The organism is Pseudomonas sp. WC2401, assembly GCF_041200115.1.
GTDB lineage: Bacteria > Pseudomonadota > Gammaproteobacteria > Pseudomonadales > Pseudomonadaceae > Aquipseudomonas > Aquipseudomonas fragi.
In genome coordinates this window covers 1862219-1917425 of the sequence record NZ_CP165623.1, presented here as the reverse complement: position 1 = coordinate 1917425, position 55207 = coordinate 1862219, and the positions used below count along the sequence as shown (strand labels likewise).

Genomic DNA, 55207 nt, shown 5'->3' with positions numbered 1-55207 from the left:
CCACCGCCTGCACGGCGCCACGCGTTACTGCGGCGTGCCGCAACTGCGCGCGGCCTGCCAGCGCAGCGAGACCCTGCTCAAGCAAACCAGCCCCAACGCTGCTACCGCCCTGGACGAGCTGGATCTAGCCATCACACGCCTGGCCAAAGAAGCACGCAGTACCGCATAGCAACATCATTGCGTGGGAGCGGGCTTGCTCGCGAGGGCATCGCCCCGGTTTACCCGGCACACAGCGCCGCCTGAATCGCGGGCAAGCCCGCCCCCACACATGCCGATTTGTGGTTACACACTAAGGAAGACCCCATGCGCACGATTCTTTTCAGCAGCCAGACCTACGACCGCGACAGCTTTACCGCGGCCGCACAAGACGACGGCAACGAGCTGCACTTCCAGCCAGCGCGCCTGACCCTGGACACCGCGGCGCTGGCCCATGACTACGAAGTGGTCTGCCCGTTTATCAATGACGACCTCAGTGCCCCCGTGCTGGAGCAACTGGCCGCTGGCCGTACCCGCCTGATCGCCTTGCGCTCGGCCGGCTACAACCATGTCGACCTGCCCGCCGCCAAGCGCCTGGGCCTGAGTGTGGTGCGCGTACCCGCCTACTCGCCCCATGCCGTGGCCGAACATGCCGTGGCCCTGATCCTGGCTCTCAACCGTCGCCTGCACCGCGCCTATAACCGCACCCGCGAAGGTGACTTCACCCTGCACGGGCTGACCGGTTTCGACCTGGTGGGCAAAACCGTGGGCGTGGTGGGCACCGGCCAGATCGGCGCCACGTTCGGCAAGATCATGGCCGGTTTCGGCTGCAAGCTGCTGTGTTTCGACCCTTACCCCAACGCCGAACTGCTGGCACTGGGCGCGCAATACGTCACCCTGCCCGAGCTGCTGGCCGGTTCGCACATCATCTCCCTGCACTGCCCGCTGACCGCTGACAACAAGCACCTGATCAACGCCACCAGCCTGGCGACCCTCAAACATGGCGCCATGCTGATCAACACCGGGCGTGGTGCACTGGTCAACACCCCGGCACTGATCGAGGCACTCAAGAGCGGCCAGTTGGGCTATCTGGGGCTGGATGTGTACGAGGAAGAGGCCCAGCTGTTCTTCGAGGACCGCTCCGACCTGCCCTTGCAGGATGATGTGCTGGCGCGGCTGCTGACCTTCCCCAATGTGATCATTACTGCCCATCAGGCGTTTCTGACCCGCGAGGCGTTGAATGCGATTGCAGCCACTACCCTGAGCAATATCGCGGCCTGGAAAAACGGCGTGGCGCAAAACCTGATCGAAGGTTGAGTCTGGACTTTGATGCCTGCGTGCTAGCATAGCGACTTACTTGGAGGACCCATGGTCGAACACGATTTTCGCTACAGCCTGCTTAACCCGCAGCACACCCTGATTGAATGCCGCGCTCTGGCGCCGGGCCTGTATCAAGTCACCGGCAACGGTGGCTCGATTCAAGCCGGTGACGTGCTGATTGTGTCCCTCAAGGGCAGCAAGACCTTGTCCATGCGCTTGAGCGTCGACAAGGTCCGTCACCTGATCAACCCGCGCGGCCAATGGGTTGCCGTAACCAAGGGGCCGGTTTTCGGCGAATTGGCGATACATGAATGGCAGGTCAACTGCGATGCTTGCGCCAAGGAGCTGAAATTCGAGTTCGCGGTCGACGCCAAACTCGGCACCAAGGCCCAAAAGCCTGCAGCTACGGCGCGCATTGCCGAGCTGGGCTGGAGCACTGAAGGCAGCAAGCATGTGTGCCCGCAATGCCAAAAGGCTGCGCAATGAAACGCTTGATCCTGCTGGCCGTTCTGGGCGCAAGCCTGGCGGGTTGCGCGGGTGACCCGGTGAAGCTGCAGCAGAACCACACCTATGTACTGGAGTGGATCGGCGAGCGACCGCTGATCGACAACAGCCACCTGACCGTCACCCTGGACGATGCTGGCCGGGCCTATGGCAGTGGCGGTTGCAATCACTGGTTCGCGCCTTACACCCTGGAAGGCGACAAGCTGACCTTTGGTGGCGTGGGCAGCACCCGCAAAGCCTGTGCACCGGCGCTGATGGAGCAGGAGCATCGATTCTTCGAAGCCCTGCAAACCGTCCAGCGCTGGGACATTTCGCCGATCGAGCAGGTGCGCTTCTGGCCTGCCGAAGGCAAGCCGCTGCGGCTTTGGCCGGAAGAAGGCTGATACAGCGCGGCGTTTGAATCGCGAGCAAGCCCGCTCCCACAAGGTTGGCGCCAACCTGTGGGAGCGGGCTTGCTCGCGATGGCTGCGACTCAGGCCCCCCTGAGTTCCTTGATCTTGGCCAGCAGCCCGGCCGCAGTCTGCTCGCCCATCAAGGTCGCCCGTACCTTGCCCTTCTCATCAAGGATATAGGTCACCGGCAGCGCTTCACTGCGCGGTAAATCGAACACTTCCGCCGGATCCTGCGCCAGCACGGTGAAGGTGATGCCCAGCGCAGCACTCGCGTCGCTCAGCTCCTTGCCCTGCAAGCCATCGAAATTGACCCCGAACACCCCCACCGACTGCCCCTGCAGCTGTTTTTCCAGGGAGTTGAGTTCAGGAATCTCGATGCGGCACGGGCCACACCACTCGGCCCAGTAGTTGATAATCTTCCACTGCTTGTCCAGACGCTCCGACGCGATCTTCTGTCCGTGCTGATCGACCCCATAATCATTTCCGCAACCAGCCAGCAATAACGTGGCGGAAACGGCAGCTACTGCCATGAGTCGCTTTAACATGCGTTGATCCTTCCCGGTAAATACAAACAAAAAGCCATTAGCGAGCGGCCATTTACCGCATACGGTTCAGGCGCGCCCGTCAGGCGGGTAGAATAGCCGCCACCTTACGCAAGATGCGACCCGCACATGACCGATCTGACGCTTTATCACAACCCGCGCTGCTCGAAATCCCGCGGTGCGCTCGAACTCCTCGAAGCCCGCGGCCTGACCCCCACCGTGGTGCGCTACCTCGAAACGCCGCTGAGCGCCGCGCAACTGCGCGACCTGCTGGCCAGGCTGAACCTCAGCGCCCGCCAGCTGCTACGCAGCGGTGAAGACGAGTACAAGGCCCTTAACCTGGGCGACAGCAGCCTCAGCGAAGCACAACTGATCGACGCGATGGCGGCCAACCCCAAGTTGATCGAGCGGCCGATCCTGGTCGCAGGCAACAAGGCCGTGATTGGCCGCCCGCCGGAAAAAATCCTGGAGATCCTGCCGTGAGCGCGCCTTATATTCTGGTTCTGTTTTACAGCCGCAACGGTTCGACCAGCGAAATGGCCCGGCAAATTGCCCGTGGCATCGAGCAAGGTGGCCTTGAGGCGCGCCTGCGCACCGTGCCGGCCATCTCTGCCGAATGCGAAGCCGTGGCCCCGGCCATTCCCGACGAAGGCGCGATGTACGCCAGCCTCGACGACCTTAAAAACTGCTCGGGGCTGGCCCTGGGCAGCCCGACGCGTTTCGGCAACATGGCCGCGCCGCTCAAGTACTTTCTCGATGGCACCAGCAACCTGTGGCTGACCGGCGCACTGGTCGGCAAACCGGCGGGTGTGTTCACCTCCACCGCCAGCCTGCACGGCGGCCAGGAAAGCACCCTGCTGTCGATGCTGCTGCCGCTGATGCACCACGGCATGCTGGTCACCGGCCTGCCCTACAGCGAATCGGCCCTGCTCCATACCACCGCGGGTGGCACGCCTTATGGGCCGAGCCATCATGCCGGTGCCGACGGCAAGCGCGGCCTGGACGAGCACGAAATCGCCCTGTGCCGGGCCTTGGGTCAGCGTTTGGCCACTATTGCGCTGAAACTGGAGAGCAACCGTGGCTAAAAAGCCCAAAGTGCTACCGCCCATCGAATGGCTGGAGCCGCGGGTGCGGCTGATGCGCGTAATAAGCCTGGTGTGCTTTTTTGGCCTGATCGGCTTGCTGTGTGCTTACTACCTGATCTTTGCCGACCTGCACGGCGCCCGGCCGTGGGTGATCCTGTTGATCGAACTGGTGCCGTTGATGTTTGTGGTGCCCGGCATGCTGATGGGCAGCCCACGCGGGCACTCGTTCACCTGCTATGTGGTCAACCTGTACCTGATCAAGGGAGCGCTGGCGGCATTCGACCCCAACCGCCAGGTCTTCGGCCTGCTGGAAATCGCCGCCAGCGTGGCGGTGTTTGTCAGTGCCTTGTTGTTTGTGCGCTGGCGCTACCAGCTGGATCGGCGCCTGAGCGGCGAGTGATGCAGCTGTTGTGGGAGCGGGCTTGCTCGCGAGGCAGACGACTCGGTGTATCAGGTACATCGAGGCGCTGCCATCGCGGGCAAGCCTCGCTCCCACAGGCTTTTGGCCGCTCACAAAGCCTGGTTAGTGATTCACCGTAAACGCCAGCATCTGTGACAGCTGGCACATTGGCCGGCCACTCTCGGCGTGCCACTGGTTGAAGGCGTTCTGCACAATCGCCAGGTCGCGCAGGCTGGTCGGCGCCTTGTCCACCAGCTTCTGCGCGTTCAGCGCGGCCACCACGTCATAGCTGGGCACAAAAGTGTCCTTGCCGACCATGCGCAAAAAACGCGGGGCCGACAAACCACCCAACTGATGCCCATGCTTGGCCAGGTACTTCCACAACCCGACGATATCGGTCACTGGCCAGTCGGCGATAAACGCGCCGAAACTGCCGTGCTCGTGGGCGATATCGAGCACCATCTGGGCATTGCGCGGCACGCTTTTAAGCTTGCCCAGATGGCGGATGATCCGCGCATCCTGCATCAACCGCTCCAGGTGCTCGGCGCCCATCAGCACCACTTTTTCCGGGTCAAAACCAAAGAACACTTCTTCAAATACTGGCCACTTGGCATCGACCACGCTGTGCTTGAGCCCGGCACGGAAGACGCGCAGGGCCAGGGTCGACAGGTAGCGATCGTCGCTGATCCGGCGCAATTGTTCCGCGGTTTTCGGGACGGGCAATTGGGCTTCAAGTGCGGCTGACGAACCAAAGCGGTTCAAACAGTATTCGTGCAGCCATTTGTAGTCGCGCATGCCCTCTCCTCTTGGCAATTACAGGTTGAGCAGGTTGACGAAGCGCGGCGTGGCGCTTTCGTCGATCTTCAGGCTCGCAAAATCAAACAGGTTACGGTCCGCCAATTGCGACGGGATCACGTTCTGCAGGCTGCGAAAGATACTCTCGGTGCGGCCTGGCGTCTTGCGGTCCCACTCCTGGAGCATGTCCTTGACCACCTGGCGTTGCAGGTTTTCCTGGGAACCACAGAGGTTGCACGGAATGATCGGAAACTGCTGCCAGTCGGAGTAGGCCTGGATGTCCTTCTCGTTGCAGTACGCCAGCGGGCGGATCACCACGTTGCGCCCGTCATCGGAGCGCAGCTTGGGCGGCATCGCCTTGAGTGTGCCGTTGAAGAACATGTTGAGGAAGAAGGTTTCAACGATGTCATCGCGATGATGCCCCAGGGCCATCTTGGTCGCGCCGATCTCATCGGCAAAGGTGTACAAGGTGCCACGGCGCAGGCGCGAACACAGCGAGCAGGTGGTTTTGCCTTCAGGGATCAGTTCCTTGACCACCGAGTAAGTGTCTTTTTCAACGATGTGATATTCCACGCCCAGCGACTTGAGGTAGGCCGGCAGCACGTCCTCGGGGAAACCCGGCTGCTTCTGGTCCATGTTCACCGCCACGATCTCGAACTGGATCGGCGCCACTTTTTGCAGGTGCAGCAACACATCGAGCAGGGTGTAGCTGTCCTTGCCGCCCGACAGGCACACCATCACCTTGTCGCCATGCTCAATCATGTTGAAGTCGGCAATTGCCTCACCGGTCAATCGACGCAGGCGTTTCTGGAGTTTGATTTGAGAGACCGAGTGAGTGCCCATAGCGCTTCAATTCCGCGAGTTAAGACCAAAAGCCGGTGATTTTACCGAAAAAAACCCGGCCGACGAACCCCTTGTCCGCCTAAAGACGCCAATGCAATAAGCCCGCAGCTGACAGCACAATAAGCTCTAAGGAGCCGGATATAAGGGCCGACAGGTTTCCTATACTTGTCACCAAGGCCGCACGCCTCTTTTCTTCCCAATATGTTCTGGCTGCGCGACCGGCACGCGTCCCACTGGAGGCGATGCGTCTTATACAGGAGCGACAGCCATGATCCATCACGTTGTGGGCCTTTTCACCCACCCCGATAAAGAATGGCGCGAAATCCGTGGAGATGCCGAAGAAAGCATCGGTCATATGTATTTCACGCATACGTTAATTCTGGCAGCGATTCCGGCCGTTTCTGCGTTTATCGGTACAACCCAGGTGGGCTGGGTGATCGGTAACCGCGCACCGGTGATGCTGACCCTGGACAGTGCCTTGTGGATGACCCTGTTGTCCTACGCCGCCATGCTGGTGGGCGTGGGCGTAATGGGCGCATTTATCCACTGGATGGCGCGTACCTACGATGCACAACCCAGCCTGCAGCGTTGCGTGGCCTTTGCCACCTACACCGCTACACCGCTGTTTATTGGCGGGCTGGCGGCGCTGTACCCGCATATGTGGCTGGGCATGATGGTGGGTACCGCCGCCATTTGCTACACGGTGTATCTACTGTATGTGGGCCTGCCTACCTTTATGAACATAGACCCGGATGAAGGCTTCCTGTTTTCCAGCTCGGTGCTGGCAGTGGGCCTGGTGGTGCTGGTGGCGATCATGGCCTTTACCGTGATCGTCTGGGGCCTGGGTGTCGGGCCGGTGTATACCAATTAACCGGCACTACCTGTAGTCGCTGCCGCAGGCTGCGATAAGGGGCGCAGGACCTTCAAGAGCGGGTCGCTACGCAACCCATCGCAGCCTGCGGCAGCGGCTACAGCGTTCGCATCGTGACCGCTCGGCACCTCGATACTTCGGAACCCCCACCGCTTGCGGCATAATCCTCGGCTCTGGAGAACCGAACCGCATGCCCGAGTTGCTCAATACCCGCGTCGAAGACTGTTTCCAACAGGCCGAAGTGTTTTTCAAACGCCCTTTCAAGCGCCCCGTCGTCAGTTTCAAACTGCGCGGGCAAAAAGCCGGGGTCGCCCATTTGCATGAAAACCTGCTGCGCTTCAACCCCCAGCTGTACCGTGAAAACAGCGAAGACTTCCTCAGGCAGACCGTCCCCCACGAAGTGGCGCACCTGGTTGCCCATCAGTTGTTTGGCGAACGTATCGCGCCCCACGGCGAAGAATGGCAATTGATCATGCGCGGGGTGTACGAACTGCCGCCCAATCGCTGCCATACCTACGCCATCAAACGGCGCAGCGCCACGCGCTATATCTACCGTTGCCCGTGCCCGGACAGCGACTTTGCCTTTTCCGCCCAGCGCCACGCCCTGGTCAAGCAAGGCCGCGGCTATCTGTGCCGACGCTGCCGTAACGCGCTGGTGTTCAGCGGCCTGACGCGGGTCGAATAAACAGGCATAAAAAAACCCATCCGAAGATGGGTTTTTTATGCGCTCAGACTTACTTGAGCAGCACCGGGGCCGGGCCTTCAGCCACGCCCAGGTCATCTTGCGGGCGGGTATCTTCTAGCGGGCGACCGCCGGAGTTCAGCTCGGTCTGCAGGGTGTCGGTGTCCAGCTCCTTAACCCACTTGGCCACCACCAGGGTTGCCACGGCGTTACCGATCAGGTTGGTCAGGGCACGGGCTTCAGACATGAAGCGGTCGATACCCAGGATCAGCGCCAGACCGGCTACCGGCAAGTGGCCTACAGCCGAAAGGGTGGCCGCCAGCACGATAAAGCCGCTACCGGTTACGCCCGCAGCACCTTTGGACGACAGCAACAGCACCAGCAACAGGGTGATCTGATGGGTGATGTCCATATGGGTGTCAGTCGCTTGGGCGATAAACACGGCGGCCATGGTCAGGTAGATCGAAGTACCGTCGAGGTTGAACGAGTAACCGGTCGGGATCACCAGGCCCACTACCGATTTCTTCGCGCCCAGGCGCTCCATTTTCACCAGCATGCGTGGCAGCGCCGATTCCGACGAGGACGTACCCAGTACGATCAGCAGCTCTTCACGAATGTAGCGGATCAGCTTCAACACGCTGAAACCGTGAGCGCGGGCAATACCGCCCAGCACGATCAGCACGAACAGCACGCAAGTGATGTAGAAGCAGATCATCAACTGACCCAGCTGCACCAGCGAGCCTACGCCGTAAGCGCCGATGGTGAAGGCCATTGCACCCAGCGCACCGAGTGGCGCCAGCTTCATGATCATGTTGATGATGTTGAACATCACGTGGGCGAAACGGTCGATGAAGTCCAGTACCGGCTTGCCGTAGGCACCCAGGCGATGCAGGGCGAAACCGAAGATCACCGAGAACATCAGCACTTGCAGGATATCGCCATTGGCGAAGGCACCAACAATGGTCGACGGGATCACATTGAGGATAAAGCCTACGATGCTCTGGTCTGCGCCTGCCGACACGTAACCGGCAATTTTGCTGGCATCCAGGGTCGACACGTCAATATGCATGCCAGCGCCAGGCTGAACCACGTTAACCACGATCAGGCCGATCAACAGCGCGATAGTCGACACGACTTCGAAGTAGAGCAAGGCATAACCGCCGGTCTTGCCGACCGATTTCATGCTCTGCATGCCGGCAATACCGCTGACCACCGTACAGAAAATAATGGGCGCGATGACCATCTTGATCAGTTTGATAAAGCCATCACCCAGCGGCTTGAGAGCGACACCGGTTTCCGGGTAGTAATGGCCCAGCAAGATACCGATAGCGATGGCTACGATTACTTGCACATACAGGGATTTGTACAGTGGCTGACGAGTCGTCATTGCAAAGTTCCTCAAGTGCATCACTCAATCATCATTCCGTCTGAGACTGGTGACACCTAAAGCGCGAACCCTCCTGTACTTGGAGGGATTTGTTTTTGGGGCTGCTCTTACGGCAGACCTCTCGCACTTATTGCAAGCCGTGGGCCACATTGAGCAAAAGCTGCGCAATGGCCTGTGGAGCCTAGGCTTGTAGGAATTTATTGATCAATTTTGTAGGACTGGACTTGGCGGGATTCCGCCCATCAGGCGTGTTGAAGTGCAGGAGGTGGCGGATATCCGCCTAAACGCCACCGTCCCCCCATATACCTGTAGCAGCTGACGAGCGGAGCGAGGCTGCGTTCGGCGGCGCAGCCGTCGTGAAGTCAGGTACATGGTTGTGTCAGGAAAACCCGGGACTCAGGTTTACGACGGCTGCGCCGCCGAACGCAGCCTCGTTCCTTCGGCAGCTGCTACAGGGGGGGCATCGCTCACCCCGCCGGGAAATGAATCCTGAAGGCTGCCCCGCCCAATGACGAATCATCCAGGGTCAAGGTGGCGTCATAACTCTCAATGATGTCCTTGACCACCGCCAGGCCTATGCCCTGCCCCGGATGCTGGCGGTCGAGGCGCTCGCCGCGCTGCAAGATGCGCGCACGCTGATCCGGCGGCACGCCCGGGCCGTCGTCCTCCACGCAGACTTCTATGCCGTGGGCATTGCGGTGCAGGCTGATGCGTACCTGGCTCAGGCACAGCCGATAGGCGTTTTCCAGCAGGTTGCCGAGCAACTCCAGCAAGGCATTTTGCTCGATCGGCAGATGGCTCAGTTCCGGGATGTCGTAGCTGACCTTGACGCCCTTGTCGCGGTACACCTTGTCCAGCGTGTTGCACAGACTCTGTACCACGGGCAGCACTTCGACCTGATGACGCACCAGGCCGCTCTTGCGCAAGCTGGCACGCTGCAACTGATAGCCGATCTGCTGGTTCATGCGCTCGATCTGACTTTGCAGCACCCAGGCCTGTTCACGGTCGGCCGGGCGCTGGGCCATGCTTTCGCTTACCCCCTGCAACACCGCCAGCGGGGTTTTCAGGCTATGGGCCAGGTCGTCGAGGGAATCACGATAGCGCGTGCGCTGCTCGCGCTCGCTTTGCAGCAAGCGGTTCAACGAGCCGGTCAGGCGCAGCAGCTCGCGCGGGTGTTGCTCGCTGAGGCTCTGGCGAGTGCCCGTTTCGATTTCATCCAGTTCCTGACTCAAACGTCGCAAGGCGCGTAACCCCCACGTCAGACCAATCCATAGCAATGCCAGCAGCACAATCAAAGCTGCGCCGAACCCCAGATAAAGATTTTCCCGCAGGCCTTCCAGCGTGCGGTTGTATTCGCGCATCGGTTGCAGGGCGACAAAGCTGAAGGCCGCACTTTTGCCGCCTAGCAGCTTGACCTCCACGTCGTAGACAAAGAACTCTTCGCCGTTGGCCTCGCGAATGCTCGCAAATTCGTTGCCGCGCCCGTCATAGCGCGGCTTGTAGTTGATGGTTTCTTCCTGGGTGGCGCGTGAGCGCCACACCAGTTGCCCGTCACGGTCATAGATGTAGCCCAGCAGGCGACTGTCCGGCAGGTCGAACTGCTCATCAGGCAGCAGCGCCGGCATCTTGAGCCGGTTCTTTTCCATCTTTGCCGCTGAAATCAGCGTGGTGACATCTGACGCCAGGCGCTGCTCGATGGCGTCCTTGAGCGCCAGACTGAACGCTCCCTGCATCGCCGGCAGCAACGCCAGCATAAACAACACGGCCAACAGGGTTGCCGCCAGCATCAATCGAACGCGAAGCGAACGAATCATCGGCAGCGCTCAGTAAACAAGTACCCCAGGCCGCGCACTGTATCGATTGGCTTAAAACCGTTTGCCCCCTCCAGCTTGCGTCGCAGGCGCCCGACCAGCACCTCGATCACATTCGGATCACGTTCCTCGTCATCCGGGTACAGCTGTTCCATCAGTCGGTCCTTGGCCACCACTTGCTGGTGATGGCGCATCAGGTATTCAAGAATCCGGTATTCATAGGCGGTCAGCGCCAGCGGCTCACCATCGAGCACCGCCTGTTTGCGGTTGATGTCCAGCACCAGCGCACCGGCCACTATCGTCGGTTGGGTAAAGCCACTGGAGCGGCGCAGCAACGCATTGAGCCGCGCATCCAGCTCTTCGAACTGGAACGGCTTGACCACATAATCGTCCGCGCCTGCGGCCAACCCTTCAACCTTGTCCTGCCAATTGCCACGCGCAGTGAGGATCAGGATCGGAAACGTCTTGCCCCGGGCGCGCAACTGGCGAATCAGTTCCAGGCCGCCAAGCCCCGGCAGGCCCAGGTCAATCATCGCCAGATCATGGTTGAACTGCTCGGTCTGGTACAACGCCTCTTCGGCATTGGCCACCGCTTCGACCACATGGCCACTTTCTGTCAGACGGGTTTGCAAGTGATGGCGCAGCAACGCCTCATCTTCAACCACCAGCAATTTCATCGCGCTCTCCCAAGCCAATCCGCGTCTCTAAGGACGTGTGTCCTATACAGCCTAGCTACACAGTAAGTCGTGTGCCCTGAACAGACTCTGAACAATTGCACAGCCGGGCCAAGCCCCGGCACAATGCCGCCATGAACCGACTCCCCGCTCTGCCTGCCTGCTGCACGCCGCTGCGCGCCGACTGGCCCTTGCCAGCCACGCTGCCTGCCAGTACCTGGCTAAGCACCGACTTTATCCCTGCCCAGCTGGAAGACGATGACTTTGCCCGCAGCAACATCGACATGCCAGCGAGTATTCAACGCTCGGTGGCCAAACGCCAGGCCGAATTTCTGGCCGGGCGCCTGTGTGCCCGTGCAGCCATGCTGCAACTGGATGGCACTCTGGCCACCCCCGGCATGGGCGAAGACCGCGCCCCCGTTTGGCCCGCCCATATCTGCGGCGCCATTACCCACAGCAAAGGCCGCGCCGCGGCCCTGGTAGCATTGCGGCGCGACTGGCAAGGCCTGGGCATCGATCTGGAAACCCTGCTCAGCCCCGAACGCGCCCAGCGCCTGGCCAAGGAAATCCTCACCCCGGATGAGCTTGCGCGCATGCTCGCCGGGCCTGCCGAGCAGATAGCGCTGCTGGTCACCCTGACCTTTTCAGTCAAGGAAAGCCTGTTCAAGGCCCTCTACCCGCTGGTGCAAAAACGCTTCTACTTTGAACACGCCGAAGTGCTCAACTGGACGCCCGAAGGTCATGTGCGCCTGCGCCTGCTCACCGACCTGTCTACAGACTGGCAACACGGCAGCGAACTGGATGCGCAGTTTGCTCTGGTTGACGGGCAATTGCTCAGCGTGGTGGCGATAAAAGCCTGACCCCTGCTGGCCGTTGGCCGCTGGATACGCCTGCCATGCTATCGTTCGCCCCCCTGTTTGAGCGGTTTGCCAGCATGCCTGTGACATCTCGCGCCCTGCGTATGGCGCTGTATTGCCTGTTGATCCTGGCCGGCGCGGCTCTGGCTGGCGGCTGGGCGATGCGTCAGGCCGAGCGCCATGCCCTGGAAGAAAGCGCTAGGCGCGGGCCTGAGCAACTGAGCCTGTATGCCAACTCACTGCACACCCTGATCGAGCGCTATCGCGCCCTGCCGGCCGTGCTGGCGCTGGACGCCGAACTGGTCAGCGCCCTGAGCAACCCGGTCACGCCCGAGGTACAGGCCGCCCTCAACCGCAAACTGGAACGCATCAACGGCGCGGCGCAGTCCTCAACCCTGGAGCTGCTCGACAGCAGCGGGCTGGCAGTGGCCGCCAGCAACTGGAACACCTCCAACAGCTATGTGGGCCACAACTACGGCTTCAGGCCCTACTTCAGCCAGACCCGCAGCCAGGGCAGCGGCAGCTTTTACGCGGTGGGCGTGACCAGTGGCATCCCGGGGTATTTTCTGTCCAGCGCTGTGCTCGATGCGGACGGCCGCTTCCTCGGGGCGATGGTGGTCAAACTCGAGTTCCCCCAGCTTGAACGCGAATGGAGCCACGGCAACGATATCCTGCTGGTCAGCGATGCGCGGGGCATCGTGTTTATTGCCAATCAGCCCGGCTGGCGCTATCGCCTGTTGCGGCCGCTGGATGACAGCGACCGCAACGAAATCAGCGTTACCCGCCAATACCACAATCAACCGCTGACCTTGATGAACACCCACACCTTGCGCAGCTTCGCTGAAAACAGCTCACTGACCCGCGTCGAGGGCCCGGACGGGCCGGCGGATTATTTGTGGGGCTCTCTGCCACTGAGCCCCGAAGGCTGGACCCTGCACCTGTTGCGGCGCCCGGCAAACGTCGCAGAAGACATCCGCAATGCAGCTCTGGCGGGGGCAGGTCTGTGGCTGACCGTGGTTTTTCTGGGCCTGTTTTTACTTCAGCGTTGGCGCCTGGCACGTTTGCGCCAGCGTAATCGTGAAGAACTTGAACAACTGGTCGAGGCCCGTACCCGGGACTTGCGAACCGCCCAAGATGGCCTGGTGCAATCAGCGAAACTCGCGGCACTGGGGCAAATGTCGGCGGCGCTGGCCCACGAAATCAACCAGCCCCTTACCGCCCAGCGCATGCAACTGGCGACCTTGCGCCTGTTGCTCGACCACGGCCGCATCGACGATGCTTATAAAGCCCTGGCGCCCCTGGAGCAGATGCTTACGCGCATGGCGGCCCTCACCGGCCACCTGAAAACCTACGCCAGGCAAAGCCCCAGCGGCCTGCGCGAAAAGCTGGATCTGGCCACTGTGGTGGATCAAGCCTTGCAACTGCTGGAGCCGCGTCTGAAGGACGAGCAGATCGACCTGCAGGTCAACCTGCAACGCCCGGCCTGGGTACGCGGCGATGCCATCCGCCTGGAGCAGGTGCTGATCAACCTGCTGCGCAATGCCCTGGACGCCATGCGCGACAAACCGCGCAAGCACCTTGAGATCCGCATCGAAGCCGACCAGCAACTGTGGTGCCTGACCGTGACCGACAGCGGCGGCGGGATTGACGAGCAGCACTTGGGTAAAATCTTCGACCCGTTCTTCACCACCAAGCCCGTGGGCGACGGATTGGGCTTGGGGCTGGCGGTGTCTTACGCCATTGTTCACGAAATCGGCGGTCGCCTGACTGCTTGCAACCACGCGGATGGTGCGCAATTCACGCTGACGCTGCCCATCGCACAGGAATCTTGAAACATGCTCAATTCGGTGATCGTGGTCGATGACGAGGCCAGTATTCGCAATGCAGTGGAGCAGTGGCTGAGCCTGAGCGGCTTTGACGTGCAGTTGTTCACCTGCGCCGAAGACTGTCTTGGCCAGTTGCCTGCGCACTTTGCCGGGGTGATTGTCAGCGATGTGCGCATGCCGGGCATGGGTGGCCTGGCCCTGCTCAACCGCTTGCAGCAACTGGATGCAGACTTGCCGGTGATCCTGCTGACCGGCCACGGCGATGTGCCGATGGCAGTGGAGGCCATGCGCGCAGGTGCCTACGACTTTCTGGAAAAGCCCTTCAGCCCCGAAGCATTGCTTGGCAGCCTGCGCCGCGCGCTGGAAAAACGTCAGTTGATCCTGGAAAACCGTCGCTTGCACGAACAGGCCGACCTGCGTGAGCAGATCGACGGGCGCCTGCTGGGGGTCTCGCGCAGCTTGCAGACCTTGCGCCGCCAGGTGCTGGAGCTGGCGCCGCTGCCGGTCAATGTGCTGATTCGCGGCGAGACCGGCAGCGGCAAGGAGCTGGTCGCCCGCTGCCTGCATGATTTTGGTCCACGGGCCGACAAGCCCTTTGTCGCCCTCAACTGCTCGGCCATCCCCGAGCAGTTGTTTGAAGCCGAGTTGTTTGGCCACGAAAGTGGCGCCTTTACCGGCGCCCAGGGCAAGCGCATCGGCAAGCTGGAATACGCCGATGGTGGCACCTTGTTTCTGGATGAAATCGAAAGCATGCCGCTGGCCCAGCAAGCCAAATTGCTGCGGGTGCTGCAGGAGCAGAAGCTCGAGCGCCTGGGTTCCAACCAGAGCATCAGCGTGAATTTGCGGGTGGTTGCCGCGACCAAACCCGACCTCCTCGACGAAGCCCGCGCCGGACGCTTTCGTGAAGACCTGGCCTATCGCCTGACTGTGGCCGAGTTACGCCTGGCACCGCTGCGGGAGCGGCGCGAGGACATTGCCTTGTTGTACGACGCCTTTTCCCGCCAAGCCGCTGAACGCCTGGGGCGCAGCCTACAAGTGCTGAGCGGCCCGCAGCTGTCGCGTTTGCTCTGCCACGCCTGGCCAGGCAACGTGCGCGAACTGGCCAACGTGGCCGAGCGGGATGTACTGGGGTTGGGCGAACCGCAACTGCCCGACACCGACGTGGGGCAATCGCTGGTGGCACAACAGGAAGCCTTTGAGGCGCAATGCCTGCGCGCGGCACTGACCCGGCACAAGGGCGATATCAAGGCCGTACTCCATGAGCTACAACTGCCGCGGCGTACCCTGAATGAAAAAATGCAGCGCCACGGCCTGGTGCGTGAAGCGTTTTTAAATGCCGAATAAGCCCCTCAGCGTATTCAGGGACTTTTGATCAGCCCTAGCGTGCCTTGTCCTCACGCCCGCGCAGTACCTGGTTGGGCATCGCCAGTGCCGCCGCCAGCCCCAGCAACGACACCGCCGCGCTGATGCTCAACAACTGACGGAAAGTCAGCAGCAGCTCTGCCCGCAGGCTTTGCAGGGCCGGGCCCTGAACCTGGCTGAGGCTGTCGAGCAGCACATTGCCCGAGCTGCCTTCGCCAATCAGCGGCTGGCCCATGACCGGCGCCGGCAATGAACCGTGCAGCAGCGCCAGCAACAGGGCCGACATCAACGCCACCCCCATCGCCCCGCCCAACGCACGGAACAGGTTGGTGGTGCTGGTCGCCACGCCAATATCGTGCTGTTGCACCGAATTCTGCGCGCCCACCAGCGACGTCGGAAACTGCATGCCGCTGGCAATCCCGCTGAACAGCATAAACACGCCACTCAACCATTCGGCGCCGGGCGGGCTGAAGGCCATGCCCAGAATGGACAGGGGCATCAGCACCGCCCCGCTCAGGATCATCGGCTTGTAACGCCCGGTCACCGAAGTCATGCGCCCGGCGAAGTAGGCCCCCATCGGCAACCCGATGGCCAGCGGCAACAAGTGCAGGGCCGCACTGTCGGCACCGGCGCCGGTGATGCTCTGATAGCGCAGCGGCATCAGCACAATCAGGGAAATGGCCTGGAAGCTGGTGAAAAATACCGTACACCAGCACAGCACCGCATTGCGGTTGGCAAACAGATGCATAGGCAGCAGCGGCTCTGGCGTGCGCCGTTCATGCCGGACAAACAGCGCCAGGGCGATCAGCGCCACCACCAGAAAACCTGCCACTTGCGGGTCACGCCAGCTTTGGCCCTGACCGATAAACGTGATACTCAGCAGCAGTGATGTCAGGCCGACGATCATCAGCATCGTGCCCAGGTAATCAATAATGGGTTTGCGCTGCGGCACGGGCAGGCCGACCAGGGTACGGTGGGAAATCCACCAGGCCGCCAGCCCCAGTGGCAGGTTGATCAGGAACACCCAGCGCCATGACAGGTACTCGGTCATATAACCACCCAGCACCGGCCCGGCAACGCTGGCCAGGGCATACATGCTGCTGAAGTAACCCTGGTAACGGCCGCGTTCTCGGGGCGGGACGATATCGCCAATGATCGCCTGGCTGACTGAAATCATCCCGCCGGCGCCAATGCCCTGAATGATCCGCGCCAGTACCAGCTGCTCCATGTTTTGCGCCAGCCCGCAAAACAGCGAGGCCAGGGTAAACAGGCCCATGCCGAACAGCATCAGGCGCCGGCGTCCGTACAGGTCACCGAGCTTGCCGTAGATCGGCACCGCGACGGTCATGGCCACCATATAACCGGAAATCACCCACGCCAGCTGGCTGACATCCTTGAACTGGGCAGAAATGGCGGGCATGGAGACGGCGACAATGGTCTGATCCAGCGCCCCCAGAAAAATCGCCAGCATCAGGGCGATCAGAATGCTGCGAATGGCCGGTTTGGCCTGGGGAGGCTGGTTCAGACTGGTCACGGGGACACCTGTAGGCGCAGAGCATGTATCGGATGGCCCTCAGTGTACTCGATAGGATCCTATTCGATAGCTTCGTAAGGGAGCCCGACGTAATTTTCTGCAATGGTGGTACGGCCCGCCGCAGAGTCGACGAAATACGCCAGTTCGCTATCGGCAATGCGCTGGCTGAAGCCGTCGCTGTCCGGGAAGCGGTGCAGCATCGAGGTCATCCACCACGAAAAGCGCTCGGCCTTCCAGATTCGTCGCAGGCACACCTCGGAATAGCGTTCCAGCAAGTCGGTGCGCCCCTCGGTGTAGACCTTGCGCAACATATTGAACAAGGTGCTGACATCGCTGGCGGCCAGGTTCAGGCCCTTGGCCCCGGTCGGCGGTACGATATGGGCGGCATCCCCCAGCAGAAACAGGCGCCCGTACTGCATCGGTTCAACGACAAAACTGCGCAAGGGCGCGATGCTTTTTTCGATGGAGGGCCCCGTCACCAACTGCTCGGCCAACGCCTTTGGCAGCCGGGTTTTCAGTTCGGCCCAGAAGCGCTGATCAGACCAGTCCTCGACGTTCTCTTCTGCCGGCACCTGCAAGTAATAGCGGCTACGGCTGGCCGAGCGCTGGCTGCACAGGGCAAAACCGCGCTCGTGGCGGGCATACACCAGTTCGTCATGCACCGGAGGGGTGTCGGCCAGTACGCCGAGCCAACCAAAGGGATACACCCGTTCGAAAATTTTCAGTACATCACTCGGAATCGACTGACGTGCGACGCCGTGAAAACCATCACAACCCGCAATGTAATCGCAGTCCAGGCGCACGCTTTCGCCTTCTTTATCGAAGGTGACATAAGGCGCATCGGTTTTCATGCCGTGGGGCTGGACGTTGCTGACGCTGTACAGGGTGTGGGCACCGACAGCTTCGCGGGCCGCCATAAGGTCGCGGGTGACTTCGGTCTGGCCATAGACCATCACAGTCTTGCCGCCGGTCAGGCCCTTGAGGTCGATATGCACCCGGCGATCATCCAGGGCCAGCTCAAAGCCGGTATGCACCAACCCTTCGGCGTCCATGCGCTGGCTGACACCGGCCTGGCGCAACAGATCGACCATGCCCTGCTCCAGCACTCCGGCGCGAATCCGCCCGAGCACATAGTCGCCGCTCTGGCGTTCGAGGATCACGTTATCAATCCCGGCGTTGTGCAGCAGTTGACCGAGCAACAGCCCCGCAGGACCCGCTCCAATAATGGCGACTTGAGTTCTCATTGTTGTTGTCTCGCGTAGCCTCGACCCCGTGGGGCGAGCAGGTTCTTATAGGTTTGTGCCTGTATTTTTCGCTTGCGAGCGCAGCAAATGAAGGTGATAACCACGGCATTACCGGTACTTTTCGCCAATCGGTGCGATTATCGGCTTACAACCCGACAACAGGTACGGCGCCAATGATTCCTTCAATCCCGGTGTTCAAGCTTTACGGTGAGCAGCAGGACTGGCTCAGCCCTGACCTGTTGCACTGCGAAACCATCTCGCTGCGCAGCCGCGTCCACGATTGGGAGATCCGCCCCCATCGGCATGCCGACCTGTGCCAGTTGCTCTATGTGCACAAGGGCCGAGCGCAGATTGAAGTCGAGGGCCAGCGCCATGTTCTGGAGCAATCGGCGATTCAGGTCATCCCGCCTCTGTGCGTCCACGGGTTTCAGTTTTCGCCGAACGTGGAAGGCTTTGTCCTGACCCTGGCCGCGCCGCTGGTGGCGCAGTTGCAAGCCCAGCTGGGCGGCAACATCAGTCTGTTGCAGCGGGTCGCCAGTTACCCCGCAGGCAAGGACAGTGATTACCTCAACAACCTGTTCAGTGAGGTGCAACGCGAATATGTCGGCGCACAGCCTGCCCGCGACATGCTCTTGCAATCGTTGATCAGTGTGCTGCTGGTATGGGTGGCGCGCCAGGTGATCCAGCGTCGTGAGGCGCGGCAGTTGTTACCAAGGGGGCGCGAGTATCTGGGCCTGTTCAATCAGCAGGTCGAGGCGCAGTTCCGCCAGCAACCCGGTGTTGAGCAGTTGGCACATCAGGTGGGTATTTCAGTGGCGCACTTGAACAGCATCTGCCGCGAACTGGCGGGGCAGTCGGCCTTGCAGATCATCCATCAGCGGCTGTTATTGGAGGCCAAGCGACATTTGATCTATACACCGCTAACCATCAGCGAAGTGGCTGACAGCCTGGGGTTTGCAGACCCGGCGTATTTTGCGCGGTTTTTCCGACGCTTGAGCGGGACATCGCCCAGTGCGTTTCGAGAAGGGCGGACTGACATGATCAGCCCGCCCTGACACTCTGGTGTTTGCTACCTCAGAGCGCTGAACATGGCAGTGCAGTGCGCGCCATTGCAACTGGCGGTCAATCCGGCTGCCTGGCGGGTTTGCTCGGCGCGGTAGCAAGCGCTTGCAAACAGGACAGCGGCAGCGAAAACGATAAAAACAGTCATACATGTTGTTTTTGTTTTGGTAGTCATGGCATTGGCTCCCTTGACGTCACAGCTTTGAGGCTAGTTCAGACACAGGTTCTTGCCATATCAGTTGTACGAGTGGTAGCGCCCGATTTCATCCTTCAAATGGACTATGCATGTAAATCCTTTAGCCGCTGAGGAGCGCAGCGAGGCTGCGATCGGCGGCGTAGCCGTCGTGAAACCTGAATCCACGATTTACCTGAAACATCGTACAACCCGACTTTACGTTTGCTCCGCAACCGATCGCAGCCTCGCTGCGCTCCTCAGCGGCTACAGGTATTTATCCCACACCGGTTCGTCGGTAAAGCGCTCGGCGAGGAAGTCGAGCATGCTGCGCAGCGTGGCCGGCATATGCTTGCGCGAGGCGTATACCGCATAGATATTCATCAGCCGCGGCTCGGCGTCCGGCAGCAGGCGCACCAGTTCACCGCGTTGCACAAAAACCCCCGCCTGATAGCTGGGCAGCAGCGCAACCCCGGCACCGGCCAATGTAGCGCTTAACAGGGTGCTGGCTTCGTTGGCGCTGATATTGCCCTGCACCGGTACCGACACCTCCTCACCCGCGCAGGTGAAATGCCACAGGCTTTTGCCATAGTAGGAATGGGTCAGGCAGTTGTGCCCACTGAGGTCATCGACCTGTTGCGGCGCCGGGTGTTCGCGCAAATAGGCCGGGGATGCGCAAAGCACTGAGCGACAAACGGTCAGCTTGCGGGCGATCAGGCTCGGGTCCAGATCATTGCTGGTGCGAATCGCCAGATCAATGCGTTCATCCACCAGATTGACCGTGCGATCGAGCATCTGCAGGTCGATACTGACCTGCGGGTAAAGCCGGACATAGTCGGTGACGGCCGCCGCCAGTTGCGCCTGGCCGAACGAGGTGCTGACGCTGATGCGCAACAACCCCCGTGGTGCATCACTGGGCACATCCACGGCGGCCTGCATGTCGTCGGCCAGCTCCAGCAACTGCCGGCAGCGCGGCAGGGTTTCATTGCCGGCGGCGGTCAGGCTCAGCTTGCGCGTGGTGCGGTGCATCAAGCGTGCCCCCACCCATTCTTCAAGCTCCGCCAGATAACGCGAAACCACCGGGCGCGACAGGTCCAGGTGATCAGCAGCGGCTGACTGGCTGCCAAGGTCGACGACGGTGACAAACACCCGCATTGCAATAAGACGATCCATGATCTGCCCGATATCTGAAACAAACTATGTTCAAGCATCGCATTTTTAGTTCTTGATCGGGCAACTAAGCTCTGTCCATCGCCGATTTTGGCCATTGACTCAGGAATCACCCATGAGCGGATTTTCCACCCTTCGCCGTTTTGTTCTCAGCGCTGTGATGCTGGGCTTTGCCGCCCATGCTGCGGCGGCTCCGGCGCCCTTGACCCTGGACGTTTACAACCCGGGGGCGGCGGCGATTTTCCCGGTGTCTTCAGTGCTGGTCAGTGGCGACAAGGACGCCATCTTGGTCGACGCCCAATTTGGCAAGGCCCAGGCCCAGCAAGTGGTCGACAAGATTCGCGCCAGCGGCAAGCACCTGACTACCATCTACATCAGCCACGGCGACCCGGACTACTATTTCGGCCTGGAGACCCTGACCCAGGCGTTCCCGGATGCCAAAGTGATGGCCCCGGGGCCGGTGGTCGAGCACATCAACCAGACCAAAGACGCCAAGCTGGCATTCTGGGGCCCGCAAATGGGCGCCGACATGCCGCAAAAGCTGATCGTGCCGCAGGTGCTCAAGGGCAACACCCTGGACCTGGAAGGGCATGAGCTGGATATCGTCGGCCTGAGCGGGCGCCAGCCGGACCGTACCTTTGTGTGGATCCCTTCGATCAAGGCGGTGGTCGGTGGCGTGGTCGTGGCTGACAACCTGCATGTATGGATGGCCGACACCCAGACACCGCAATCGCACAAGCAATGGCTGGCCACCCTTAAACGTATCGACAGCCTGCAACCGAAAATCGTGGTACCGGGCCATTACCTGGGTGACAGCGACCGATCGATGAAAGCGGTGTATTTCACCCGCGACTACATCAAGGCGTTCGATGAAGAGGCGCTAAAGGCCAGCAACTCGGGCGAACTGATTGCAGCCATGAAAAAACGCTACCCGGATCTGGGCGAAGAGTCTTCGCTGGAACTGAGCGCCAAGGTGGCCAAGGGCGAAATGAAGTGGTGAATGCAGAACCCAGACTGAATGATTGACGTTACTACCTACTCACTGGAGAACATCATGAGCAAGATCGCAATTATCGGGGCTACCGGCCGTGCTGGCAGCCAACTGCTGGAAGAAGCCCTGCGTCGTGGCCACAGTGTCACGGCCATTGCCCGCAATGCCTCGAAAAAACTGGGCGAGCGAGCGGGCGTGGTGGTCAAGGACGTTGACGTCAACGATGCCCAGGCCCTGCAAGACGCCGTGACCGGCCATGACGTGGTGCTCAGCGCCGCGCATTTCTCGACCCTGCCGGCCTCGGCCATTATCGAGCCGGTGAAAAAGGCCGGGGTCAAACGCCTGCTGTTTGTGGGCGGTGCAGGCTCACTGTTGCTACCAGGCGACACCAAAGTCATCGACAGCCCGGGCTTCCCTGACGAATACCGGCCAGAAGCCACGGCAGGCGGCGTGTACCTCGATACCTTGCGCGCCGAAAAAGAGCTGGACTGGACCTTTCTGTCACCTTCAGCCGAGTTTGTCGAAGGCGAGCGCACGGGCAAGTTCCGCTTGGGCACAGACCGCCTGCTGATCAACAGCGAAGGCAAAAGCTGGATCAGCTTTGCCGACTTTGCCATCGCCATGCTCGATGAAGTCGAACAGCCCCAGCATTCCCGCCAGCGGTTTACCGTGGGGTATTGAGTTCAGGGTAAGGGGCAATTGCGCCATTTCGCACTTCGCCCCTTGCCTGTGGACTCAATCACGCCTTCGGACTTCAACGTTCGTAACACCAGGCGCACCGTGTCCCGGCTCGTGCCGGGGCATGCCAGTTCGATCTCGCTGATTGAAAAGGGTAGCGAGCGGTTCAGCACGGCAATCCGGACACGGCTGCTCTTGTTACCGTGTTTTTTCTCGATGGTTCCAACCCGTGCTTCAAACTCTTTGTAAGCCTTGATCAGTGCGCCCCAAAAATAATTGAGCCAGGGCCCCACATCGTGGGTGCCTGAATGCCAATTAACAGAGCTGGCCTCCAGGGTTTCGTAATAGCTCTCTTTGCTGTCTTCAAAAATCCGCTCAAGGCTGATGAAACGGCCTACGGCGTAATCAAACTGATAGAGCAGCAACAAAGTCAGCAAGCGGGCAACACGGCCGTTCCCGTCGGCAAAGGGGTGGATACACAAAAAGTCCAGAATACACAGCGGAACCAGCACCAGTGGGTCGGCAAGTTTTTGCTGATTGGCGTTGTGGTAGCGGGTTAGCAGATCGCTCATGGCCATCGGCGTCAGATGAGCGGGAGTAGGTGTGAATCTCACCCTGAGACTGCCATCAGGATGGCGTTCAATGATGTCGTTATTGGTTGATTTCCAGTTGCCACCCTCTTGTGGCAAGTAACGATAGAGAATCGTATGTAACTGGCGCACCGTGCCTTCGCAGACGGGCATGGCATCGCAGGCTTCGTGGATCAGCGACAGGGCATCCCGATAGCCGGCAACTTCCTGTTCGCAGCGACTTTTAGGCTGGGCATTTTTGACCATCAAGGACTTCAGACGGGAGGGCGAAACGACGACGCCCTCCAGGCGGCTGGATGATTCGGCGGACTCGATCACGGCCTGCTGCTTCAGGTCTGCCAGTGCTTCTGCCGATTGCGCGACAAACAGCTTTTGCTTGCCCCTGTACTCGCCCAACGCCCTCAAGGTTGAAAGCTGCAAACCGTCATAACGGAGTTGGGCCAGTAGTTCGACGGTGAGCGAGTGCATAAGCGTCCTTTAAATAGGGTAATTCAAAAGATCAAATAGGGTTTTATTGGTTGTTTTTACCCCATTTAAGGAAGAATTACCCCATTAAAACTGTTACAGCGCTTTTTGTCGCATCAGGAAAATCGGGGGGGGGTTATCGGTCCGCAGTTAATCTGCGCCATGTGCCTGCGCCACCAACCAGTCCAGCAACTCAAGCAACGGCGCCGATGCCTCGTGGCGTGGTGAACACACCAGCAGGTACGCGCCGCCGGTACGCACCTTGAAGTCAAAGGGCATGGCCAGGCGGCCAGCCTTCAGGTCATCGGCTATCAGTGACCAGTCGCCTATGGCAACGCCGTTGCCCTGGGCGGCCACGGTCATGGCCAGGTCCAGGGTGTCGAAGTACTGGCTTTTGCGGATGGCCGATACATCGCCCCCCGCCGCACTCAGCCAGTGGGTCCAGTCCTGCTGGTCGCGACTGGGGTGCAGCAGGGTGTGTTGTGCCAGATCGCCCAGCTGGTTGATAGCGCCGCTGCCATCCAGCAGATGCGGGGCGCAGACCGGTGTCAGCTGTTCGTCGAACAGGTGGCGGCCCTGACGCTTGGGCCCCGGTTGCGGGCTGTAGACCACCGCAGCATCAAATGCCTCGCGGCGAAAATCCACCCCGTGCTGCACACTGCTGGTCAGCTCAACCGGCACGTCCGGGCGCAGTTCTTGCCAGTGCAGCAACTTGGGCAACAGCCAGCGCAGCATGCAGGTAGGGGCCTTGATTTGCAGCGGGCTGCGGCGAACGCTCGCATGCTCGACAGCCTCGCCGATCAAGTCAAACACCTGCTCGATACGCGGGTACAGCGCCTGGCCCTGCTCGGTCAGGCTCAGACCACGGGCCTGACGATGGAACAGCGGGTAACCCAGGTGCTCTTCCAGCCCGGCAATTTGCCTGCTGACCGCCCCCTGGGTGATATGCAATTGCTCACCGGCACGGGTGAAGTTGCAGCATTGGGCCGTGATCAGAAAAGTATGCAGGGCGGGAAGTGGCGGGAGGCGTTTCATCAGTGGTCAGCCATGAGTCCAGGACATGGCTAGTATGAGCACGTTTGCGTTGTGCGCACCACATCCGACCGCTTCAATGGTCTTTTCCAGAACAAAAAAGGAACGGGACACATGGCGACGTGCGGCGAGGTATTGGTCAAGTTGCTGGAGGCCTACGGGGTCGAGCAGGTGTTCGGCATTCCGGGGGTGCATACCGTTGAGCTGTATCGCGGGCTGGCCGGTTCGACGATCAACCACATCACCCCGCGTCATGAGCAGGGCGCAGGCTTTATGGCCGACGGCTATGCCCGCACCAGTGGCAAACCGGGGGTGTGTTTTATCATCACCGGGCCGGGCATGACCAATATCACCACGGCGATGGGCCAGGCCTACGGCGACTCGATCCCGATGCTGGTGATCTCCAGTGTGCAGTCACGCAGCCAGTTGGGCGGCGGGCGCGGCAAGTTGCACGAGCTGCCCAACCAAAGCGCACTGGTCGCTGGCGTCGCGGCGTTTTCCCATACCCTGATGTCGGCAGCTGAGTTGCCGGCCGTGCTGGCGCGGGCCTTTGCGCTATTTCAGGCCGGGCGCCCACGCCCGGTGCATATCGAAATCCCCCTGGACGTGCTGGTGGAAAACGCCGATGCGCTGCTTGCCAGCCTGCCCGTCAGCATTGCCCGCCCCGGCCCCGCGCCTGCTGCGATTGAGCAGATGAGCCAGCGTCTGGCCCAGGCCAAGCGACCGCTGATTCTGGCTGGCGGCGGTGCGATCGATGCGGCGCCGGCACTGACGCAACTGGCCGAGCGCCTCGGCGCGCCGGTGGCCCTGACCATCAATGCCAAGGGCATGCTGCCCTCCTCTCACCCTCTGTTGATCGGCTCGACCCAAAGCCTGGTCGCCACACGGGCGCTGGTGGCCGAGGCCGATGTGGTGCTGGCAATCGGCACAGAGTTGGCCGAGACCGATTACGACGTGACGTTTGCCGGCGGCTTCGAGATCCCCGGCGCACTGCTGCGTATTGATATCGACCCCGACCAGACCGTACGCAATTACCCGCCGACACTGGCGCTGGTAGCCGATGCTAATCTGGCGAGCGAGGCTCTACTGGCAAACCTTGCGCTGTTGCCATCACGGGATCCGCAATGGGGAGCTGTGCGGGTCAGCCGTCTGCAGGCGCAGTTGTCCACCGAGTGGGATGCCCCGACCCGTGCCCAGACGGTTTTTTTGCAGACGGTTTTCGAGGTGCTGCCGGATGCCGTGTGCGTCGGCGATTCGACCCAGCCGGTGTACACCGGCAACCTGACCTTCAACCCCGAACAGCCGCGGCGCTGGTTCAACTCATCCACGGGCTATGGCACGCTCGGCTACGCCCTGCCCGCGGCAGTGGGGGCCTGGCTGGGGCGTCGTGCCGAGGGCAAGCCCGGCGGCCCGGTGCTGTGCCTGATCGGTGATGGCGGCCTGCAATTTACCCTGGCCGAACTGGCCAGCGCAGTGGAGGCGCAAACGCCGATCATCGTGCTGCTGTGGAACAACCAGGGCTATGGCGAAATCAAGAAGTACATGCTCAATCGCGCCATCGAGCCGGTTGGCGTGGACATCTACACCCCGGACTTTATCGGGGTGGCCAAGGCCCTGGGCTGTGCCGCGCAGGCGGTCGGGGATGAAGCGCAATTGCGCGCAGCACTGGCCAGCGCCGCCGACCACCAGGGGCCCAGCGTGATTGAAATCGATGAGCTGTGCTGGCAGCAATCTCTGGGCCTATAAGCTCATGCGCAGGCGCGCCAGATCCCGCACCGGTGGTGCGCCAAACTGGCGGCTGTACTCACGGCTAAATTGCGACGGGCTTTCATAGCCCACGCGATAGCCTGCGGCCGACGCATCCAGGCCTTCGCTGAGCATCAACCGGCGGGCTTCGTTAAGGCGCAGCTGCTTTTGATATTGCAGCGGGCTCATGGCAGTCATGGCCTTGAACCGGTGGTGCAGGGTCGACACGCTGAGATTGGCTTCGCGTGCCAGGCTGTCGATGCGCAACGGCTGCTCAAAGTTACCGTTAAGCCAGGAAATCGCCCGGCTGACGCGGTGGTTCTGGCTGTTCTCGCTGGCGATCTGATATAGCCGATGGCCCTGCGGGCTGCGTAGCAGCCGGTAGAGAATCTCGCGGCGAATTAATGGCGCGAGCATGGCGATGTCCTTGGGCGTATCGAGCAGACGTGTCAGGCGCAGCAATGCATCGAGCATCAACGGGTCGATGGGTTCGACATACAGCCCGCGCCCGGTAGGTCGTGATGGCACACCCATGGGGCCAGCCTCGCTGATCAGCGTGGCGATCTCGGCCGGGTCAATGTCCAGGCGCAAAGCCAGTACCGGGTGCTCGGGGGATATTTCCAGCACCCGGCCACTGATGGGCATCGACACCGAAACCACCAGGTAATTGAGCGGGTCGTAGGCGAAGTATTCATCTGCCAGGCGTACCTCTTTGCGCCCCTGGGCCATGATGCACAAAGCGGGTTTGGGCAGGCTCGGAGAGAAATCGCTGGGCTGGCTGTAGCGCGACACGAACAGCGCCTCGACGCCGGTGGTGAACGAGCCGTCTTGCGGGGCGTGACGAAAAATCAGGTCGGCCAATTCCACCCGCTGCGTTTCAAAGGCGGGGTCGAGCGCGGGCCGCGGCGGTTCCAGCAGGGACATGGGGCGCATCCTTCTTGCAGTGATGGCACAGCTTAAGTTTGTGCAAGGCCAAGGGGTAGCTAATTTCTGCCGTTGTCTTGCCTGATCCTGTCAAAGCCCGGGAGCAGCCCTCCGCCGAACCCGGCGCAGACGCACAACCTTGCTCGAAACCCTGATAGCCAGGCCGTTTGCCCGATTATCCGGGCGGGCGGCTGGCAGGCGGGGGTTTGCAGGATCGTGCAAGCCTCGGGCAGGAATCGACTAACGGTCAGTTGCTACGCCCCTTAAGCTTTGAACCTCCCCCCAACACCACTTTCCTTTGTGGAGGCCAGCATGCCCCAGCCCAATGCCGTCAGTCATATGACCGTGGTTCGCGCCCGCGCCGGGTGCTCGGCCCAGGTCGAGGCCTGCCTGAGCCAACTGATCGAACCGAGCCTGCAAACCCCCGGCTGCCTGCACTTTGCCTTGCAGCATTGCGATAACGATCCGCTGCTGTGGCAGGTGGCAGGCTACTGGCAGGATGAACCCTCGATGCTGGCCTACTTCAACTCAGCACTGATGGATATCTACGGCACCCTGGTACACCAGCAGGTGGTGGACAGCCTCGATTTTCAGACCTTCAGCGATGCAGGCGGGCCGAAGAGGTAGAATGGCGGTTTTTCACTGCCGGGAGTTGGCGCATGGCGCGTAAGGAATTTGCACAGTTTGAAGCGGTATCCGCTGTAGTCCCGGTAGAACCGGGTGTTTATCACGCAGCAATTGCGGTCAAAGCCTTGTACGAAGGTGGAACCCCGCGCTTTCACAAAATTCTCATCGAGCAGACCTTCAAGACTGCGACCGCCGCCGATGCCGCTGCAGCCGAGCAACTTGAAGCCCTGCAAGGCGTCACCGAGGACGCCGAGCTGGTGTGGTAATCAGCGTGGGCGATGCATCTTGAACAATGCTTCGGGGCCCAGCTGGAAGTAATCCGCCGGGCCGCCGCCGCGCAAGATCGGCTCGGCGGCGGCGGTATCGTAAATTCCGTCCTTGAGCAGGTGCCTGGCAATATGCACCGCCACCACCTCCCCCAGAATCAGCCAGCTTGGCACCAGCTCCTGGTCTGCCCGTTGCAGCTGGATGATCTGGGTGACCTTGCATTCAAACGACACCGGCGTTTCGGCCACCCGCGGCACACTGATCACCCGTGACGGTACGGTGGTCAGCCCGGCCAGCTCGAACTCATTGACCTCGGGCGCGACCATGGCACAGCTTTGGTTCATGGCCTCGGCCAGCGGCCGGGTGGCGAGGTTCCAGACGAACTCGCCGGTTTGTTCGATGTTATTGAGGCTGTCTTTGCGGCCTACACTGCAAAACCCGATGATCGGCGGGATGTAGTTGAATGCGTTGAAAAAGCTGTAGGGCGCAAGGTTCAAGCGGCCCTGGGCGTCCTGTGACGAAATCCAGCCGATGGGGCGCGGACCGACGATGGCATTGAACGGATCATGGGGCAGGCCGTGGCCCTGGGATGGTTCATAGAAATGGATATCGTCATACATGGGAAGAGTCCGCAAACGGCTGAGATAGAGGGCCCATATAGTGCAAGGCATTTGGGTTGATTACAAAAGCTTCCATGGCGAATTGCGAGGCTTTCGTAGCAGCTGCCGAAGGAACGAGGCTGCGTTCGGGGACGTAGTCGTCGTAAATCCTGAGTACCGGTTTTAACTGGCGCACCCCATTGTCTGATTTTGCGACGGCTTCGCCGCCGAACGCAGCCTCGCTCCTTCGGCAGCTGCTACAAGTAGAACGCCATTTCCTCCCCCCCAAAAACAACTAAGCCCGGCCAAGGCCGGGCTGGAGTGCCTGTTTCAGCGGTTAGCTGAACCGGGCGCCTTCGGTGCGATCGTAACCGTCAGCGGCGAAGCTATCCGATTTGGTACGGCTGAAACCGTCTTCTGCAAAGGTGGCGGAACCGGTTTTGTCGTAGCCGTCTTCTGCGAAAGTCGCGGAATTTGTGCGGTCGTAACCGTCGGCAGCCACGGCAGCAGAACCTGTGCGGCTGTAGCCATCTTCAGCAAAGCTCGACGAATGGGTTTTATCGAAACCGTCGGCGGCAACAGCATTGAAGGCCAGGACAGAGAAGGCAGCAGCGAGGATAAGTTTGGTTTTCATGATCAAGTTCCTTGTTTCGTGTTTGGGATGTTGAGTGGCTATGGGCTTAAGACTACGCCGATTAATTTGATTAAAAAGCGCAAAAAACAGCACAAATAAATCAGTTAATTCGATGTATAGGCCCACACAAAAACAGGTCGTACAGGCTGTCCATCGTTGCGCAGGGTGGCTGAGCACTTCAGCCGGCCCACAGACGTTGCTGAGATTGATAGTGGGCTAACAGTATTAACTGACAATTAATTGGGAAAAATCGTATTCACAGACAGGCTTTTCATCTGTCCATTACCTATTTTTCACCCCCCGAGCACCAGTCTTCCGCGGGCAAAAAAGCCGATCCCAAAAACGGCTTTGCCCCCATAAACACTGGAGCCTCGACCGAATGAACAAACTTCCTCAAATTACCCTTGCGTTTTGGGTGATGAAAATCTGCGCCACGACCCTGGGCGAAACCGCGGGCGACTTGCTGTCGATGACCCTCAATGTCGGCTATGCCGTCAGCTCAATGCTGCTTATCAGCGTGTTTGTGCTGACCTTGCTGACTCAGCTGTCCTCCAAAACCTACAACCCCGTGCTGTATTGGCTGGTGATTCTCTCCACCAGCACCGCCGGCACCACCCTGTCTGACTTTATGGACCGCACCCTCGGCCTGGGTTATGCCACGGGCTCGCTGATTCTGGTGTCGATACTGGTGGCGATATTCGCGCTGTGGAAATGGAGCGGCGAGTCACTCAACGTCAACCAGGTGCAGAGCCGACGCGGCGAGATGTTCTACTGGATGGCGATTCTGTTTTCCAACACTCTGGGCACTGCCCTGGGTGACTACCTGGCGGATGATTCGGGGCTGGGTTTTGCGGGTGGCGCGCTGTTTATCGGGGCGACTATCGGGGTGGTGGTGCTGGCGCGCTACTTCAGCAAAATCTCGCCGGTGGTGTTGTTCTGGGTCGCATTCGTGCTCACGCGCCCGTTCGGCGCAACCCTGGGCGACTTCCTGACCAAACCCCTGGACAAGGGCGGGCTGGACTTCGGCACCATCGGCTCATCGCTGGTGCTGGCGGGGATATTGGTGGTCATGATTGGCGGGGCGACGTATCTGAAAAACAAACAGGCCGGCCAATCGGCCAGCCTGTCGGGTAGCAGCATCGGCTAACCCCTGTGGGAGCGGGCTTGCTCGCGATGCAGACGCTGTGGTGTTTCAGTTGCAGCGCAGCGATTCAATCGCGAGCAAGCCCGCTCCCACACCACTGGGTGGGCCGTCAGTCAGTCTCGATGCGCGAGTGCTTGCGGGTGTCTTTCATGGTTGCGTACACCGCCAGCGAGCAGGCAATACAAGCCGTAACGTACCAGTAGTAACCGGTTTCCATACCTGCGCTCTTGAACCACAGCGCGATATATTCAGCCGTACCACCAAAAATCGACACGGTCAGTGCGTAAGGCAAACCTACGCCCAGTGCGCGGATTTCCGTGGGGAACAGTTCCGCTTTGACCACGGCGTTGATCGAGGTGTAGCCGCTGACGATGATCAGTGCGGCCATGATCAGGAAGAACGCGCCCCACCAGGTGGTGATGGTGTGCAGGGTGGTGAGGATCGGCACGGTAAACAGGGTCCCCAGTACACCGAAGGCGATCAGGATCGGACGACGGCCGATCTTGTCCGAAAGCCCGCCCACCAGCGGCTGGATGCACATGAACAGGAACAATGTAGCGGCCGAAATGGTGGTGGAGTCCGAGATGCTCATGCCCACCGTGTTCACCAGATACTTCTGCATATAGGTGGTGTAGGTGTAGAACGCCAGGGTGCCGCCCATCGTCAGGCCGACGACGGTCATCAGCTCCTTGGGATGACGCAGCAAGGTGCGCATGGCGCTTTCTTTAGGCTTGACCTTGGTCTTTTTGAACGACTCGGTTTCTTCCATGCCACGACGCAGATACAGCGCGACCACGGCACACAGGGCGCCGATCACGAAGGGTACGCGCCAGCCCCAGCTGTACAGCTGTTCTTCGGTGAGGGTCTGTTGCAGCACGATCAGCACGCCCAGGGCGATAAGCTGGCCCGAGATCAAGGTCACGTACTGGAAACTGGAGAAGAAGCCGCGACGTTCCTTGGTCGCCATTTCACTCAGATAAGTGGCCGAAGTGCCGTATTCACCGCCCACCGACAAGCCTTGCAGCAAGCGGGCGAAGACCAGCAGGATCGGTGCCCAGACGCCGATGGTTTCGTAACCTGGCGATAGCGCGATCACCAGCGAGCCGAAGCACATCAGCAATACCGAGGCCATCAGTGCTGCTTTACGGCCTTTGCGGTCAGCGTACAGGCCCATGAGCCAGCCGCCGATGGGGCGCATCAAAAAGCCCACGGCGAAGATCGCAGCGGTATTGAGCAGTTGTGCGGTGGTATCGCCCTTGGGGAAAAAGGCCTTGGCGAAATACAGCGAGAACGCGGCGTAAACGTACCAGTCGTACCACTCGACCATATTGCCGACGGAACCACTGAAAATCGATTTGATGCGGCTGGAGGTGGTCTTTTCTTTAGGCGCCGCAGACACGGCCCCGGCAGGCAGGGTGCTGGAGTTATCCATTGAATGGATCCTTCTTTTATTTGTTTTTTTATAGCGCGTCAAAACGCGAGCTTGCAGGGCTATAGCAGGACTTGTGCCAACGCTTGAGGCCACGGTTTACATGGCTTGCGGGAGATGGATAAGCGGGAATCCGCTGACTTTCAGCGCAGGAATAAGCGGAAATCCGCCGACAGGCAAATGCAGATCTGCCTGACGCCAGACATCAGCCCCCTCTCCCTGCGGGAGAGGGTTGGGGTGAGGGGAAAACCGTCAAGGTCGAGCGCTGATCTGCTTTTGCAGGTTCTGAATCTGGCTTTGCAGGGTGTTGATGTTGCGCGTCATCTGCGCACGGAACACGTCAAACTCGGCCGCATTGGCGCCTTGAGCCGGAGCCGGACGATTCTCGAGCTCGCTTTTGAGCACGATCATGTCCTGCTCCAGGCGCTCCACTGCCGCGCTCGGGTTGCCCTGTTTCTTCAAGGCCGCCACATCCGTGGCCTGCTGGGCGACCCCCGCCTTGAGCGTGGCCAGCTCAGTACTCAGGTTCTTGATCTCGGTTTCGAGCTTGGCCTGGTTTTCTTTCTGCGCCGTCACTTGCAGCAACATGGCCGCATTGATTTGCTCAAAGCGCTGATCCAGATCCCCCTGCTGCCCCGCCACCAACCCTTGCTGGCGCTTGCTCTGCTCAAGCAACTGTTCTTCAAGCTGCTTGATCTGCATCTTCAAGGCTTCGCTGCCGGTATTGATCGTCGACTCACTGGCAACCACCTTGCCGGAAATGGCCTGCAGGCGCCCGGCAGCTTCTTCGCTGATACGGGCAAAACTCTCCTGGGTGGCCACCAACTGTTGCTCCATCAGCGAAATCTGCTGAAAGCTCCACCAGGCCAACCCGCCAACGGCCACCAGCAAGGCACAGATCAAGGTCCACAAAGGCCCGGTGCTCGGGCCCTTGACCTTGATCACCGGTGTGTTACGCGAGTACACCGTGGTGCGCTCACGGGCACCAGGGCTGGCCTGCGGCTCATCATGGTCATGGGCATCGGCGCGCAGGGTCGGCACATTGTCAAAGTCGTCGCGGGCATCGTTACGCATCGTAAACCTTTAAAAATGGCGGCAGCGGTTAGCGGTAAGGGGATTCCTGAGCTTTCCACCAGCCGCAGAATTCATCAAGCGCGGCCCACAGACTCACCTTGGGATCGTAATCGAGGTAATGCCGGGCGCGGCCGATGTCGAGGGTAAAGTCTTTGTTCATGATCTGCACGCCCAAACGCGAGAGTGACGGCTCAGGCTGCCCCGGCCACAGCTTGCAGGCCGCTTCGTTAAGCGCTCCTCGGCAGTAGGCCAGGGTGTAGCCCCGGTAACGGGTCACTTGCGCCACGTTCATTTGGCGCATCACATAATTGACCACATCCCAATAAGGTATCGGCGTGCCATTGCTTATATTGTAGGCCCTGCCCAACGCCGCAGCGCTGCTCACCAAGCTGCTCATCAGCGCCTCGTTGAGGTTTTGCATGCTGGTGAAGTCGACCTTGTTCAGACCGTTGCCGACAATGGCCAGCCGGCCCTTGCGCTGCTGCTTGAGCAATCGCGGGAAGAGGCTCATGTCCCCTGCCCCGGTAACCAGACTGGGGCGCAGGGCAATCACTTCAAGACCAAACTCCTGGGCACCAAACACCTTCTGCTCTGCCAGGTTTTTAGTGGCGGCATAGGGGTGCCTGAAGCGCTTGGGCACCTGCTCCTCGGTGAGGTCGGTGTGGTCGCGGCCATCGAAGTACAACGCTGCCGAAGACAAGTGCACCAGACGCCGCACCCGCTGCTTGAGGCAGGCTTCAACCACGTTTTCGGTCACCAGCACGTTGTCACGGTGGAAGTCCTGATAACGCCCCCAAGCGCCCACATGCCCCGCACAATGCACCACCGCATCGACATCGACGCACAAGTCGCGCACCAGCAAGCCATCGGTCAAATCCCCCGGGATAAATTCAGCCCCGCGTCGCACCAGGTGTTCGACACCGTCGGCCCGACGCCCGCTGACCCGTACGTCAAAGCCCTGCTCCAGGGCAAAACGCGCAAAGCGTCCGCCAATAAAGCCGCTTGCGCCGGTGACCAGAATCTTCATCAATCACTCCAAATGCTGTAATTCGTGCTGCTTGCTCTTTAAACGCCGGTTATCAGGCCAAAGGCACTAACCAGCGGGCTGCCGAACGCGATAAATGTTCGGTCAGTTGCCCCAGCAGTTGTCCGCCATTGCGCCAATGATGCCAGTACAGTGGCACGTCGATGGGTTTATCTGGCAAAAGCTCCACCAGGCTGCCATTTGCCAATTGTTCGCGCACTTGCAGTTCAGGCACCAGCCCCCATCCCAGGCCGGCCTCGGTGAGGCGGATAAAGCCCTCTGAGGACGGGCACAAATGGTGCTCGAAACCCTCTTCGACGCCCAGTGCGGCAAGGTAGCGGTGCTGCAGAAAATCATCCGGGCCGAACACCAGGGCCGGCGTTTTTGACAACTGCACGGCACTCACCCCATGGGGAAAATGCCGCGCAATAAAGGCCGGGCTGGCCAGCGCACGGTATCGCATGGCCCCCAGCAGCACGCTGCGAGCCCCGGCAACCGGGCGCTCACTGGCGCACAGGCAGGCTGCCACTTCACCGGCACGCATGCGTTTGAGGCCAACGGTCTGATCCTCAACCACCATATCCAGCAGCAGGTGTTGCTCGGCACAAAAATCGCCCACGGCCTGCGCCCACCAGGTGGCCAGGCTGTCGGCATTCAAGGCGATCCGCAACCGCTCCGGCAAACCGTCTTCGTCCAGCGCCGGCACCGCACTTTGCAAGTCACGCTCCAGCAAACGCACTTGCTGGACATGGTTGAGCAGGCGCCGGCCGATCTCGGTCGGGGTCGGTGGCGTGGCGCGCACCAGCACCGGCTGGCCGATACGGGCCTCAAGCAATTTGATGCGCTGGGAGATGGCCGATTGTGACAGCCCAAGCACCTGCGCCGCCCGCTCAAATCCGGCTTGTTCCACGACTGCAGCGAGGGCCGAGAGTAATTTATAGTCGAACATCAGTTTTCCTAATGAGCGATCAGCAATATTGGTTTTTCTTATACAGCCAAGGGCAGGAGAATAGCCAGCAGCAACCCCGCCTGCAGTACAACGAGTAATCCTTATGTGGCAAAGCTACCTTAATGGCCTGTTGGTCGCGTTCGGCCTGATCATGGCCATCGGCACCCAGAATGCCTTCGTCCTGGCACAAAGCCTGCGCCGTGAACACCACCTGCCCGTGGCCGCATTTTGCGTGGTGAGCGATGCCTTGCTGGTGGCCGCCGGGGTGTTCGGCCTGGCCACCCTTCTGGCACAAAACCCGTTATTGCTCAGCGTGGCACGCTGGGGCGGCGCGGTGTTTTTGTTGTGGTACGGCACCCAGGCACTGCGTCGGGCGTTTTCCCAGTCGAGCCTTGAACAATCTGCCGGGCAGACGGCGCGCTCGCTCAAGGCAGTGATGCTCAGTGCGCTGGCCGTGACCCTGCTCAACCCCCATGTCTATCTCGATACAGTGTTGCTGATCGGCTCCCTTGGTGCTCAACAAAGCGTGCCCGGCGCCTATGTAGTGGGCGCGGCCAGTGCTTCGCTGATGTGGTTTTTCACCCTGGCCCTGGGCGCTGCCTGGCTTGCGCCGTGGCTGGCACGGCCCAACACCTGGCGCATCCTCGATTTGCTGGTGGCGGTGATGATGTATGCGGTGGCGGTGCAGCTGATAGTTTCGGGCTGAGCGCAAAGCCCGCTCCCACAGCTAAAAAAAAGAGTCCCGCACCTGCTGAAACGTCTATCCCACACAGTTGTCGCGTGGTTAAGCGGTCACCCCGGTGCTATGATCCTGACCCTGCGCCGCAAAGAGTAAAAACTCATCGGCGCGTGTTTGGCCGCCCGTGATCGGCCTTGCGCTCATCGCAACTGACCTGATTAGGAGAATCATCATGGCTTTCGAATTGCCGCCGCTGCCGTACGCACACGATGCCCTGCAGCCGCACATCTCCAAAGAAACCCTGGAGTTTCACCACGACAAGCACCACAACACCTACGTCGTGAACCTGAACAACCTGGTGCCAGGCACCGAGTTCGAAGGCAAAACCCTGGAAGAGATCGTTAAAACCTCTTCGGGCGGTATCTTCAACAACGCCGCTCAGGTCTGGAACCACACTTTCTACTGGAACTGCCTGGCGCCAAACGCCGGCGGCCAACCGACTGGCGCACTGGCTGATGCCATCAACGCGGCCTTCGGTTCGTTCGACAAGTTCAAGGAAGAATTCAGCAAGACTTCCATCGGCACCTTCGGCTCCGGCTGGGGCTGGCTGGTGAAGAAAGCTGACGGTTCCCTGGCCCTGGCCAGCACCATCGGCGCCGGCAACCCGCTGACCAGCGGCGACACCCCGCTGCTGACCTGCGACGTTTGGGAACACGCTTACTACATCGACTACCGCAACGTGCGTCCGAAGTATGTAGAAGCGTTCTGGAACCTCGTTAACTGGAAGTTCGTGGCTGAGCAGTTCGAAGGCAAGACCTTCACTGCCTAAGCCTAGCTCCAGATAAAAAACCCGGCATTGCCGGGTTTTTTTTGGCCGCGTGAAAAGTGCCAAAAGATCCTTGCGCACAATCCGGGCCAGCTAGTATGAAAGCGTTGGTTTTTTTTATTGCGCGCCTCAAGTTCGAAGTCAGAATACCGACACAGTGGCGATCGTGAACAGCGTGTGCTGACGGCTTGCATACTTGTCCCCCCAACAGGCATTAACGGCGAGAAACAAGGAATAGCGCTTTGAAGCTGCAGTTCAAAAACAGCTTGTCACTCAAGTTGCTCCGGATCGTGCTGCTGTCGGCACTGGTTGTCGGAGGAGTGCTGAGTTGCGCACAAATCGTGTTCGATGCCTACAAAGTCCGACAGGCCGTCACGACCGATGCCGGGCGCATCCTCGACATGTTTCGCGACCCCTCGACCCAGGCGCTGTATAGCCTGGACCGTGACATGGCCATGCAAGTCATCGAAGGCCTGTTCCAGGACCCGGCTGTGCGCAAGGCCTCCATCGGCCACCCCAACGAAGCGGCCCTCGCCGAAAAAGCCCGGGCATTGCACAGTTCATCAAGCCGCTGGGTGACCGACATGATTTTGGGTCGCGTGCACACGTTCAGTATCCCGCTGGTGGGCCAGGGGCCCTACAGCGAGTACTACGGCGACCTGAGCATTACCCTCGATACTGCCACTTACGGCCAGGGCCTGTTGACCGACTCCGCCGTCATGCTGTTTTCCGGCCTGTTACGCGCCCTGCTGATGGGGCTGGTGTTGTATCTGGTCTATCACTGGCTGTTGACCAAACCGCTGTCCAACATCATCGGCCACCTGACCAGCATCAACCCCGACCGCCCCAGCGAGCATGTGATCCCCTTGCTCAAGGGCCATGAGCACAACGAACTGGGGGTGTGGGTCAATACATCCAATCAGTTGCTGGCTTCGATCGAGCGCAACAACCGCTTGCGCCACGAAGCCGAAAGCTCGTTGCTGCGCATGGCCCAGTACGACTTTTTGACCGGGCTGCCCAACCGCCAGCAATTGCAGGGGCAACTGGGCAAGATCCTCACCGATGCAGGCCGCTTGCAGCGCCGGGTCGCCGTGCTGTGCGTGGGCCTGGACGACTTCAAGGGCATCAACGAACAGTTCGGCTATCAAACCGGCGACCAGTTGCTCCAGGCCCTGGCCGACCGCTTGCGCGCCCATAGCGGCAGCCTCGGTGCGCTTGGTCGTCTGGGCGGCGATCAGTTTGCCCTGGTGCAGGCCCATATCGAGCAGCCTTACGAGGCAGCCGAGCTGGCCCAGAGCATTCTCGATGACCTCGAATCACCGTTCAGCCTCGATCAGCAAAGCATCCGCCTGCGCGCCACCATCGGCATCACCCTGTTCCCCGAAGATGGCGACACTACCGAGCAATTGCTGCAAAAGGCAGAGCAGACCATGACCCTGGCCAAAAGCTATTCGCGCAGCCGCTACCAGTTTTATATCGCCAGCGTCGACCGCGAGATGCGGCGCATGCGCGAGCTGGAAAAAGACCTGCGCGAAGCCCTCTTGTGCAACCAGCTGCACCTGGTCTACCAGCCGCAAATCCGCTACAGCGACCACCGCGTAGTCGGCGTCGAGGCCCTGTTGCGCTGGCAGCACCCGCAGCACGGCATGGTCCCGCCCGATCTGTTTATCCCGCTGGCGGAAAAAAACGGCAGCATCATTGCCATCGGCGAATGGGCACTGGACCAGGCCTGCCGCCAACTGCGCGAATGGCACGACCAGGGCTTCAGCGAGCTGCGCATGGCGGTCAACCTGTCCACTGTGCAATTGCACCACGTCGAACTGCCGCGGGTGGTCAACAATCTGTTGCAGCGCTACCGCTTGCCGCCGCGCAGCCTGGAGCTGGAAGTCACCGAAACCAGCCTGATGCAAGACATCAGCACGGCCGCCCAGCACCTGCTCAGCCTGCGCCGCTCCGGTGCGCTGATTGCCATTGATGACTTCGGCACCGGCTACTCATCCTTGAGCTATCTCAAGAGCCTGCCACTGGACAAGATCAAGATCGATAAAAGCTTTGTCCAGGACCTGATCGATGACGGTGACGACGCCACCATCGTGCGCGCCATCATCCAGCTCGGTAAAAGCCTGGGCATGCAGGTGATCGCCGAAGGCGTCGAAACCGCCGAACAGGAAGCCTATGTCATTGCCGAAGGCTGCCATGAAGGCCAGGGCTACCTGTACAGCAAACCCCTTGGCGCACGGGAGTTGGTCGCTTATCTGAAGCAGGCGAAGCGTAACAAGGCAGTCATTCTGTAAGTCCATATTTCGAGATTCACTAAAGCCCCGGTGCAGAGCGCAAGTAAACAAGAAATATTTCCAACCGTAGCCCTTTACAGAAAATGCATATCTTTCGCATCATGTGGCAGTTTTGCGTGCAGCCGCACGCTTGTCCCACCTCTCGAAGCAGGATTTTCGCCATGATTCGTATGCCCCTGGCTACCGCCAGTCTGCTGGCCATTGCTATCTCACTCGCCGGCTGTGGCGACAAGGACAAGGAAAAAACCGCTGCGGCGCCGACCCCGGCAGCCGCCACCAGCACTGCGACGCCAGCCACTGACGTCACCGCGGCAAAAGTCGACGAAGCTGCTGCCAAGGCTGTCGTGGCCCATTACGCCGACATGGTTCATGCCGTGTACAGCGATGCCGAAAGCACCGCCAAAAAACTGCAGACCGCTATCGATGCGTTCCTGGCCAAACCGAACGACGACACCCTCAAGGCCGCTCGCGCCGCCTGGGTTGAAGCCCGCGTGCCATACCTGCAGAGCGAAGTGTTCCGCTTCGGCAACACCATCATCGACGACTGGGAAGGCCAGGTGAACGCATGGCCGCTGGACGAAGGCCTGATCGACTACGTTGACGCCAACTACGCCGGCGCACTGGGCAACCCAGGTGCCAATGCCAACATCATTGCCAACACCCAGATCCAGGTCGGCGAAGACAAGGTCGACGTCACCGAAATCACCCCGGAAACCCTGGCCAGCCTCAACGAGCTGGGCGGTTCCGAAGCCAACGTAGCCACCGGCTACCACGCCATCGAATTCCTCCTGTGGGGCCAGGACCTCAACGGCACCGGCCCGGGCGCAGGCAACCGTCCTGCTTCGGACTACCTGGAAGGCGAAGGCGCCACCGGTGGTCATAACGATCGCCGTCGCGCTTACCTGAAAGCCGTAACCCAGCTGCTGGTTAACGACCTCAATGAAATGGTCGGCAACTGGGCACCGAACGTGGCCGACAACTACCGCGCCACGCTGGAAGCCGAGCCGGTACAAAACGGCCTGCGCAAGATGCTGTTCGGCATGGGCAGCCTGTCGCTGGGCGAACTGGCCGGCGAGCGCATGAAAGTGTCCCTGGAAGCCAACTCGCCTGAAGACGAGCAGGACTGCTTCAGCGACAACACCCACAACTCGCACTTCTACGATGCCAAGGGCATCCGCAACGTATACCTGGGCGAGTACGTACGTGCCGACGGCACAAAAATGACCGGCCCAAGCCTGTCGTCGCTGGTGGTGGTCATCGACCCGGCTACCGACGCCACGCTCAAGTCCGACCTGGCTGACACCGAAGCCAAGATCCAGGTCATGGTTGATCGCGCCAACAAGGGCGAGCACTACGACCAGTTGATCGCTGCAGACAACGCTGCGGGCAACCAGGTGGTACGTGATGCCATTGCAGCGCTGGTCAAGCAGACCGGTGCCATCGAGCAAGCCGCCGGCAAGCTGGGCATCAGCGACCTGAACCCGGACAACGCCGATCACGATTTTTGATCTGCGGCGCTGAGTGACTGAGTAATGAGGCGACCTTCGGGTCGCCTTTTTTTGCGGCAGGACGCCGCGCCAGCCGCGATGGGCCATGGATGGCCCGTAGCGGCGTGCCCCCATAACAGTGCCGGAGTGAGGGCGGAACCCGTAGAGAGCCGTGACACATATAATGGATATGTACTGGGTGGTTTTTAACGGGTGTTCGGGGTACATATCCGGCATTTGTGTCTTACCGAAATTATGGTTTCGCTCTTACAGCGAGTCACTTTTTCCAAACGCCGAAAAAGTAACCAAAAAGGCTTGCCCCTGGCGTACGGCCTTCGCTGCGCTCAGGTTCCCTCGTTCCGGTCCCGCTCCGTGGGCACGCCGCCACGGGCCATCCATGGCCCATCGCGGCTCTCCCGGCATCCATGCCGGGAGACCCACTGCGCAGAACCTCCTCTCGGCCTCCCGATGGGGCTGGTAGATCAAAATCAAAAAACAGATCAAAAGCAGAAGGGCCATTTGTCTGCCCCAAGTCACAGCAAACGCTAATCCCTCTTATTTCAATTCACCTTCCCTGCTAGACTTTACGCCCTCGATTTTGCTCACTGATCTGGACGCTTGATGCCTTCGTTGCCTCTTCGCCTGTCTCTGTTGCTAGTGGCCCTGGGCCTTGGCGGCTGTGATGATGCCCCGCGCTTTACCAAACCCGAGCCCGGCGAAGCCCGCTCCGGCGGCGCGACTACGGTGCGTAAAAGCGATCACAACGCCTTTTCCATGCCGTCAGCCAACCTTTCGCCCACCCGGCGTCTGGATTTCAGTGTCGGCAACAGTTTTTTTCGCAGCCCCTGGGTCATCGCTCCGTCAACCACCACCGCGCGTGACGGCCTGGGCCCGCTGTTCAACACCAACGCCTGCCAGAACTGCCATATCAAGGATGGTCGCGGCCACCCGCCCGCCCCCGGCGCCAAAAATTCGGTGTCGATGCTGGTACGCCTGTCGATCCCCAACGACCCGACTTATGCCACGCTGATCGAACAGGCTGGCATCGTGCCCGAGCCGGTCTATGGCGGCCAGTTGCAGGATATGTCGGTTCCCGGTGTAGTCCCCGAGGGCAAGGTGCGAGTCGATTACGAACCCGTGACCGTGCGTTTCAAGGACGGCACTGAAGTCGAGCTGCGCAAGCCCACGCTGCAAATCACCCAGTTGGGCTATGGCCCGATGCATCCCGATACCCGCATGTCAGCCCGCATCGCGCCGCCGATGATTGGCCTGGGGCTGCTCGAAGCCATCCCCAACGAGGCGATCCTGGCCAATGCCGATGCCCAGCGCAAAACCGCTGGCGGCGTGGCCGGGCGTCCGAACTGGGTGTGGGATGACGCGCAACAAAAGACGGTTTTGGGCCGTTTTGGCTGGAAAGCCGGACAACCGAACCTCAATCAACAAAATGTTCACGCCTTTTCTGGTGATATGGGCCTCACGACTTCCCTGAGACCCTTCGATGACTGCACCAAGGCCCAAACTGCCTGCCTCGAGGCGCCCAACGGCAATGGCCCGGATGGCGAACCCGAGGTCAGCGACAATATTCTGCGCCTGGTGGAGTTCTACACCCGCAACCTGGCTGTGCCCGCCCGCCGTGATGTCGGCGCGCCCCAGGTGCTGGCCGGTAAAAACCTGTTCTATCAGGCAGGCTGCAGCGCCTGTCACACACCGACTTTCACGACATCGGCCAGCGCTGCCGAGCCCGAACTGGCCAACCAGGTCATCCACCCCTACAGCGACCTGCTGCTGCATGACATGGGCCCGGGCCTTGCCGACAACCGCACCGAGTTCGCCGCCAGCGGCCGCGACTGGCGCACGCCACCGCTGTGGGGGATTGGTTTGACCCAGGCGGTGAGTGGCCACACCCAGTTTTTGCACGATGGACGTGCCCGCAACCTGCTTGAAGCCGTGCTGTGGCATGGCGGCGAGGCCGAACCGGCCAGGCAGCAGGTTTTACGTTTTAATGCCGAGCAGCGCGCTGCGTTGCTGGCGTTCCTGAACTCTCTTTAACGCCTTACAAGATCGGGGACCCCGACATGTTTCGACCCAAGCTTCTGTTCACCAGCCTTGCCGCCATCGCCCTGGCTGCCTGCTCGCCTCAAGACCCGCAGGCCGTCACTTCGGCAGCCATCGCCAAACAAGTGATCCTGCCTACCTACAGCCGCTGGGTTGAAGCTGACCGCCAGCTGGCGGTCAGCGCCCTGGCCTACTGCCAGGGCAAGGAAACCCTGGAAACTGCCCGTGCCGACTTCCTGCACGCGCAAAAGGCCTGGGCCGAGCTGCAACCGCTGCTGATCGGGCCTTTGGCTGAAGGCAATCGTTCGTGGCAGGTACAGTTCTGGCCGGACAAAAAGAACCTGGTCGGCCGTCAGGTCGAGCAGTTGGTGGTTGCCCAGCCGCAGATCGATGCCGCCGCCCTGGCCAAGTCCAGCGTTGTGGTGCAAGGCCTGTCGGCTTACGAATACATTTTGTTCGACAGCAACATCAACCTGGCTGACGATGCGCAAAAAGCCCGTTACTGCCCGCTGCTGACCGCCATCGGCGAACGTCAGAAGCAACTGGCCGAAGAGATTCTGGCCAGCTGGAACAGCACCGACGGCATGCTCGCGCAAATGAGCAAGTTCCCCAACCAGCGTTATGCCGACTCCCACGAAGCCATCGCTGACGTGCTGCGTGTGCAGGTGACTGCGCTGGATACCCTGAAGAAAAAACTCGGCACGCCAATGGGCCGCCAGAGCAAGGGCATCCCGCAACCGTTCCAGGCCGATGCCTGGCGCAGCGAGTCGTCACTCAAGAGCCTGGCCGCCAGCCTGGCCGCTGCCCAGACCGTATGGGCCGGTGTCGACAACAAGGGCTTGCGCAGCCTGTTGCCTGCCGAACAAAAGCCACTGGCTGACAAGATCGACGCGGCCTATGCCACCTCGCTCAAGTTGTTCAACGACAACCAGCGCACGCTCAATGAGCTGCTGGCAGACGATGCCGGGCGCGCCCAGCTGAACGCCATCTACGACAGCCTCAACGTGGTTCACCGCCTGCACGAAGGCGAACTGGCCAAGGCCCTGGGTATCCAGCTGGGCTTTAACGCCAACGACGGCGATTGATAAAGGAAGGTTCGATGATGCGCAGGCAAGCACTCAAGCTTGGTGGTTTACTGCTCAGTGCAATCACGCTGGGCGGTTGGTCGCTGTTTAAACAAAAAGGCCAAAGCCCGCTGCTGCTGAGTGCCCGCGACGATGCAGATGGTAATCACTTTGCCGTGGGCTATCGACTCGATGGCACTCAGGTGTTCAGCACCCAGGTCGGCCAGCGCTGCCATGACATCATCAACCACCCGACACTGCCCATCGCCTTGTTCGTGGCCCGCCGCCCCGGTACCGAAAGCTACCTGGTCAGCCTGACCGACGGGCAGCTGCTGCAAACCCTGACCTCCCTGCCCAACCGGCATTTTTATGGTCACGCCGTGATCCATAAAGACGGTGAGTGGCTGTACACCACTGAAAACGACACCACTGATCCGGGCCGTGGCCTGCTGGGGGTTTATCGCTTTGAGGGCGAGCGCCTGGTTCACAGCGGCGAAATCCCCACCCACGGCGTCGGCCCGCATCAGGTGTCGTGGATGCCTGACGGTGAAACACTGGTGGTGGCCAACGGCGGAATTCGTACCGAAGCCGAAAGCCGGGTCGAGATGAACCTCAACGCGATGGAACCCAGCCTGGTGCTGATGCAGCGTGATGGCACCCTGCTCAGCAAGGAAACCCTGAGCCAGCAAATGAACAGCGTGCGCCACTTGGGCATTGCCAGTGACGGCACCATTGTCGCCTGCCAGCAATTTATGGGCGATGCCCATGAGTTGTCCGAATTGCTGGCCATCAAACGTCCCGGCCAGCCATTTGAGCCCTTCCCGGTGGCCGAGCCACAACTGCGAGCAATGGGCCATTACACGGCCAGTGTCGCGGTCCACAGCGAGTTGCGCCTGGTCGCGCTGACGGCGCCACGGGGCAACCGTTTTTTCGTCTGGGACCTGGACAGCGGCGCCTTGCGCCTGGATGCGCCGTTGCCGGATTGTGCGGGGGTGGGTGCGGTGAAGGATGGGTTTGTGGTCACGTCCGGCCAGGGCCGCTGCCGTTTCTACGATTGCCGTCAGAACGACCTGATTGCCAAGCCTCTGGATTTGCCGTCGGGGCTTTGGGACAACCATCTGCATATCATGTAGCAGGTGACACAAATCCCTGTAGTCGTTGACGAGCCATGCGAGGCTACGTCCGGCTGCGCAGCAGTCGTAAAACCAATCTGCATCGGTGTTTCAGATCCACCGCGAAGCCCAGGTTTACGACTGCTGCGCAGCCGAACGTAGCCTCGCGCGGCTCGTCAACGACTACAGGTTTTTTGCTCTGCGCCCTACTTCTTCAGCCCCTGGCTCATGCCAAACATAAACAGCAACAAATCATGATCGGGCCGGGTCGCTACCGCCGCTTTAACCACCCGCGGCAACGGGCAATGAGCCCCCATTTGGGGCCCGCTCAACACTTGTGTCACCGGTTGTTCCCAAGCGGCAAACGCCACGCCAGCAATGACCAAGGCGCCCAGCAGAAACAAACTTCGTGCTATTTCTCGCTTCATCACCGTAAACCTTTGATAGCGCTGCCAAACACTGTCTTATAAAAGTAGATCAGTCTGTCCCACTCTGTGGCACTCCACGACGAATGGCGGCGCAATTGTTTAAGATCGTGGGAAGCGGCTTTTTGGGCCGTCAGGCGTTGCCGGCTTTTTTCCAGGTCCAGCAAAGCCACATCAATCACTGCCCCTTCGCCCTGCCCCGTCACCCGCACAAACACATGCTTGGCGTACAGGCAGCCGTGCTGCCAACGGCCCAGATGCATGCGGGCCAAGGTCTGACCGATCGCTTCAAGTACGCGGTCATGTACCGCTTCACCGTGACGCTCGCGCTCACCTGCGGCGTACCAGTTGTCGATCTCGACAAAGCCTTCCAGGCCCACGGTCACCAGCAATGCACGCCATTGTTTATCTGCCGCTTGCTGCGCCCCGCAGTACACCAGCTCAGGCACACCCACCGCCAAACGGCTCAAGGCCAGTAACGCATCCTGCTCCCGCAAAACCGTCGGGCGGCCCAGCGGGTAACGCCAGCTGCGGTAGGTATGCCCGACCTGTCGCTTGACGTAGAGCAAGCGCCCATCGGCGTCATGTATCCGTTGTACACCGCTCTCCCCACCGCGACGCTGGTTGGGCTCTTCAACCCATTCGCCTTGCCGATTCCAGTAGAACTCGAATGGGTCGTCAGTCGCAGAGGGAGCTTGCTGTACAAAATCAACGGTCATGAGTTATCTCTTTCGTAATACGTAAACCCGCCACATCGCGTAGAGCGGAATAAAGTCCAAATGGTCCTGAACGGTGAAGCCTGCCTTTTTGAATTCCGCCTCCACTGTAGCAGCAGGTAACACAAAACGATTTTGGTAACCGAATTGCTCTGCCTCTGCAGCGCGTTGACGCTCAAGACGCTTGCGTTTCCAGGCCTTGAAATTGCCATCAACCCACAATGAAATAATCACACTGTCCCGGCTAACGCGATGAAGCTCCCGCAATAGAGCCATCCGGTGACTTGCATCGCCAATGTGGTGCAGCAAGCGCATGCAGAAAACACTGTCAACCGAGTTGTCAGGCAAATCTATTTCGAAAGCTGACATCTGCAAACGCCGTACCCGTTTAACCACATCGGCCGGTTGCGCCAACGAAGCCACCTCCAGCATCGACGCCGAGTTGTCCGCACCGATGATTTCGCGGCTTGGCATTTGCGCCAGCAACGGCCAGAAACGGCCCGCACCACAAGGCAAATCGAGGACAACCTGAGGCTCGCCAGCCAACTGCAATGCACGGCGCGCCAATTGTTCATCGCGTTTGTGCGACAAACGCCGGGCCAGGCCGTCCTGATGCTTGATCAGGTATTGCGTAGCGTGCTGCTGATCGTACTTTTCAGAAAATTTGAGTTTGATGATCGGGCTCATATCAGTGCTCCTGAAGCTAATGAGCACTACCTTAATCAGCCGAACGTTTGCATCAGGTCATCAACAGGTGAAAATTCTGTCAGGGCATTCCACATAAACATTGCAAGGTTTTACAGGGCGAAAATACTGGCGCAGGGCCATGTATCGACTAATGCGCAGGGAGAGCGGCCTGCAGAGCGCAGGCCACGGGAGGGGATCAGACGTCGGCCGGAGCCAGTTCGACGCGAAAACGACAGCCGTTGGGTTCCATCGTGGTCAGGGTCACGCGCCAACCCTGGCTATCGCAAATGCGTTGTACCAGGGACAGGCCCAGGCCCAGCCCTTCGCCACGTTTTTCGCTGCCACGGACAAAGGGTTGGAACATGGCCTGGCGTTTTTCTTCCGGGATCCCCACGCCGCTGTCTTCCACCACAAAACCGCTGGCCTCAAGGGTCAAGCGGATAAAGCCGGTGTCGGTGTAGTGCAAGGCATTGCGCAGCAAGTTGCCCATGACGGCGTGCAGGAAGGTGGCGTTGTACCGTGTGTCCAGCGGGTTGCCGGGGTCATAGATCAGCTTGAGGCCTTTGGCCTCGATGGGTTCGCGCCACAGGCTGATCAGGCCTTCGGCCACGGTGCTCAGGGTCACCGTTGGCGACATGCTGGCATCCTCATGCTGGGCACGGGCCAGCATCAGGAAGGTTTGCACCAGTTCGCGCATTTCCTCACAGGCGCGGGAAATACGCTCGACCTGCGAGCGACTGCGCTGATCCAGTGACGGGCTTTCCAGCAACAACTCGCAGGAACTGGCCAGCACCATAAGCGGAGTACGTAACTCGTGACTTACATCACTGGTGAACAAACGTTCGCGCGTCAGGGTGTCGCGCAAGCGCCCCAGAGTGGCATCGAACGCCACTGCCAGTTCGCCCACTTCATCGGCCGCATAATCCGGGGCCAATGGCGGCGCCAGCCCCAGCAACTGATCGCGATGACGAACCTGACGGGCCAGGCGGATCACCGGTGCCATCACCCGCCGGGCCAGGGTCCAGCCCAAAAATACCGCCAGTGCCAGCGCGAGAACGAAACCGACGGCAACCACGGCAAACAGTACGCGCTCGCGCTCTTCAAAATCGCTCTGGTCTTGCAACAGGACGTAGCGCCGGCCATCGACCACTTCCACCATTGCGTGATAAGACAGCTGATCGCGAAACACCTCATGAAAGCCCGGGTCCAGGTGACGCAGGTCCTTGGGCAGGGCAAAGTCGCCACGCCCGCCACTGAAATAAAACAGCTGGCTTGGCTTGGGACGATGATTCCACTCTGCGCCGTTGTCCATCAGCAGCAGGCGCTGCAAATCCCCGCCCAGCCCTGCCGAGATGAGTTTCTCTTCGACCAGATGCACGGTGGCAATAATGCCCACAGCGAATGTCCCTGCCACCAGCGCGCTCATCAAGGCAAAAGCGATGATGATCCGCTGGGAAAGACTTTGCCTAAACTCCATCACGAACCTCGGCGAGGCGATAGCCCACGCCATGTACGGTATGCAACAGAGGCTTGTCGAATGGTTTGTCGATCACCTGACGCAATTGGTGGACGTGGCTGCGCAGGCTGTCGCTGTCCGGGCAATCATCGCCCCACAAGGCTTCTTCCAGCACTTCGCGGCGTAACACATGGGGGCTTTTCTGCATCAGTACCGCCAGCAGTTTCAAGCCCACCGGGTTGAGCTTGAGCAGACGGCCTTCACGGGTGACTTCCAGGGTATCGAGGTCATAGCGCAACTCGCCGACCTGCAGCTCACGTCGCCCGCCGCCCTGGGCGCGACGCAAAACCGCTTCGATCCGGGCGGCCAGTTCCGAGAGGGCAAAGGGTTTTAGCAAATAGTCATCGGCACCTGACTTGAACCCTTGCAGGCGGTCGTCCAGCTGATCGCGGGCAGTCAGCATGATTACCGGCGTATCGCGCCGGGCATCTTCACGCAGGCGCTTGCACAGGGTATAGCCGTCGATACCGGGCAACATGATATCGAGCACAATCAGGTCGTAATGCTCGGTGGCCGCCAGGTGCAGGCCCGACAAACCATCTTGCGCGCAGTCAACGGTGTAGCCCTTCAGGCCCAGGTAGTCGGCAAGGTTGGCGAGGATATCGCGGTTGTCTTCAACCAATAGAATTCGCATGGGCACTCTCTCCGTTCACAGTTACGGCCGTCTTGGCCCGCGCAGCTTAAGGCCAACAACCGCGCAGGGCCAGCACCACAGGGCGCTCAGACAATTTAGTTATAGCTCTCACAGAAATGACATTTTTTTTACTATCGGTTCACAAACTCAATACAGTGGCGCGCGCACACTCCCGCTCCCCCCGCGTTAAAGCCTCCCGCGTTTAAGGAAAAACAACCCATGCGTCTGCTGCACACCGCGCCTATGCGCTACCTCCTGTTGTTGACTGGCTGCTGGCTGGCGACTTTTTTGATCACCCGAGGCGTCCTGCTGGTCACCCATCTGGGTGAGGCTGGCAACAACTGGCTGCCGGTGTTCGGGATTGGCCTGCTTTACGACCTTGGCTTTTTGACCTATGCCGCCCTGCCGCTGGGCCTTTACCTGCTGCTCTGTCCGCCTGCGCTATGGCGCCGCCGTGGCCATCAGTGGTTCCTGCAAGGCCTGCTGACCGTCAGCCTGTTTGCCATGCTGTTCACCGCCGTCGCCGAGTGGCTGTTCTGGGATGAGTTTGGGGTGCGCTTCAACTTTATCGCGGTGGACTACCTGGTCTACTCCGACGAAGTACTGAACAACGTACTGGAATCCTACCCGATCGGCATCCTGCTCAGCGCCATCGCCCTGGCGGCCATAGTGTTGAGCCTGGTGCTGCGCAAGCTGTTCAAAGCTGCGATGAACGCACCGCTACCCTCTTTTGGCGGTCGTCTGGCGACCTTTACTGGCCTGTTGCTGGTTGCCGGCCTGAGCCTGCAACTGCTGGACCAGGACGGCCCGCGCGGCCAGGGCGGCAACGCCTACCAACATGAACTGGCGAGCAATGGCCCGTACCAGTTCTTCGCTGCGTTCCGTAACAATGAACTGGATTACCAGCAGTTTTACGCCAGCCTGCCCACCGACGTAGTGGCCAAACAGCTGCGCGCAGAACTGACCGAACCCAACGCCACCTTCGTTGGCCAGGACCCGCTGGATATCCGCCGCAATATCGACAACCCCGGCACTGCGCGCCAACCCAACATCGTGCTGGTGACCATCGAAAGCCTCAGTGCCAAGTACCTGGGCAGCAACGGTGACGGCCGCAACCTGACGCCGAACCTGGACCAACTGCGCAAGGAGAGCCTGTACTTCAACAACTTCTATGCCACCGGCACCCGTACCGACCGGGGCCTGGAAGCCATTACCCTGGCCATTCCGCCGACACCGGGGCGCTCCATCGTCAAGCGTATCGGCCGTGAAAGCGGCTTTGCCAGCCTCGGCCAGCAGCTCAATGGCGTGGGCTATGACAGCGTGTTCGTGTATGGCGGGCGCGGTTACTTCGACAACATGAACGCCTTTTTCAGTGGCAACGGTTACCGCGTTGTCGACCAAAGCAGCGTGAATGAAGCCGATATCCACTTCAAAAATGCCTGGGGCATGGCTGACGAAGACCTGTACCGCGAAACCCTGAAACTGGCCGACGCCAATTACGCGCAACAAAAGCCGTTTTTGCTGCAGTTGATGACCACCTCCAACCACCGTCCTTACACCTACCCTGAAGGCCGGATCGACATCAAGTCGGGCAATGGTCGCGACGGCGCAGTGAAATACACCGACTACGCCATCGGCCAATTCCTTAACGATGCGCGTAAAAAACCCTGGTTCGATAACACGATCTTCGTCTTCGTGGCCGACCACACGGCAGGCAGTGCCGGCAAGGAAGACTTGCCGATCACCAATTATCAGATCCCACTGTTTATCTATGCGCCCAAGTTGATCGAAGCCCGTGAAAACTCGCAACTGGCCAGCCAGATCGACCTGGCGCCCACCTTGCTCGGCTTGTTGAACCTGGATTACCAGTCAACCTTCTTTGGCCGCAACCTGTTGCAGGACAACCCGTTGCCACCGCGAGTGGTGGTGGGCAACTACCAGCACCTGGGGTTGTTTGACGGCCAAGACCTGGCCATTCTCAGCCCGCGCCAAGGGCTGCGCCGCCATGATGATGCGCTGAGCACCAGTATTGAATCGCGAGTACCGGCGACTGATCCGTTGATTGAGCGGGCGATTGCCTACTATCAGGGCGCCAGTCATGGCTTCAAGCAGCAGTTGCTGGGCTGGAAGCCGGTGCAGGTCGAAGCGGGGCAGGTTTCGCAACGGTAATTGCCTTGCGACCCTCACCCCAACCCTCTCCCAAAGGGAGAGGGAGCTGATTGGGGGATATTGCAGAATCTCTGCAGCCTGAATGCATTGAGTTGAATCCTGCATCGGCTCGGTCAATCCCCTCTCCCTCTGGGAGAGGGCCAGGGTGAGGGGCTTTTAATAGCCCCACAACAAAGCCCCGCCTGATCACTCAGGCGGGGCTTTTGCGTATCGGGGTAAGGCTGGCTTACATCATGCCGCCCATACCACCCATGCCGCCCATGTCTGGCATGCCGCCAGCTGGTTTGTCTTCCTGGATCTCAGCGATCATCGCCTCAGTGGTGATCATCAGGCTGGCAATCGACGAAGCCGCTTGCAGAGCCGAACGAGTCACTTTGGCCGGGTCAAGGATACCCATTTCGATCATGTCGCCGTATTCGCCAGTAGCAGCGTTGTAACCGTAGTTACCCGAACCCTGCTTCACTTTGTCGACAACTACGCTTGGCTCGTCGCCGGAGTTGGCAACGATCTGGCGCAGAGGTGCTTCAACAGCACGGCGCAGCAGAGCAATACCCACGTTCTGATCAGCGTTGTCGCCTTTCAGTTCGGAGATGGCTTGCAGAGCGCGAACCAGTGCCACGCCACCGCCAGGTACCACGCCTTCTTCAACGGCTGCACGGGTTGCGTGCAGGGCGTCTTCAACGCGGGCTTTCTTCTCTTTCATTTCTACTTCAGAACCAGCGCCAACCTTGATCACTGCAACGCCGCCAGACAGCTTGGCCAGACGCTCTTGCAGTTTTTCACGGTCGTAGTCCGAAGTGGTGTCAGCCACTTGAGCACGGATCTGGGTAACACGTGCCTGGATGTCCGCGTCGTTACCAGCACCATCGATGATGGTGGTGTTTTCTTTGGACAGGATCACGCGCTTGGCGTTACCCAGGTGCTCCAGGGTAGTGCTTTCCAGGCTCAGGCCGATCTCTTCGGAGATAACGGTACCGCCAGTCAGAACAGCGATGTCCTGCAGCATTGCTTTGCGACGGTCGCCGAAGCCTGGTGCTTTAACAGCAGCGACTTTAACGATACCGCGCATGTTGTTCACAACCAGAGTCGCCAGGGCTTCGCCTTCAACGTCTTCAGCCACGATCAGCAGTGGACGGCCGGCTTTTGCAACGGCTTCCAGAACTGGCAGCATTTCGCGGATGTTGGAGATCTTTTTGTCTACCAACAGGATCAGCGGGCCGTCCAGCTCAGCCACCATGGTGTCTGGCTTGTTGACGAAGTAAGGGGACAGGTAGCCACGGTCGAACTGCATGCCTTCAACAACAGACAGTTCGTTTTCCAGGCCCGAGCCTTCTTCAACGGTGATCACGCCTTCTTTACCGACTTTTTCCATGGCTTCGGCAATGATTTCGCCGATGGAGCTGTCGGAGTTGGCAGAGATGGTACCTACCTGAGCGATTGCCTTGCCGTCAGCGCAGGGCTTGGCCAGTTGACGCAGTTCTTTGACGATAGCGATGGTCGCTTTGTCGATACCGCGCTTCAGGTCCATCGGGTTCATGCCGGCAGCGACGGCTTTCAGGCCTTCGTTGACGATCGACTGAGCCAGAACGGTTGCAGTGGTAGTACCGTCACCAGCGTCATCGTTGGCACGGGAGGCAACGTCTTTAACCAGCTGCGCGCCCATGTTTTCGAAGCGATCTTTCAGCTCGATTTCTTTGGCAACGGACACGCCGTCCTTGGTGATGGTCGGAGCGCCGAAGCTCTTCTCGATGATCACGTTACGGCCTTTAGGGCCCAAGGTCGCTTTTACTGCGTCAGCCAGGACGTTTACACCGGCCAGCATTTTTTTACGGGCGGAGTCGCCGAATTTAACTTCTTTAGCAGCCATGTTCGTTCTTCCTTAAATACTTTGTAGTAACGGGAAAAGGAGCGGGAAATCAGCCTTCGATTACAGCGAGAATCTCGTTCTCAGCCATAACCAGCAGGTCTTCGCCGTCGACTTTTACAGTGTTGCTGCCGGAGTAAGGGCCGAACACAACCTTGTCACCCACTTTAACGGCCAGTGCACGCACTTCACCGTTGTCCAGAACGCGACCCGTACCAACGGCGATCACTTCACCGCTGTTAGCTTTTTCAGCAGCAGAACCCGGCAGAACGATACCACCAGCGGTTTTCTTTTCTTCTTCGCTGCGACGGATTACGACGCGGTCATGCAGAGGACGAAGCTTCATTGTCGATCTCTCCTAATTGAGGTGTTCATCGGCCGGTGTCAATACCGGCTGGGTTTACGAGTCCGGAAATGCCGGGGGCGATTCGCGGTTGGAGTTTTGCTGTTGCCAGTAAAACCCTGCGGTGTCCGTTACATAAGGGCGCATCCACTTATTACAAGGGCACGCCCAGGAATTTTTTAACCTGGCGCCTCGCCAAAAACAAACACGGCACCCTGGGTGCCGTGTTGTTCATGCCAAAGCCTTATTTGTCGCGGTGTTCGAACTCGCCTTCGATCACATTGGGCTCACGCCCCAAAGGCTGATGGGAGCGTGGTCGTGCGGCTTCGAAATCTTCGGCAAACGCACGCTGGCGGATCGCCTGTTCTTCAGCACGTTTGCGCAGGCGGTTGACCAGAAACCGGCGAACTGGCGGGAACAGCAACAGCAGACCGGCCGCATCGCTGATAAAACCAGGTAGAACCAACAGGCCACTACCCAGCGCCAGCATCAGGCCTTCAAGCATTTGCTGGGCAGGCAGTTCGCCGCGGTTAAGGCTTTCACGCGCCTTGAGCGCCGTGGCCAGGCCTGCGACGCGAACAACCAGTACACCGAGCATGGAGCCGGCAATGATCAGCAACAACGCGGGGAAAAACCCGATAGCGGTGCTGACCTTGAAAAAGACGTACAGCTCTAGCACTGGAAACAACAGAAAGAGCAATAGAAAAGCGCGCATCAAATGATTCCTCTCCGGAAGAATATCTTCCAACCAAGACTAGATGACGGCGCGCCTGTACAAATTCAAGGTCAGACCGTCTGTTTTTTCGGCCATTCACTGGCTCGGGCCAGCAAAACCAGAGCTTCGCGCACCTGTGTCGAAGTATTGCAAGGCTCAGGAAAGGCCAGCCAGTGCAACCCTTCGCCGATGCGCAAGTGCATGCCTTCGCTGTCGATGCCCACCAGCGTAGCTGGCGCTGTGCGGGGCAGCCCGGTCATTTCGACATAGTGTTCGATGGCATTGGCGTGGTCGCTGTTCATGTGCTCGACCATGCGCACCTCGACCTGCCCGGCAAAGGGGTTGGCCAGCGTGACCTGGTCCAGCCAGTGAATGGCACCAAAGCCGCCGATATAACGGTGACGCACAGGGTTGAGCACCCAGAAGTCGAAATCATGGGCGGTGTCATAGCCCCTGGCCTCAGGGAAATAGCGGTAATAACGCTCGGCCGCCGCTTCAATGGCCGTGGCATCAGTCAGTTGTTCGGCTTCGGCCAGCACAGTCAGGCGGCCGACCGCCTGGACATCTTCAGCGCCACGCTCGCCCACCATCAGGGAGCACTTGGGGTCCTTGCGCAGGTTATGGGTGTGCTGGGCAATGCGGCTGATCAGGATCAGCGGCCGCCCCTGCTCGTCCAGGCAGTACGGCACCACGGAGCCAAACGGGAAACCGGGCATGGCCTTGGACTGGGTAGCCAGGGCGCCACGGTATTCCTTGAGCAATAATTCTCGGGCATGCTTGGCAGCTTCAACGCTCAACTTATGACTCCTTAATAAAAATCCGCATTTAACGGTCGAGATCAGGGCACTCATGCAACTAAAAGACAAAGTAATCATTATCACTGGCGGCTGCCAGGGCCTGGGCCGTGCAATGGCCGAGTACCTGGCGGCCAAGGGCGCCAAACTGGCACTGGTCGACCTCAACCCGGAAAAGCTCGAGTTGGCCGTTGCGGCCTGTCAGGCACACGGTGTCGAGGCTCGCGCTTACCTGTGCAATGTCGCTGACGAAGAACAGGTTACGCAAACCGTGGCCCAGATTGCAGAAGATTTTCGCGCGATCAATGGTCTTGTCAACAACGCCGGAATCTTGCGTGACGGGCTGCTGCTCAAGGTCAAGGATGGCGTCATGACCAAGATGAGCCTGGCGCAATGGCAGGCAGTGATCGACGTCAACCTGACCGGGGTGTTCCTGTGCACCCGTGAAGTGGCTGCGAAAATGATCGAGCTCAACAGCCAGGGCGCGATCATCAATATTTCGTCGATCTCCCGTGCCGGCAATGTCGGCCAGACCAACTACTCGGCGGCCAAGGCCGGGGTTGCGGCGGCAACCGTGACCTGGGCCAAGGAGCTGTCGCGCTACGGCATTCGGGTAGCCGGGATTGCACCTGGCTTTATCGAAACCGAAATGACCCTGGGCATGAAGCCCGAAGCCCTGGAAAAAATGACCTCGGGCATCCCGCTCAAGCGCATGGGCAAGGTTGAAGAAATCGCCCATTCGGCGGCGTATATTTTTGAAAACGACTACTACACCGGGCGAATTCTGGAGCTCGATGGCGGGCTGCGGATCTAGAGCAACCTGTAGCAGCTGCCGGAGGAACGAGGCTGCGTTCGGCGACGCAGTCGTCGTGAATCAGGCAACTCGGTGTGCCAGATTTATTGAGTTCACAGGTTTTACGACGGCTTCGCCGCCGAACGCAGCCTCGTTCCTTCGGCAGCTGCTACGGCGTGAGTGATCACCAGACCACGCCAAACCCTACGGTATAGCGGGTTTTGTTAAGGGAGTTATCGGAACCGGTCGAACTGCCGATCAAGTCTTTCTCGGCCTTGAGGTTCAGCGATGCCCATTCCGTCACCTTGTAGCGCAAACCGATTTCGGAATCGAGGCTGTAGTCCGACTCCCC

General features: G+C 59.9%; 56 protein-coding genes (2 of these 56 cut by a window edge). 28 read left to right on the top strand and 28 right to left on the bottom strand.

The window, feature by feature from the left end:
• The 4 genes from AB3G35_RS08760 to AB3G35_RS08745 form a co-directional block, all read left to right on the top strand.
• On the top strand, positions 1-169 hold the 3' end of the coding sequence (locus AB3G35_RS08760; RefSeq protein WP_106117062.1) for a response regulator. Its footprint begins 2597 nt before the window's first position; only the last 169 of its 2766 coding nucleotides appear in the window; the start codon falls outside the window, past its left edge; its stop codon occupies positions 167-169.
• 134 nt (positions 170-303) lie between these two features.
• A complete protein-coding gene (locus tag AB3G35_RS08755; RefSeq protein ID WP_369782525.1) occupies positions 304-1293 on the top strand; it encodes a 2-hydroxyacid dehydrogenase in 990 nt (329 codons plus the stop codon).
• A 51-nt stretch (positions 1294-1344) separates the two neighbouring features.
• On the top strand, positions 1345-1782 hold the full coding sequence (locus AB3G35_RS08750; protein ID WP_016779846.1) for a hypothetical protein: 438 nt from the start codon (positions 1345-1347) through the stop codon (positions 1780-1782).
• Complete coding sequence (locus AB3G35_RS08745) at positions 1779-2183, top strand: META domain-containing protein (RefSeq protein WP_086796019.1); 405 nt, start codon at positions 1779-1781, stop codon at positions 2181-2183. The genes AB3G35_RS08750 and AB3G35_RS08745 overlap by 4 nt, the downstream gene beginning before the upstream one ends.
• 89 nt (positions 2184-2272) lie before the next feature.
• Here AB3G35_RS08745 and AB3G35_RS08740 read toward each other — a convergent pair whose 3' ends face one another.
• On the bottom strand, positions 2273-2737 hold the full coding sequence (locus AB3G35_RS08740) for a TlpA disulfide reductase family protein (RefSeq protein ID WP_029611284.1): 465 nt from the start codon (positions 2735-2737) through the stop codon (positions 2273-2275).
• Positions 2738-2863: 126 nt separating this feature from the next.
• On the opposite strand from AB3G35_RS08740, the gene arsC reads away from it, so the two are divergent.
• From arsC to AB3G35_RS08725, 3 genes are read left to right on the top strand one after another with little or no spacing between them, the layout of a single operon-like run.
• The gene (gene arsC, locus AB3G35_RS08735) at positions 2864-3217 is read left to right on the top strand and encodes an arsenate reductase (glutaredoxin) (RefSeq protein ID WP_095040926.1); all 354 of its coding nucleotides are present in this window, start codon (positions 2864-2866) and stop codon (positions 3215-3217) included.
• Positions 3214-3819, top strand: coding sequence for an NAD(P)H:quinone oxidoreductase (gene wrbA / locus AB3G35_RS08730; protein ID WP_086796017.1), 606 nt, complete (start codon positions 3214-3216; stop codon positions 3817-3819). Before arsC ends, wrbA begins: the two co-directional genes overlap by 4 nt.
• Positions 3812-4219, top strand: coding sequence for a DUF2069 domain-containing protein (locus AB3G35_RS08725; protein WP_016779840.1), 408 nt, complete (start codon positions 3812-3814; stop codon positions 4217-4219). The genes wrbA and AB3G35_RS08725 overlap by 8 nt, the downstream gene beginning before the upstream one ends.
• Positions 4220-4342: 123 nt before the next feature.
• Here AB3G35_RS08725 and AB3G35_RS08720 read toward each other — a convergent pair whose 3' ends face one another.
• Complete coding sequence (locus tag AB3G35_RS08720; protein WP_086796016.1) at positions 4343-5014, bottom strand: DNA-3-methyladenine glycosylase I; 672 nt, start codon at positions 5012-5014, stop codon at positions 4343-4345.
• An 18-nt stretch (positions 5015-5032) separates the two neighbouring features.
• Positions 5033-5857 carry a tRNA 2-thiocytidine(32) synthetase TtcA gene (gene ttcA, locus AB3G35_RS08715; RefSeq protein WP_016779837.1) on the bottom strand — a complete coding sequence of 275 codons (825 nt, stop codon included), beginning with the start codon at positions 5855-5857 and terminating at the stop codon, positions 5033-5035.
• A gap of 268 nt (positions 5858-6125) precedes the next feature.
• Here ttcA and AB3G35_RS08710 point away from each other — a divergent pair, with 268 nt between their 5' ends.
• Together AB3G35_RS08710 and AB3G35_RS08705 are read left to right on the top strand one after the other, a co-directional pair.
• Positions 6126-6728: a Yip1 family protein gene (locus AB3G35_RS08710; RefSeq protein WP_016779836.1), complete on the top strand. Its 603-nt coding sequence runs from the start codon at positions 6126-6128 to the stop codon at positions 6726-6728.
• A 190-nt stretch (positions 6729-6918) separates the two neighbouring features.
• Positions 6919-7413: a SprT family zinc-dependent metalloprotease gene (locus tag AB3G35_RS08705; RefSeq protein WP_016779835.1), complete on the top strand. Its 495-nt coding sequence runs from the start codon at positions 6919-6921 to the stop codon at positions 7411-7413.
• Between the two features lie 49 nt (positions 7414-7462).
• Here AB3G35_RS08705 and AB3G35_RS08700 read toward each other — a convergent pair whose 3' ends face one another.
• From AB3G35_RS08700 to AB3G35_RS08690, 3 genes are all read right to left on the bottom strand, one after another.
• A complete protein-coding gene (locus AB3G35_RS08700; protein WP_016779834.1) occupies positions 7463-8797 on the bottom strand; it encodes a dicarboxylate/amino acid:cation symporter in 1335 nt (444 codons plus the stop codon).
• A 467-nt stretch (positions 8798-9264) separates the two neighbouring features.
• Positions 9265-10611, bottom strand: a complete 1347-nt coding sequence (locus tag AB3G35_RS08695) for an ATP-binding protein (protein WP_016779833.1) — start codon at positions 10609-10611, stop codon at positions 9265-9267.
• Positions 10608-11285, bottom strand: a complete 678-nt coding sequence (locus tag AB3G35_RS08690; RefSeq protein ID WP_016779832.1) for a response regulator — start codon at positions 11283-11285, stop codon at positions 10608-10610. Before AB3G35_RS08690 ends, AB3G35_RS08695 begins: the two co-directional genes overlap by 4 nt.
• Before the next feature lie 131 nt (positions 11286-11416).
• On the opposite strand from AB3G35_RS08690, the gene AB3G35_RS08685 reads away from it, so the two are divergent.
• The 3 genes from AB3G35_RS08685 to AB3G35_RS08675 all read left to right on the top strand — a co-directional run bounded on the left by AB3G35_RS08685 (position 11417) and on the right by AB3G35_RS08675 (position 15309).
• On the top strand, positions 11417-12142 hold the full coding sequence (locus AB3G35_RS08685) for a 4'-phosphopantetheinyl transferase (RefSeq protein WP_369782522.1): 726 nt from the start codon (positions 11417-11419) through the stop codon (positions 12140-12142).
• 74 nt (positions 12143-12216) lie between these two features.
• A complete protein-coding gene (locus tag AB3G35_RS08680) occupies positions 12217-13971 on the top strand; it encodes an ATP-binding protein (RefSeq protein ID WP_369782521.1) in 1755 nt (584 codons plus the stop codon).
• 3 nt (positions 13972-13974) lie between these two features.
• Positions 13975-15309 (top strand): sigma-54 dependent transcriptional regulator, encoded by a 1335-nt coding sequence (locus AB3G35_RS08675; protein WP_016779829.1) that lies wholly within the window; start codon positions 13975-13977, stop codon positions 15307-15309.
• Positions 15310-15343: 34 nt separating this feature from the next.
• Here AB3G35_RS08675 and AB3G35_RS08670 read toward each other — a convergent pair whose 3' ends face one another.
• Complete coding sequence (locus AB3G35_RS08670; RefSeq protein ID WP_016779828.1) at positions 15344-16861, bottom strand: MDR family MFS transporter; 1518 nt, start codon at positions 16859-16861, stop codon at positions 15344-15346.
• 59 nt (positions 16862-16920) lie between these two features.
• On the bottom strand, positions 16921-18105 hold the full coding sequence (pobA, locus tag AB3G35_RS08665) for a 4-hydroxybenzoate 3-monooxygenase (protein ID WP_095040922.1): 1185 nt from the start codon (positions 18103-18105) through the stop codon (positions 16921-16923).
• A 173-nt stretch (positions 18106-18278) separates the two neighbouring features.
• Here pobA and AB3G35_RS08660 point away from each other — a divergent pair, with 173 nt between their 5' ends.
• Positions 18279-19160 (top strand): helix-turn-helix domain-containing protein, encoded by an 882-nt coding sequence (locus AB3G35_RS08660; RefSeq protein WP_169869767.1) that lies wholly within the window; start codon positions 18279-18281, stop codon positions 19158-19160.
• Between the two features lie 446 nt (positions 19161-19606).
• Here the strand turns inward: AB3G35_RS08660 and AB3G35_RS08655 are convergent, their stop codons facing one another.
• Positions 19607-20512, bottom strand: a complete 906-nt coding sequence (locus AB3G35_RS08655; RefSeq protein ID WP_369782518.1) for a LysR family transcriptional regulator — start codon at positions 20510-20512, stop codon at positions 19607-19609.
• Positions 20513-20624: 112 nt separating this feature from the next.
• On the opposite strand from AB3G35_RS08655, the gene AB3G35_RS08650 reads away from it, so the two are divergent.
• Positions 20625-21509 carry an MBL fold metallo-hydrolase gene (locus AB3G35_RS08650; RefSeq protein ID WP_095040920.1) on the top strand — a complete coding sequence of 295 codons (885 nt, stop codon included), beginning with the start codon at positions 20625-20627 and terminating at the stop codon, positions 21507-21509.
• 54 nt (positions 21510-21563) lie between these two features.
• Complete coding sequence (locus AB3G35_RS08645) at positions 21564-22181, top strand: NAD(P)-dependent oxidoreductase (protein ID WP_016779823.1); 618 nt, start codon at positions 21564-21566, stop codon at positions 22179-22181.
• A 2-nt stretch (positions 22182-22183) separates the two neighbouring features.
• On the opposite strand, the gene AB3G35_RS08640 is transcribed toward AB3G35_RS08645, so the two are convergent.
• Both AB3G35_RS08640 and AB3G35_RS08635 read right to left on the bottom strand, forming a co-directional pair.
• Entirely contained in the window at positions 22184-23236 is a 1053-nt protein-coding gene (locus AB3G35_RS08640; protein WP_169846314.1) for a Fic family protein, read from the bottom strand.
• 147 nt (positions 23237-23383) lie between these two features.
• Positions 23384-24268, bottom strand: coding sequence for a LysR substrate-binding domain-containing protein (locus tag AB3G35_RS08635; protein ID WP_106117486.1), 885 nt, complete (start codon positions 24266-24268; stop codon positions 23384-23386).
• 111 nt (positions 24269-24379) lie between these two features.
• On the opposite strand from AB3G35_RS08635, the gene AB3G35_RS08630 reads away from it, so the two are divergent.
• Entirely contained in the window at positions 24380-26011 is a 1632-nt protein-coding gene (locus AB3G35_RS08630) for a 5-guanidino-2-oxopentanoate decarboxylase (protein WP_369782516.1), read from the top strand.
• On the opposite strand, the gene AB3G35_RS08625 is transcribed toward AB3G35_RS08630, so the two are convergent.
• Positions 26006-26935: an AraC family transcriptional regulator gene (locus tag AB3G35_RS08625; protein WP_086796006.1), complete on the bottom strand. Its 930-nt coding sequence runs from the start codon at positions 26933-26935 to the stop codon at positions 26006-26008. The two genes, AB3G35_RS08630 and AB3G35_RS08625, sit on opposite strands and share 6 nt — an antisense overlap.
• Before the next feature lie 312 nt (positions 26936-27247).
• Here AB3G35_RS08625 and AB3G35_RS08620 point away from each other — a divergent pair, with 312 nt between their 5' ends.
• The gene (locus AB3G35_RS08620; RefSeq protein WP_369782515.1) at positions 27248-27562 is read left to right on the top strand and encodes a putative quinol monooxygenase; all 315 of its coding nucleotides are present in this window, start codon (positions 27248-27250) and stop codon (positions 27560-27562) included.
• Between the two features lie 32 nt (positions 27563-27594).
• Positions 27595-27828, top strand: a complete 234-nt coding sequence (locus AB3G35_RS08615; RefSeq protein ID WP_016779817.1) for a hypothetical protein — start codon at positions 27595-27597, stop codon at positions 27826-27828.
• Here the strand turns inward: AB3G35_RS08615 and AB3G35_RS08610 are convergent, their stop codons facing one another.
• Together AB3G35_RS08610 and AB3G35_RS08605 are read right to left on the bottom strand one after the other, a co-directional pair.
• Positions 27829-28449 carry a flavin reductase family protein gene (locus tag AB3G35_RS08610; protein WP_086796004.1) on the bottom strand — a complete coding sequence of 207 codons (621 nt, stop codon included), beginning with the start codon at positions 28447-28449 and terminating at the stop codon, positions 27829-27831.
• A 316-nt stretch (positions 28450-28765) separates the two neighbouring features.
• The gene (locus AB3G35_RS08605) at positions 28766-29062 is read right to left on the bottom strand and encodes a hypothetical protein (protein ID WP_169910675.1); all 297 of its coding nucleotides are present in this window, start codon (positions 29060-29062) and stop codon (positions 28766-28768) included.
• Between the two features lie 379 nt (positions 29063-29441).
• Here AB3G35_RS08605 and AB3G35_RS08600 point away from each other — a divergent pair, with 379 nt between their 5' ends.
• Positions 29442-30209 (top strand): hypothetical protein, encoded by a 768-nt coding sequence (locus AB3G35_RS08600; protein WP_106117489.1) that lies wholly within the window; start codon positions 29442-29444, stop codon positions 30207-30209.
• Positions 30210-30315: 106 nt separating this feature from the next.
• On the opposite strand, the gene AB3G35_RS08595 is transcribed toward AB3G35_RS08600, so the two are convergent.
• The 4 genes from AB3G35_RS08595 to AB3G35_RS08580 form a co-directional block, all read right to left on the bottom strand.
• Positions 30316-31638: an MFS transporter gene (locus tag AB3G35_RS08595; RefSeq protein ID WP_016779813.1), complete on the bottom strand. Its 1323-nt coding sequence runs from the start codon at positions 31636-31638 to the stop codon at positions 30316-30318.
• A 249-nt stretch (positions 31639-31887) separates the two neighbouring features.
• Positions 31888-32709: an ATPase gene (locus AB3G35_RS08590; protein ID WP_169910681.1), complete on the bottom strand. Its 822-nt coding sequence runs from the start codon at positions 32707-32709 to the stop codon at positions 31888-31890.
• Positions 32710-32737: 28 nt separating this feature from the next.
• Positions 32738-33736 (bottom strand): NAD-dependent epimerase/dehydratase family protein, encoded by a 999-nt coding sequence (locus AB3G35_RS08585; RefSeq protein WP_369782514.1) that lies wholly within the window; start codon positions 33734-33736, stop codon positions 32738-32740.
• Between the two features lie 52 nt (positions 33737-33788).
• Positions 33789-34682: a LysR family transcriptional regulator ArgP gene (locus tag AB3G35_RS08580; RefSeq protein ID WP_016779810.1), complete on the bottom strand. Its 894-nt coding sequence runs from the start codon at positions 34680-34682 to the stop codon at positions 33789-33791.
• 103 nt (positions 34683-34785) lie between these two features.
• Between AB3G35_RS08580 and AB3G35_RS08575 the strand changes: the two genes are divergently transcribed.
• The 7 genes from AB3G35_RS08575 (at position 34786) to AB3G35_RS08545 (ending at position 44220) form a co-directional block, all read left to right on the top strand.
• Entirely contained in the window at positions 34786-35388 is a 603-nt protein-coding gene (locus AB3G35_RS08575) for a LysE/ArgO family amino acid transporter (protein ID WP_016779809.1), read from the top strand.
• Positions 35389-35593: 205 nt separating this feature from the next.
• A complete protein-coding gene (locus AB3G35_RS08570; RefSeq protein ID WP_016779807.1) occupies positions 35594-36190 on the top strand; it encodes a superoxide dismutase in 597 nt (198 codons plus the stop codon).
• Between the two features lie 239 nt (positions 36191-36429).
• Positions 36430-38481, top strand: coding sequence for a putative bifunctional diguanylate cyclase/phosphodiesterase (locus AB3G35_RS08565; protein WP_369782513.1), 2052 nt, complete (start codon positions 36430-36432; stop codon positions 38479-38481).
• A 161-nt stretch (positions 38482-38642) separates the two neighbouring features.
• Positions 38643-39989 (top strand): imelysin family protein, encoded by a 1347-nt coding sequence (locus AB3G35_RS08560; RefSeq protein WP_016779805.1) that lies wholly within the window; start codon positions 38643-38645, stop codon positions 39987-39989.
• A gap of 600 nt (positions 39990-40589) precedes the next feature.
• Positions 40590-42017 (top strand): di-heme oxidoredictase family protein, encoded by a 1428-nt coding sequence (locus AB3G35_RS08555; protein WP_369782511.1) that lies wholly within the window; start codon positions 40590-40592, stop codon positions 42015-42017.
• A gap of 26 nt (positions 42018-42043) precedes the next feature.
• Positions 42044-43108 (top strand): imelysin family protein, encoded by a 1065-nt coding sequence (locus tag AB3G35_RS08550; RefSeq protein WP_088379178.1) that lies wholly within the window; start codon positions 42044-42046, stop codon positions 43106-43108.
• A gap of 14 nt (positions 43109-43122) precedes the next feature.
• The gene (locus tag AB3G35_RS08545) at positions 43123-44220 is read left to right on the top strand and encodes a DUF1513 domain-containing protein (protein ID WP_369782509.1); all 1098 of its coding nucleotides are present in this window, start codon (positions 43123-43125) and stop codon (positions 44218-44220) included.
• 185 nt (positions 44221-44405) lie between these two features.
• Here AB3G35_RS08545 and AB3G35_RS08540 read toward each other — a convergent pair whose 3' ends face one another.
• The 5 genes from AB3G35_RS08540 to colR all read right to left on the bottom strand — a co-directional run bounded on the left by AB3G35_RS08540 (position 44406) and on the right by colR (position 48177).
• A complete protein-coding gene (locus AB3G35_RS08540; RefSeq protein WP_016779801.1) occupies positions 44406-44627 on the bottom strand; it encodes a hypothetical protein in 222 nt (73 codons plus the stop codon).
• Positions 44627-45343 carry a lipopolysaccharide kinase InaA family protein gene (locus AB3G35_RS08535; RefSeq protein ID WP_016779800.1) on the bottom strand — a complete coding sequence of 239 codons (717 nt, stop codon included), beginning with the start codon at positions 45341-45343 and terminating at the stop codon, positions 44627-44629. Before AB3G35_RS08535 ends, AB3G35_RS08540 begins: the two co-directional genes overlap by 1 nt.
• A gap of 3 nt (positions 45344-45346) precedes the next feature.
• The gene (locus tag AB3G35_RS08530) at positions 45347-46027 is read right to left on the bottom strand and encodes a class I SAM-dependent methyltransferase (protein ID WP_095040911.1); all 681 of its coding nucleotides are present in this window, start codon (positions 46025-46027) and stop codon (positions 45347-45349) included.
• A 196-nt stretch (positions 46028-46223) separates the two neighbouring features.
• Positions 46224-47504: a HAMP domain-containing sensor histidine kinase gene (locus AB3G35_RS08525; RefSeq protein ID WP_016779798.1), complete on the bottom strand. Its 1281-nt coding sequence runs from the start codon at positions 47502-47504 to the stop codon at positions 46224-46226.
• Positions 47494-48177, bottom strand: a complete 684-nt coding sequence (colR, locus tag AB3G35_RS08520; protein WP_016779797.1) for a two-component system response regulator ColR — start codon at positions 48175-48177, stop codon at positions 47494-47496. Before colR ends, AB3G35_RS08525 begins: the two co-directional genes overlap by 11 nt.
• Before the next feature lie 219 nt (positions 48178-48396).
• Between colR and AB3G35_RS08515 the strand changes: the two genes are divergently transcribed.
• The gene (locus AB3G35_RS08515; RefSeq protein ID WP_369782507.1) at positions 48397-50346 is read left to right on the top strand and encodes an LTA synthase family protein; all 1950 of its coding nucleotides are present in this window, start codon (positions 48397-48399) and stop codon (positions 50344-50346) included.
• A gap of 226 nt (positions 50347-50572) precedes the next feature.
• Here AB3G35_RS08515 and groL read toward each other — a convergent pair whose 3' ends face one another.
• The 4 genes from groL to AB3G35_RS08495 all read right to left on the bottom strand — a co-directional run bounded on the left by groL (position 50573) and on the right by AB3G35_RS08495 (position 54065).
• Complete coding sequence (gene groL / locus AB3G35_RS08510) at positions 50573-52213, bottom strand: chaperonin GroEL (RefSeq protein WP_016779795.1); 1641 nt, start codon at positions 52211-52213, stop codon at positions 50573-50575.
• Between the two features lie 49 nt (positions 52214-52262).
• On the bottom strand, positions 52263-52556 hold the full coding sequence (locus AB3G35_RS08505) for a co-chaperone GroES (protein WP_016779794.1): 294 nt from the start codon (positions 52554-52556) through the stop codon (positions 52263-52265).
• Positions 52557-52797: 241 nt separating this feature from the next.
• Positions 52798-53268, bottom strand: a complete 471-nt coding sequence (locus AB3G35_RS08500) for an FxsA family protein (RefSeq protein ID WP_369782505.1) — start codon at positions 53266-53268, stop codon at positions 52798-52800.
• 71 nt (positions 53269-53339) lie between these two features.
• Positions 53340-54065: a HugZ family protein gene (locus AB3G35_RS08495; protein WP_324708192.1), complete on the bottom strand. Its 726-nt coding sequence runs from the start codon at positions 54063-54065 to the stop codon at positions 53340-53342.
• Positions 54066-54117: 52 nt separating this feature from the next.
• Here AB3G35_RS08495 and AB3G35_RS08490 point away from each other — a divergent pair, with 52 nt between their 5' ends.
• The gene (locus tag AB3G35_RS08490; protein ID WP_016779791.1) at positions 54118-54876 is read left to right on the top strand and encodes an SDR family oxidoreductase; all 759 of its coding nucleotides are present in this window, start codon (positions 54118-54120) and stop codon (positions 54874-54876) included.
• A gap of 163 nt (positions 54877-55039) precedes the next feature.
• Here the strand turns inward: AB3G35_RS08490 and AB3G35_RS08485 are convergent, their stop codons facing one another.
• Positions 55040-55207 carry the end of a DUF481 domain-containing protein gene (locus AB3G35_RS08485; RefSeq protein ID WP_029611280.1) on the bottom strand. The gene runs 846 nt beyond the window's last position, so the window shows 168 of its 1014 coding nt (coding positions 847-1014); its start codon lies off the right edge, out of view; it ends in the stop codon at positions 55040-55042.

Excerpts from the sequence above, each read along its gene's own strand:
- AB3G35_RS08600 (WP_106117489.1), top strand. The coding sequence starts at position 29,442 with ATGAACAAACTTCCTCAAATTACCCTTGCGTTTTGGGTGATGAAAATC.
- AB3G35_RS08675 (WP_016779829.1), top strand. The coding sequence starts at position 13,975 with ATGCTCAATTCGGTGATCGTGGTCGATGACGAGGCCAGTATTCGCAAT.
- AB3G35_RS08755 (WP_369782525.1), top strand. The coding sequence starts at position 304 with ATGCGCACGATTCTTTTCAGCAGCCAGACCTACGACCGCGACAGCTTT.
- AB3G35_RS08685 (WP_369782522.1), top strand. The coding sequence starts at position 11,417 with ATGAACCGACTCCCCGCTCTGCCTGCCTGCTGCACGCCGCTGCGCGCC.
- AB3G35_RS08540 (WP_016779801.1), bottom strand. The coding sequence starts at position 44,627 with ATGAAGCGAGAAATAGCACGAAGTTTGTTTCTGCTGGGCGCCTTGGTC.
- AB3G35_RS08550 (WP_088379178.1), top strand. The coding sequence starts at position 42,044 with ATGTTTCGACCCAAGCTTCTGTTCACCAGCCTTGCCGCCATCGCCCTG.
- AB3G35_RS08490 (WP_016779791.1), top strand. The coding sequence starts at position 54,118 with ATGCAACTAAAAGACAAAGTAATCATTATCACTGGCGGCTGCCAGGGC.
- AB3G35_RS08705 (WP_016779835.1), top strand. The coding sequence starts at position 6,919 with ATGCCCGAGTTGCTCAATACCCGCGTCGAAGACTGTTTCCAACAGGCC.
- AB3G35_RS08650 (WP_095040920.1), top strand. The coding sequence starts at position 20,625 with ATGAGCGGATTTTCCACCCTTCGCCGTTTTGTTCTCAGCGCTGTGATG.
- AB3G35_RS08580 (WP_016779810.1), bottom strand. The coding sequence starts at position 34,682 with ATGTTCGACTATAAATTACTCTCGGCCCTCGCTGCAGTCGTGGAACAA.
- AB3G35_RS08575 (WP_016779809.1), top strand. The coding sequence starts at position 34,786 with ATGTGGCAAAGCTACCTTAATGGCCTGTTGGTCGCGTTCGGCCTGATC.
- AB3G35_RS08545 (WP_369782509.1), top strand. The coding sequence starts at position 43,123 with ATGATGCGCAGGCAAGCACTCAAGCTTGGTGGTTTACTGCTCAGTGCA.
- AB3G35_RS08555 (WP_369782511.1), top strand. The coding sequence starts at position 40,590 with ATGCCTTCGTTGCCTCTTCGCCTGTCTCTGTTGCTAGTGGCCCTGGGC.
- AB3G35_RS08660 (WP_169869767.1), top strand. The coding sequence starts at position 18,279 with ATGATTCCTTCAATCCCGGTGTTCAAGCTTTACGGTGAGCAGCAGGAC.
- AB3G35_RS08595 (WP_016779813.1), bottom strand. The coding sequence starts at position 31,638 with ATGGATAACTCCAGCACCCTGCCTGCCGGGGCCGTGTCTGCGGCGCCT.
- AB3G35_RS08605 (WP_169910675.1), bottom strand. The coding sequence starts at position 29,062 with ATGAAAACCAAACTTATCCTCGCTGCTGCCTTCTCTGTCCTGGCCTTC.
- AB3G35_RS08750 (WP_016779846.1), top strand. The coding sequence starts at position 1,345 with ATGGTCGAACACGATTTTCGCTACAGCCTGCTTAACCCGCAGCACACC.
- AB3G35_RS08615 (WP_016779817.1), top strand. The coding sequence starts at position 27,595 with ATGGCGCGTAAGGAATTTGCACAGTTTGAAGCGGTATCCGCTGTAGTC.
- AB3G35_RS08535 (WP_016779800.1), bottom strand. The coding sequence starts at position 45,343 with ATGACCGTTGATTTTGTACAGCAAGCTCCCTCTGCGACTGACGACCCA.
- AB3G35_RS08710 (WP_016779836.1), top strand. The coding sequence starts at position 6,126 with ATGATCCATCACGTTGTGGGCCTTTTCACCCACCCCGATAAAGAATGG.
- groL (WP_016779795.1), bottom strand. The coding sequence starts at position 52,213 with ATGGCTGCTAAAGAAGTTAAATTCGGCGACTCCGCCCGTAAAAAAATG.
- AB3G35_RS08560 (WP_016779805.1), top strand. The coding sequence starts at position 38,643 with ATGATTCGTATGCCCCTGGCTACCGCCAGTCTGCTGGCCATTGCTATC.
- AB3G35_RS08695 (WP_016779833.1), bottom strand. The coding sequence starts at position 10,611 with ATGATTCGTTCGCTTCGCGTTCGATTGATGCTGGCGGCAACCCTGTTG.
- AB3G35_RS08700 (WP_016779834.1), bottom strand. The coding sequence starts at position 8,797 with ATGACGACTCGTCAGCCACTGTACAAATCCCTGTATGTGCAAGTAATC.
- AB3G35_RS08635 (WP_106117486.1), bottom strand. The coding sequence starts at position 24,268 with ATGAAACGCCTCCCGCCACTTCCCGCCCTGCATACTTTTCTGATCACG.
- AB3G35_RS08740 (WP_029611284.1), bottom strand. The coding sequence starts at position 2,737 with ATGTTAAAGCGACTCATGGCAGTAGCTGCCGTTTCCGCCACGTTATTG.
- arsC (WP_095040926.1), top strand. The coding sequence starts at position 2,864 with ATGACCGATCTGACGCTTTATCACAACCCGCGCTGCTCGAAATCCCGC.
- AB3G35_RS08525 (WP_016779798.1), bottom strand. The coding sequence starts at position 47,504 with ATGGAGTTTAGGCAAAGTCTTTCCCAGCGGATCATCATCGCTTTTGCC.
- AB3G35_RS08570 (WP_016779807.1), top strand. The coding sequence starts at position 35,594 with ATGGCTTTCGAATTGCCGCCGCTGCCGTACGCACACGATGCCCTGCAG.
- AB3G35_RS08590 (WP_169910681.1), bottom strand. The coding sequence starts at position 32,709 with ATGCGTAACGATGCCCGCGACGACTTTGACAATGTGCCGACCCTGCGC.
- AB3G35_RS08610 (WP_086796004.1), bottom strand. The coding sequence starts at position 28,449 with ATGTATGACGATATCCATTTCTATGAACCATCCCAGGGCCACGGCCTG.
- AB3G35_RS08745 (WP_086796019.1), top strand. The coding sequence starts at position 1,779 with ATGAAACGCTTGATCCTGCTGGCCGTTCTGGGCGCAAGCCTGGCGGGT.
- AB3G35_RS08680 (WP_369782521.1), top strand. The coding sequence starts at position 12,217 with ATGCCTGTGACATCTCGCGCCCTGCGTATGGCGCTGTATTGCCTGTTG.
- AB3G35_RS08625 (WP_086796006.1), bottom strand. The coding sequence starts at position 26,935 with ATGTCCCTGCTGGAACCGCCGCGGCCCGCGCTCGACCCCGCCTTTGAA.
- AB3G35_RS08720 (WP_086796016.1), bottom strand. The coding sequence starts at position 5,014 with ATGCGCGACTACAAATGGCTGCACGAATACTGTTTGAACCGCTTTGGT.
- AB3G35_RS08515 (WP_369782507.1), top strand. The coding sequence starts at position 48,397 with ATGCGTCTGCTGCACACCGCGCCTATGCGCTACCTCCTGTTGTTGACT.
- AB3G35_RS08505 (WP_016779794.1), bottom strand. The coding sequence starts at position 52,556 with ATGAAGCTTCGTCCTCTGCATGACCGCGTCGTAATCCGTCGCAGCGAA.
- AB3G35_RS08500 (WP_369782505.1), bottom strand. The coding sequence starts at position 53,268 with ATGCGCGCTTTTCTATTGCTCTTTCTGTTGTTTCCAGTGCTAGAGCTG.
- AB3G35_RS08640 (WP_169846314.1), bottom strand. The coding sequence starts at position 23,236 with ATGCACTCGCTCACCGTCGAACTACTGGCCCAACTCCGTTATGACGGT.
- AB3G35_RS08585 (WP_369782514.1), bottom strand. The coding sequence starts at position 33,736 with ATGAAGATTCTGGTCACCGGCGCAAGCGGCTTTATTGGCGGACGCTTT.
- AB3G35_RS08690 (WP_016779832.1), bottom strand. The coding sequence starts at position 11,285 with ATGAAATTGCTGGTGGTTGAAGATGAGGCGTTGCTGCGCCATCACTTG.
- AB3G35_RS08620 (WP_369782515.1), top strand. The coding sequence starts at position 27,248 with ATGCCCCAGCCCAATGCCGTCAGTCATATGACCGTGGTTCGCGCCCGC.
- ttcA (WP_016779837.1), bottom strand. The coding sequence starts at position 5,857 with ATGGGCACTCACTCGGTCTCTCAAATCAAACTCCAGAAACGCCTGCGT.
- AB3G35_RS08655 (WP_369782518.1), bottom strand. The coding sequence starts at position 20,512 with ATGGATCGTCTTATTGCAATGCGGGTGTTTGTCACCGTCGTCGACCTT.
- AB3G35_RS08530 (WP_095040911.1), bottom strand. The coding sequence starts at position 46,027 with ATGAGCCCGATCATCAAACTCAAATTTTCTGAAAAGTACGATCAGCAG.
- pobA (WP_095040922.1), bottom strand. The coding sequence starts at position 18,105 with ATGAGAACTCAAGTCGCCATTATTGGAGCGGGTCCTGCGGGGCTGTTG.
- AB3G35_RS08630 (WP_369782516.1), top strand. The coding sequence starts at position 24,380 with ATGGCGACGTGCGGCGAGGTATTGGTCAAGTTGCTGGAGGCCTACGGG.
- colR (WP_016779797.1), bottom strand. The coding sequence starts at position 48,177 with ATGCGAATTCTATTGGTTGAAGACAACCGCGATATCCTCGCCAACCTT.
- AB3G35_RS08645 (WP_016779823.1), top strand. The coding sequence starts at position 21,564 with ATGAGCAAGATCGCAATTATCGGGGCTACCGGCCGTGCTGGCAGCCAA.